Origin of the sequence: Salibacterium qingdaonense (genome assembly GCF_900114715.1) — a bacterium.
Taxonomy (GTDB): Bacteria; Bacillota; Bacilli; order Bacillales; family Marinococcaceae; genus Salibacterium; species Salibacterium qingdaonense.
In genome coordinates, this window is sequence record NZ_FOTY01000018.1 from 1 (window position 1) to 57,671 (window position 57,671).

The 57,671-nt window shown below is 43.9% G+C and carries 58 protein-coding genes, 1 rRNA gene and 2 pseudogenes; 12 read left to right on the forward strand and 49 right to left on the reverse strand.

Annotated features, from left to right (window positions below):
* The 15 genes and pseudogenes from BM058_RS12650 to BM058_RS18305 all read right to left on the reverse strand — a co-directional run.
* Positions 1–157 (reverse strand): 16S ribosomal RNA (locus tag BM058_RS12650); the annotation flags it as partial.
* Between the two features lie 1,075 nt (positions 158–1,232).
* Positions 1,233–2,045, reverse strand: a pseudogene (locus BM058_RS12655) (ISL3 family transposase); the annotation flags it as partial.
* Entirely contained in the window at positions 2,023–2,163 is a 141-nt protein-coding gene (locus BM058_RS18890; RefSeq protein ID WP_407690186.1) for a hypothetical protein, read from the reverse strand. The gene BM058_RS18890 and the pseudogene BM058_RS12655, both read right to left, overlap by 23 nt.
* 211 nt (positions 2,164–2,374) lie before the next feature.
* The gene (locus BM058_RS12660) at positions 2,375–2,776 is read right to left on the reverse strand and encodes a type II toxin-antitoxin system death-on-curing family toxin (protein ID WP_090927419.1); all 402 of its coding nucleotides are present in this window, start codon (positions 2,774–2,776) and stop codon (positions 2,375–2,377) included.
* Positions 2,777–3,025 (reverse strand): AbrB/MazE/SpoVT family DNA-binding domain-containing protein, encoded by a 249-nt coding sequence (locus BM058_RS12665; protein WP_090927420.1) that lies wholly within the window; start codon positions 3,023–3,025, stop codon positions 2,777–2,779.
* Between the two features lie 176 nt (positions 3,026–3,201).
* A complete protein-coding gene (locus BM058_RS12670; RefSeq protein WP_090927421.1) occupies positions 3,202–3,543 on the reverse strand; it encodes a PTS sugar transporter subunit IIB in 342 nt (113 codons plus the stop codon).
* Between the two features lie 211 nt (positions 3,544–3,754).
* The gene (locus BM058_RS18895; protein WP_407690182.1) at positions 3,755–3,844 is read right to left on the reverse strand and encodes a putative holin-like toxin; all 90 of its coding nucleotides are present in this window, start codon (positions 3,842–3,844) and stop codon (positions 3,755–3,757) included.
* 4 nt (positions 3,845–3,848) lie between these two features.
* Positions 3,849–4,547, reverse strand: coding sequence for a D-allulose 6-phosphate 3-epimerase (gene alsE / locus BM058_RS12675; RefSeq protein ID WP_407690183.1), 699 nt, complete (start codon positions 4,545–4,547; stop codon positions 3,849–3,851).
* Positions 4,548–4,559: 12 nt separating this feature from the next.
* Positions 4,560–5,669 carry a PTS fructose transporter subunit IIC gene (locus BM058_RS12680; RefSeq protein ID WP_090927422.1) on the reverse strand — a complete coding sequence of 370 codons (1,110 nt, stop codon included), beginning with the start codon at positions 5,667–5,669 and terminating at the stop codon, positions 4,560–4,562.
* Positions 5,670–5,691: 22 nt separating this feature from the next.
* Entirely contained in the window at positions 5,692–6,144 is a 453-nt protein-coding gene (locus tag BM058_RS12685; protein WP_090927423.1) for a fructose PTS transporter subunit IIA, read from the reverse strand.
* A 26-nt stretch (positions 6,145–6,170) separates the two neighbouring features.
* Positions 6,171–6,488 (reverse strand): PTS fructose transporter subunit IIB, encoded by a 318-nt coding sequence (locus tag BM058_RS12690; RefSeq protein WP_090927424.1) that lies wholly within the window; start codon positions 6,486–6,488, stop codon positions 6,171–6,173.
* Positions 6,488–6,937, reverse strand: a complete 450-nt coding sequence (locus BM058_RS12695; protein WP_090927425.1) for a PTS sugar transporter subunit IIA — start codon at positions 6,935–6,937, stop codon at positions 6,488–6,490. The genes BM058_RS12690 and BM058_RS12695 overlap by 1 nt, the downstream gene beginning before the upstream one ends.
* The gene (locus BM058_RS12700) at positions 6,927–8,420 is read right to left on the reverse strand and encodes a BglG family transcription antiterminator (protein WP_090927470.1); all 1,494 of its coding nucleotides are present in this window, start codon (positions 8,418–8,420) and stop codon (positions 6,927–6,929) included. Before BM058_RS12700 ends, BM058_RS12695 begins: the two co-directional genes overlap by 11 nt.
* 882 nt (positions 8,421–9,302) lie before the next feature.
* Positions 9,303–10,046 carry a Fic family protein gene (locus BM058_RS12705; protein ID WP_407690184.1) on the reverse strand — a complete coding sequence of 248 codons (744 nt, stop codon included), beginning with the start codon at positions 10,044–10,046 and terminating at the stop codon, positions 9,303–9,305.
* A 332-nt stretch (positions 10,047–10,378) separates the two neighbouring features.
* On the reverse strand, positions 10,379–10,546 hold the full coding sequence (locus tag BM058_RS18305) for a hypothetical protein (RefSeq protein WP_177195549.1): 168 nt from the start codon (positions 10,544–10,546) through the stop codon (positions 10,379–10,381).
* A 154-nt stretch (positions 10,547–10,700) separates the two neighbouring features.
* On the opposite strand from BM058_RS18305, the gene BM058_RS12710 reads away from it, so the two are divergent.
* Positions 10,701–11,474 (forward strand): SDR family NAD(P)-dependent oxidoreductase, encoded by a 774-nt coding sequence (locus BM058_RS12710; RefSeq protein WP_218151905.1) that lies wholly within the window; start codon positions 10,701–10,703, stop codon positions 11,472–11,474.
* A 240-nt stretch (positions 11,475–11,714) separates the two neighbouring features.
* Entirely contained in the window at positions 11,715–12,023 is a 309-nt protein-coding gene (locus BM058_RS12715) for a hypothetical protein (RefSeq protein WP_090927427.1), read from the forward strand.
* 229 nt (positions 12,024–12,252) lie between these two features.
* Here the strand turns inward: BM058_RS12715 and BM058_RS12720 are convergent, their stop codons facing one another.
* From BM058_RS12720 to BM058_RS12740, 5 genes are all read right to left on the reverse strand, one after another.
* Positions 12,253–13,113, reverse strand: a complete 861-nt coding sequence (locus tag BM058_RS12720; RefSeq protein ID WP_090927428.1) for a nuclease-related domain-containing protein — start codon at positions 13,111–13,113, stop codon at positions 12,253–12,255.
* Positions 13,114–13,380: 267 nt separating this feature from the next.
* A complete protein-coding gene (locus BM058_RS12725) occupies positions 13,381–14,865 on the reverse strand; it encodes a BCCT family transporter (protein ID WP_245736991.1) in 1,485 nt (494 codons plus the stop codon).
* A gap of 574 nt (positions 14,866–15,439) precedes the next feature.
* Entirely contained in the window at positions 15,440–17,356 is a 1,917-nt protein-coding gene (locus BM058_RS12730) for a beta-glucoside-specific PTS transporter subunit IIABC (RefSeq protein WP_177195550.1), read from the reverse strand.
* 143 nt (positions 17,357–17,499) lie between these two features.
* Positions 17,500–18,495, reverse strand: coding sequence for a Gfo/Idh/MocA family protein (locus BM058_RS12735; RefSeq protein ID WP_090927431.1), 996 nt, complete (start codon positions 18,493–18,495; stop codon positions 17,500–17,502).
* A gap of 36 nt (positions 18,496–18,531) precedes the next feature.
* Positions 18,532–19,548 (reverse strand): Gfo/Idh/MocA family oxidoreductase, encoded by a 1,017-nt coding sequence (locus BM058_RS12740; RefSeq protein WP_090927432.1) that lies wholly within the window; start codon positions 19,546–19,548, stop codon positions 18,532–18,534.
* A 240-nt stretch (positions 19,549–19,788) separates the two neighbouring features.
* On the opposite strand from BM058_RS12740, the gene BM058_RS12745 reads away from it, so the two are divergent.
* Positions 19,789–20,568, forward strand: a complete 780-nt coding sequence (locus BM058_RS12745; protein ID WP_177195551.1) for a MurR/RpiR family transcriptional regulator — start codon at positions 19,789–19,791, stop codon at positions 20,566–20,568.
* A gap of 235 nt (positions 20,569–20,803) precedes the next feature.
* Here BM058_RS12745 and BM058_RS12750 read toward each other — a convergent pair whose 3' ends face one another.
* From BM058_RS12750 to BM058_RS12785, 8 genes are all read right to left on the reverse strand, one after another.
* Positions 20,804–21,730 carry a hydroxyacid dehydrogenase gene (locus BM058_RS12750; RefSeq protein WP_090927434.1) on the reverse strand — a complete coding sequence of 309 codons (927 nt, stop codon included), beginning with the start codon at positions 21,728–21,730 and terminating at the stop codon, positions 20,804–20,806.
* Between the two features lie 14 nt (positions 21,731–21,744).
* Complete coding sequence (locus BM058_RS12755) at positions 21,745–22,794, reverse strand: Ldh family oxidoreductase (RefSeq protein WP_245736992.1); 1,050 nt, start codon at positions 22,792–22,794, stop codon at positions 21,745–21,747.
* Between the two features lie 18 nt (positions 22,795–22,812).
* Positions 22,813–23,265 (reverse strand): tripartite tricarboxylate transporter TctB family protein, encoded by a 453-nt coding sequence (locus BM058_RS12760; RefSeq protein ID WP_177195552.1) that lies wholly within the window; start codon positions 23,263–23,265, stop codon positions 22,813–22,815.
* A gap of 20 nt (positions 23,266–23,285) precedes the next feature.
* On the reverse strand, positions 23,286–24,791 hold the full coding sequence (locus tag BM058_RS12765; RefSeq protein ID WP_090927436.1) for a tripartite tricarboxylate transporter permease: 1,506 nt from the start codon (positions 24,789–24,791) through the stop codon (positions 23,286–23,288).
* Between the two features lie 31 nt (positions 24,792–24,822).
* Positions 24,823–25,788, reverse strand: coding sequence for a tripartite tricarboxylate transporter substrate binding protein (locus BM058_RS12770; RefSeq protein ID WP_090927437.1), 966 nt, complete (start codon positions 25,786–25,788; stop codon positions 24,823–24,825).
* Between the two features lie 115 nt (positions 25,789–25,903).
* Entirely contained in the window at positions 25,904–27,058 is a 1,155-nt protein-coding gene (locus BM058_RS12775; RefSeq protein WP_090927438.1) for a UxaA family hydrolase, read from the reverse strand.
* Between the two features lie 2 nt (positions 27,059–27,060).
* Positions 27,061–27,339, reverse strand: coding sequence for a UxaA family hydrolase (locus tag BM058_RS12780; RefSeq protein WP_090927439.1), 279 nt, complete (start codon positions 27,337–27,339; stop codon positions 27,061–27,063).
* A gap of 162 nt (positions 27,340–27,501) precedes the next feature.
* The gene (locus BM058_RS12785; RefSeq protein ID WP_245736993.1) at positions 27,502–28,224 is read right to left on the reverse strand and encodes a FadR/GntR family transcriptional regulator; all 723 of its coding nucleotides are present in this window, start codon (positions 28,222–28,224) and stop codon (positions 27,502–27,504) included.
* Between the two features lie 294 nt (positions 28,225–28,518).
* Between BM058_RS12785 and BM058_RS12790 the strand changes: the two genes are divergently transcribed.
* Positions 28,519–29,562, forward strand: a complete 1,044-nt coding sequence (locus BM058_RS12790) for a YeiH family protein (RefSeq protein WP_245736995.1) — start codon at positions 28,519–28,521, stop codon at positions 29,560–29,562.
* 107 nt (positions 29,563–29,669) lie between these two features.
* On the forward strand, positions 29,670–30,587 hold the full coding sequence (locus tag BM058_RS12795) for a selenium metabolism-associated LysR family transcriptional regulator (RefSeq protein ID WP_090927441.1): 918 nt from the start codon (positions 29,670–29,672) through the stop codon (positions 30,585–30,587).
* Between the two features lie 156 nt (positions 30,588–30,743).
* Here BM058_RS12795 and BM058_RS12800 read toward each other — a convergent pair whose 3' ends face one another.
* The 10 genes from BM058_RS12800 to BM058_RS12845 are packed head-to-tail and all read right to left on the reverse strand — an operon-like array spanning position 30,744 to position 41,311.
* The gene (locus tag BM058_RS12800) at positions 30,744–31,943 is read right to left on the reverse strand and encodes a Gfo/Idh/MocA family protein (protein WP_090927442.1); all 1,200 of its coding nucleotides are present in this window, start codon (positions 31,941–31,943) and stop codon (positions 30,744–30,746) included.
* 23 nt (positions 31,944–31,966) lie between these two features.
* The gene (locus tag BM058_RS12805; protein WP_090927474.1) at positions 31,967–33,385 is read right to left on the reverse strand and encodes an aldehyde dehydrogenase family protein; all 1,419 of its coding nucleotides are present in this window, start codon (positions 33,383–33,385) and stop codon (positions 31,967–31,969) included.
* Positions 33,386–33,396: 11 nt separating this feature from the next.
* Entirely contained in the window at positions 33,397–34,281 is an 885-nt protein-coding gene (locus BM058_RS12810; protein ID WP_090927443.1) for a class II fructose-bisphosphate aldolase, read from the reverse strand.
* A gap of 16 nt (positions 34,282–34,297) precedes the next feature.
* A complete protein-coding gene (locus BM058_RS12815; protein ID WP_090927444.1) occupies positions 34,298–35,032 on the reverse strand; it encodes a GntR family transcriptional regulator in 735 nt (244 codons plus the stop codon).
* Complete coding sequence (locus BM058_RS12820) at positions 35,004–36,185, reverse strand: diphosphate--fructose-6-phosphate 1-phosphotransferase (RefSeq protein WP_090927445.1); 1,182 nt, start codon at positions 36,183–36,185, stop codon at positions 35,004–35,006. Before BM058_RS12820 ends, BM058_RS12815 begins: the two co-directional genes overlap by 29 nt.
* 19 nt (positions 36,186–36,204) lie before the next feature.
* Complete coding sequence (gene sftI, locus BM058_RS12825) at positions 36,205–37,545, reverse strand: sulfoquinovose isomerase (protein WP_090927446.1); 1,341 nt, start codon at positions 37,543–37,545, stop codon at positions 36,205–36,207.
* 41 nt (positions 37,546–37,586) lie between these two features.
* On the reverse strand, positions 37,587–38,240 hold the full coding sequence (locus BM058_RS12830; RefSeq protein ID WP_090927475.1) for a DUF4867 family protein: 654 nt from the start codon (positions 38,238–38,240) through the stop codon (positions 37,587–37,589).
* Between the two features lie 28 nt (positions 38,241–38,268).
* The gene (locus BM058_RS12835) at positions 38,269–39,075 is read right to left on the reverse strand and encodes a carbohydrate ABC transporter permease (RefSeq protein ID WP_090927447.1); all 807 of its coding nucleotides are present in this window, start codon (positions 39,073–39,075) and stop codon (positions 38,269–38,271) included.
* Positions 39,076–39,092: 17 nt separating this feature from the next.
* Entirely contained in the window at positions 39,093–39,968 is an 876-nt protein-coding gene (locus BM058_RS12840) for a carbohydrate ABC transporter permease (RefSeq protein ID WP_090927448.1), read from the reverse strand.
* Positions 39,969–40,012: 44 nt separating this feature from the next.
* Complete coding sequence (locus BM058_RS12845) at positions 40,013–41,311, reverse strand: ABC transporter substrate-binding protein (RefSeq protein WP_245736997.1); 1,299 nt, start codon at positions 41,309–41,311, stop codon at positions 40,013–40,015.
* A gap of 948 nt (positions 41,312–42,259) precedes the next feature.
* Between BM058_RS12845 and BM058_RS12850 the strand changes: the two genes are divergently transcribed.
* Complete coding sequence (locus BM058_RS12850) at positions 42,260–42,457, forward strand: hypothetical protein (RefSeq protein ID WP_090927449.1); 198 nt, start codon at positions 42,260–42,262, stop codon at positions 42,455–42,457.
* Between the two features lie 6 nt (positions 42,458–42,463).
* Here the strand turns inward: BM058_RS12850 and BM058_RS12855 are convergent, their stop codons facing one another.
* Positions 42,464–42,826, reverse strand: a complete 363-nt coding sequence (locus tag BM058_RS12855) for a hypothetical protein (protein WP_090927450.1) — start codon at positions 42,824–42,826, stop codon at positions 42,464–42,466.
* 152 nt (positions 42,827–42,978) lie between these two features.
* Positions 42,979–43,179: an AbiTii domain-containing protein gene (locus tag BM058_RS18900; protein WP_090927451.1), complete on the reverse strand. Its 201-nt coding sequence runs from the start codon at positions 43,177–43,179 to the stop codon at positions 42,979–42,981.
* Positions 43,180–43,375: 196 nt separating this feature from the next.
* On the opposite strand from BM058_RS18900, the gene BM058_RS12865 reads away from it, so the two are divergent.
* Together BM058_RS12865 and BM058_RS12870 are read left to right on the forward strand one after the other, a co-directional pair.
* Positions 43,376–44,203: an HNH endonuclease gene (locus BM058_RS12865; protein WP_177195553.1), complete on the forward strand. Its 828-nt coding sequence runs from the start codon at positions 43,376–43,378 to the stop codon at positions 44,201–44,203.
* The gene (locus BM058_RS12870) at positions 44,196–45,224 is read left to right on the forward strand and encodes a hypothetical protein (protein ID WP_090927453.1); all 1,029 of its coding nucleotides are present in this window, start codon (positions 44,196–44,198) and stop codon (positions 45,222–45,224) included. The genes BM058_RS12865 and BM058_RS12870 overlap by 8 nt, the downstream gene beginning before the upstream one ends.
* Before the next feature lie 466 nt (positions 45,225–45,690).
* On the opposite strand, the gene BM058_RS18315 is transcribed toward BM058_RS12870, so the two are convergent.
* Together BM058_RS18315 and BM058_RS12875 are read right to left on the reverse strand one after the other, a co-directional pair.
* Positions 45,691–45,858, reverse strand: coding sequence for a hypothetical protein (locus BM058_RS18315; protein WP_177195554.1), 168 nt, complete (start codon positions 45,856–45,858; stop codon positions 45,691–45,693).
* A gap of 55 nt (positions 45,859–45,913) precedes the next feature.
* Positions 45,914–47,527 (reverse strand): recombinase family protein, encoded by a 1,614-nt coding sequence (locus BM058_RS12875; RefSeq protein WP_177195555.1) that lies wholly within the window; start codon positions 47,525–47,527, stop codon positions 45,914–45,916.
* A gap of 824 nt (positions 47,528–48,351) precedes the next feature.
* Here BM058_RS12875 and BM058_RS12880 point away from each other — a divergent pair.
* From BM058_RS12880 to BM058_RS12890, 3 genes are all read left to right on the forward strand, one after another.
* On the forward strand, positions 48,352–48,729 hold the full coding sequence (locus tag BM058_RS12880; RefSeq protein WP_090927455.1) for a hypothetical protein: 378 nt from the start codon (positions 48,352–48,354) through the stop codon (positions 48,727–48,729).
* A gap of 123 nt (positions 48,730–48,852) precedes the next feature.
* Positions 48,853–49,746, forward strand: a complete 894-nt coding sequence (locus BM058_RS12885) for a helix-turn-helix domain-containing protein (RefSeq protein WP_090927456.1) — start codon at positions 48,853–48,855, stop codon at positions 49,744–49,746.
* A gap of 30 nt (positions 49,747–49,776) precedes the next feature.
* Positions 49,777–50,664, forward strand: a complete 888-nt coding sequence (locus tag BM058_RS12890) for a tyrosine-type recombinase/integrase (protein WP_090927457.1) — start codon at positions 49,777–49,779, stop codon at positions 50,662–50,664.
* A 441-nt stretch (positions 50,665–51,105) separates the two neighbouring features.
* On the opposite strand, the gene BM058_RS12895 is transcribed toward BM058_RS12890, so the two are convergent.
* Entirely contained in the window at positions 51,106–51,501 is a 396-nt protein-coding gene (locus BM058_RS12895; protein ID WP_090927458.1) for a hypothetical protein, read from the reverse strand.
* A 262-nt stretch (positions 51,502–51,763) separates the two neighbouring features.
* A pseudogene (locus BM058_RS18810) lies at positions 51,764–52,312 on the reverse strand (pectate lyase-like adhesive domain-containing protein); the annotation flags it as partial.
* Between the two features lie 752 nt (positions 52,313–53,064).
* Here BM058_RS18810 and BM058_RS12905 point away from each other — a divergent pair.
* The gene (locus tag BM058_RS12905) at positions 53,065–53,253 is read left to right on the forward strand and encodes a hypothetical protein (RefSeq protein WP_090927460.1); all 189 of its coding nucleotides are present in this window, start codon (positions 53,065–53,067) and stop codon (positions 53,251–53,253) included.
* On the opposite strand, the gene BM058_RS12910 is transcribed toward BM058_RS12905, so the two are convergent.
* The 5 genes from BM058_RS12910 to BM058_RS12930 form a co-directional block, all read right to left on the reverse strand.
* On the reverse strand, positions 53,243–54,913 hold the full coding sequence (locus tag BM058_RS12910) for a hypothetical protein (RefSeq protein ID WP_090927461.1): 1,671 nt from the start codon (positions 54,911–54,913) through the stop codon (positions 53,243–53,245). The two genes, BM058_RS12905 and BM058_RS12910, sit on opposite strands and share 11 nt — an antisense overlap.
* 380 nt (positions 54,914–55,293) lie before the next feature.
* On the reverse strand, positions 55,294–55,521 hold the full coding sequence (locus BM058_RS12915; protein WP_143083022.1) for a hypothetical protein: 228 nt from the start codon (positions 55,519–55,521) through the stop codon (positions 55,294–55,296).
* A 102-nt stretch (positions 55,522–55,623) separates the two neighbouring features.
* The gene (locus BM058_RS12920) at positions 55,624–56,226 is read right to left on the reverse strand and encodes a hypothetical protein (RefSeq protein ID WP_090927463.1); all 603 of its coding nucleotides are present in this window, start codon (positions 56,224–56,226) and stop codon (positions 55,624–55,626) included.
* 106 nt (positions 56,227–56,332) lie between these two features.
* Entirely contained in the window at positions 56,333–56,701 is a 369-nt protein-coding gene (locus tag BM058_RS12925) for a hypothetical protein (RefSeq protein WP_090927464.1), read from the reverse strand.
* A gap of 15 nt (positions 56,702–56,716) precedes the next feature.
* Positions 56,717–57,157: a hypothetical protein gene (locus BM058_RS12930; protein ID WP_143083023.1), complete on the reverse strand. Its 441-nt coding sequence runs from the start codon at positions 57,155–57,157 to the stop codon at positions 56,717–56,719.
* Between the last annotated feature and the right edge of the window lie 514 nt (positions 57,158–57,671).

Consider the following 57,671-nt stretch of genomic DNA (forward strand, 5'->3'; position numbering starts at 1 on the left):
GACTTTCAGGCAGGTTGCCCACGTGTTACTCACCCGTCCGCCGCTCGTTCCACGGATTTCCACCCCGGAGGGTTTCCGTCCGCTTCCCGCGCTCGACTTGCATGTATTAGGCACGCCGCCAGCGTTCGTCCTGAGCCAGGATCAAACTCTCCATTAAAAAAGTTTGATGCTGTGCTGTGTTTCTTATCTGTATGGTCCGCAGACCATTTGAATTGACAGACGCTTGACTTTCATTCAATTTTCAAAGGGCAGTTTGTATGCCGCCTCTCAAAGCGACAAAATCTATATTACCAGCTTCCCAAATCATAGTCAACACTTTTTAAAAATTCTTTTTGGCAAAGCTTTTTAGAATCGAATCGCTGAGCTGATTTCCCTTTTCCAATGGGCGGGAAGACAGGAATGTAACTTGTCACCCATTTCGTCAACTATACTGATATCTTCAGGTCGCGTGTCACTTAGAATCTCCATTTTTTATCACACATCTGCTTATATTAGTACGAGAAAATGATGCATTCAAGAGAAATCGCCCTTAACCTTAAAATCTGTAGTCAAACGTCCCGGCTGTTTGATACATAGAAAAGAAGATGGGCTCCGAATCCGCCGCATCCGGGACAGCGGTTGCGGATTGTTCTCAACATTGCTCGGTATAATAGGTAAAGACAAGGGAAACGGAATCTATGTTACTTCATTCATTGTGTACTACTTTTGGCCGGCACGCCTATTCATATATTCCAAGACCATCTCGTTGCAGGCTCCTGAAAAATGAGTAAACTACTTTTCTTACTGGTTATTCCTGTAAGCATTTGTGCAGTATCAACGTTCTATACTACGTTGATACTAAGAACGCTTTTTCTTGATAGTTATAAAAATTTCTAGACGGACCAGTTCAAGCTTTGGCCGGTAAAGGCGGTTGTTTGGCATGTATTTGTGTTGATTCGGCATGTATTCCAGCCTATTTGGCCTGTACCGGCGGCCTCCGCTTGTATTACGGTGCACTTGGCTGATAAAGCATGCGGTTTGGCATGTATTCGACAAAAGTCCGCTGGTAACACCCGGCCCACCGACCAAACCCCGCACATGCACACCGCGATAAACATAAAAATCCGGACGGTACCGACAGCCGCGCAGGGCTCTTCGGATACTCATCCGGATGTTTACGTTCCAAATGTTTCACTTTTATAAAAGAGGTTCTAAGTCAATTGTTGGGGTAGAGGCCGTCGGTCTCTGCCCCTTTATCCTACTTGAATATCCTGATCTTTCATCTGATGATGTAATAAAATTTCACTCCGCAGCTGATCCTATCGTTGAAACCCAAAGGCATTTCGTTTCATCACCTTTGTCTGATTATTTAACCCTTCGATAGGCTCGTTGGTATAACCAAAGGTGAAGCTGTTTAAAATCTCTGTCTGCCAGTTCTTCAGGGTTTGGGCTGCCTTTTTCAGTTCTGCGAGACCACTGGCTTCCACCTCTTGATAAAAAGCATATAATCCTTCTTTGATGCCTTGTCCCGGGTTTTCTTGTTCCTGCTTGGCCTGGTCAAACCAGAAGCGGAACATTTCTTTGAGTTGATAAGCATCTGTCAGCTCATGAGATAAGTTCAGATACCACTCTAAATACCAGTACTGCTTCTCACTCAGGGTTGCGGGGGATTTGTGAAAAACATGTTTCATGCGTTTGCACTTTCTGCGGTCATAGTCATGAAAGTCTTTCTGAACGTTCCGGCGAACTAGATCCAGAGCCCAGTAAATATAACGGCAGAAATGAAAGCGATCCGCGATGATAATCGGAGATCCTAATGCCTGCTGGACAGCGGATTTAAAGGAAGGGCTCATATCCATCACCACAATCTCCACCTCCGCCCCTTTTTCCCTTAAATACGGCTTGATAGTGGCGGCGGTGCGATCCGACAGAATATCAAGAGGTTCCCCGGTCCGACCATCTGCGATAAGAACTTGATACTTCCCTTCATCTGTATCTCCTTTACACTCATCGATGGCAATGACCTCGGGTAGTTCCTTCACTTCATGAATCATGGGCCCCGCAAGCCGGGCATCTGTGCGCTTTTCGTTCCTTTTCCACATGGATATAATACGTAGAGCCTATCGTCTCTGTTTTCATCACGTTGAATCCTTCTAAACCGGGTACATTCATGGTAAAATGCATAAACACGCAACTCCTGCCCTTTCTTGTTTCTCGACAATTCAAGGATAAAGGAGTTTACGTGTTTTTTAGCACGAAATGGTTTTAAAACCCCAACATTTATTGTAAAGCCCTTTTCTTCCAGTTATAAATCGACGTACTAATGTAGTAAGCCCCCGCAGAAACTTCTCTCTGAGGGGCTTACTACATTCAGGATTTTCTGATGTACAATGGATTAACCAAGATATTCTTCGGTATTATCGCTCAACCAAACGGAAATATCGGCTGACATCACTTTTCCTTGAGCAACATCCACTGTGAAGTTCTCATTCACTGAATCATTTTTCTTGATGTTGTAACCGTTCTTCTTTAAAAATATATCAACAGCTGCAAAGGCGGTCCGTTTATTGCCGTTATGAAAGCAATGATTTCTTGCTAAGGACTCGAATAATGCCGAAGCTTTTTCAAATAACGTTGGATAAGCGTCTTCTCCAAAAGCCGATTGCTGCGGGCGGTGGACAGCTGATTCCAGGAGTCCTTGTTCTTTAATACCTGCCTGCTCTTCGTCATTGAATTTTTTCATCATCATAAAATGAATCAAAGCGACATCTTTTGTTCTCAAGTAATGTACCGCCATTTATCTATCCTTCAGCTTTTCAAATACGTCATGGTGATCTTCGAACGTTTCAGCAAGCATATCTATCATCTCCGGGTCCACATCCTCTTCCCATTTCCGCTTTTTATTCAATACGATTTTGTTATCCTGCACCTCGAATTCGATGTCATCGCCCCGGTTAATCTTTAAAGAGTCGGTGATGGATTTGGGCAGACCGACACTCAGACTGTTTCCCGTCTGCGTCACTTTACGACTTTCCTTCGCGCTCATAGAATCACACTCATTTCTTATCTAACTTTCCTCATTATGTGTTTATCCTTATAGTACTTACATGTATTTATTATTACGTAATTACATTTTAACAGCCCGTCAGAAAAAAAGCAAGTGTCGTAGAAGTGAAATCAGCTTCCCTGCCAAAGCAGTGGAGATGATCTGGTGGTAAGCGTCTAATAAATAGCTTCTTCTTCCAAAAAGTCTTTTACGATATGATTTCTGGTATTTTCAGTTTCGCTGCGGACCAACGATAAATCTTTATTTCCCAGGATGGTATTCACTACTATATGTGGTATCGATATATCTTCAGGCAGCGGCACTGTATTAATCACAAGGTCTATATCTTTTGTATTATATTGACTTAAATTAAACAACTCCGTCGTTTCCTCAATAAATAATTGGTTCCCGAAGTTCGCTTTTAGTTTATAGTAAAGAAGTTTTGAGCTTCGCTTGATCGTTAAATCAAATGCAACAGCGAAAGCCATCGTCATTCCATTATGGTAAAGGTGACCCAAAAATATATTATACCGTTTACATGTTTACGTTCGTACCCCTGTGTTATAATGCAGATAAACCTGCATACTTCTTTGGAAGCAGCATAAAATGAAAAGGAACCGCAGGTGCGGTTACACCTGCGGCCTTGCACAGCAGCCGCTTTAAGAGCGGAGGGCTCTGCCCGGTTTCCGTTATGGAAATAGACTGCACACCTTACCTGGGGGGGGCGGTCTATTTCTTTTGCGACATGATTAACACAATTAACGTCCCAAACATCACCATCAAGGATAATGTCTGATACATGTCTTCTTCAAGCGCCATGGGGTTAAGAGTAAGATATGGATTTCCCGGTCATTTCCTCGAAATCTTTATTCATGATTTCCCACGATGTTGCGATGTCCTCATCGAGTCCGAACAAACCGCTCCGGCCTACAATGTAAATATCGGGACCTGCGGCGTCGATTTTCTGGAAGGATTTGCGATTGGAAGATCCGTCCATTTCAATGACGTAGGGATACCCTTTTTCTTCGCGCAGCTTTCTCAAGTCGACAATTTTGTCTAATGTGCTGTCGATAAAACGCTGACCGGCAAACCCTGGATCAATGGTCATGATGGTTATCTTATCGACGAGATGAATATAAGGATAAATCGTCTCAATGGGCGTTTCAGGGTTTAACACGACCCCTGCTTTTAAGCCGGCGTCATGAATCTGGTCAATTAACCGGAAAGCAAGGCCGTCCAGGACTTCCGCGTGCATGCAGATCCATTCGCACTTTATATCAATCAGCTGCTGCACCCATAAGCTTGGATTCGTCACCATAAGATGAGCGGAAATAGGTAAGTCACTTAATTTTCTGACCTCTTCGATGAACCACGGGGATAATGTAATATTAGGAACGTAGTGTCCATCCATAATATCCACATGATAGGAATCGGCATGTTTGTCCAGAAACGTAATCTGCTCGTTGAATTTATCCAGGTCCATCGTCATGAGAGACGGTGAGAATTCTACATTTTTCATCATTCATCATTCTCCTTACGTTACTTTAATATCATCTAACTCTATGTCGTCTTCGTCTTCTTCTCCTTTATCTTCTGATTCCAGGATCTGCTCTTTTGTCTTATGCTTCTTAATTAAAGCTAAAACAAACGCCGTGACAATAACATTCACCAGCAGTCCTGCCACCCCGGCCCATGGATTGGACATCGTCGGAAGCATTAATACGCCGCCAAATGGAACCGTTGCGTCAGCTCCCAGAGACATCGATACGGCTCCTCCTGCCGCTCCACCGATAGCTGTGGCAATGATAGCGCGGATAATATCATTCATAACAATGGGAATAACGCCTTCCACAATATTGACAAAACCCATCGGTACAGCTGACTTCAATGTTTCTGTTTCAACTTGGGTATAGATGTTTTTCTTAAATAATTTTGCGACAAAGTAAGCCAGTCCGAAGCCGATCGGTGTGGCTGTATTCACCAGCTGCAGTGCTGTAATGGGTCCGTTTATACCTTCAGCCTGCAGGGTCAGCACAAAAGCAAATACTGTTTTGTTAATAGGACCGCCGTAGTCCACACCACTCAAGATACCGATAACCCCGCCAAAAACAAGTAAAGAAGACGATCCTAAGTTTTCAAGAAAGTTGGTTAATAATGATGTTAACGCAGCAACCGGCGCACCGATAATGTAAATCATGATCAAGCCGCCGATAATGGACGTGAAGAATGGAACAATTAACGTCGGCATTAATCCTTTCGCCCATTTCGGAACTTTAAGGTATTTTAGGACGGCGAGCGCAAGGTAACCGGAGAGAAAACCTCCCAGGATGCCGCCTATAAAACCAGCTCCGATGACATTAGCCGTTAAGCCGATCACAAAACCCGGTGCTATACCCGGCTTTTCCGCAATGGAATAAGAAATTCCTACAGCTATAACCACAGGCAGTAAGCCGAGCGCCGTTCCACCCATAGTAGCCAGCGCGTCCCATAGCGAGAACTGCCCCTGCACTAATTCTTCCTGACTTTCACCGCCCAGTCCCATGCCAATCGCTATGAGAAATCCGGCACCACAGACAATCGGGATTAAATAAGAAATCGCTGTCAATAAATGCCCTTTAAGATTTAATTCCTTTAATTTATTCATCGTTTGGCCTCCCCTGAAACTTTTAAATAGCAAAAGCCTCTTTTACATCTGCCGTTTTGTCTGATTGCAGCAACTTTTCCACCACTTCGTCATTTCCTAGTTTTCTGGCAAACATAGATAATAGTTTTAAGTGGTTGTCCGCCCCGTCATTGTCATTACCGACGGCGAAAAGAATAATCCCTTTGACGCCGTGATCATCCAGTGTTTCCCACGGGATTTCGCTTTGAGTAATACCGATCGCCACGCCAATTTCTTTCACAAAGTCACTTTTGCCGTGAGGAATCGCAATATAATTCCCAATACCTGTCTGACCGATTTCCTCCCTGTCGTAAATATCTTTCATAAAACGATCAATATCTGTGATATAGTCATTTTCCAGAAGTAAGCCCGCCAATTCGTGTAACGCTTCGTCTTTCGTCCGGGCCTTCATGTTTGTTTTCATCGTACGTTCATTCAAAATCTCATTTATTTCCATACATTATACCCCGCTCATATTCAGTGTTATTGCTTCTGTGCCAGTACTTCTTCTGCTTTTTTCACTAGTTTATTAGGCGATTTCACCGCAACGTCGGTTGCCACTTCGATCATACGTTTTCCGTCAAAACGCTCACGGTTATTGAGTTTCACATCTGTTGCCAGAATGACAATATCAGCTTCCTCAATTTGCTCGGCCGTTAATTCATTCTCTGTTCCAATCGTCCCCTGCGTTTCCATGGAAATCTCATGACCTGCTTTCTTTGCGGCGCTTTCCAGTTTTTCCTGGGCAATATACGTATGAGCAATTCCTACGGTACACGCTGCAACTCCAACTATTTTCATTACGATTCCTCCTGAAATGTCCTTATTTTCTGGTGAAAATCTGCTTCGTTTGCTGTCGTTACTAATTCTTCGACAAATGTGTGATCAGCTAAAGATCTGGTGAACCGGGCAATCTTCTGCTTTACGGCTTCTTCTTCGTTTTTTCTGAGTAAAATAGCGATAATCAAGCGAATGTCTTCGGACGTTTCCCCCCAAAGTACGGGCTTTGCCGGTCTTAGAAACACAATTCTGCTTTCTTCCACGTGTTCGCTTTCAACATGGGGCAGCAGTACGTGTTCTGCTATTAAAGGAATGCCCGCTTGTTCCCGCTCGAACAGTTGGCGGGTGATATCCGTTTTCTGCCTGGATGTGCCATTTGAGCACCCCGCTTCGGAAAGAAAGGCATACATCTGTTCTTTTGTGTCTAACCCGCAGTCAAAATAAATCTGGAATAAAGAATTATCGTTCATGGTAAATCTCCTCTATTTTCTGCTGCAGCCTTTTTTGGTCATCCATCGTGAACATCGCACTAACCAGCAGTGACTTCACAGGGACTTCGTCTTCGAGGTGGATTGTGCTTATAATCAATTCGACATCGGAGTACGTCTTTTTTAACGATTTTGTATCCCGCGTTGCCACGACGTCCACAATCTCAAGCTCAGGGAACTTTTTTGAAGCCTTGGCTTTCAACAATTCCGACGTTCCAATTCCCGTTGTACACATAATAAGAGTTTGTATAGGAGGCTGGTGCTGGCTTGTTTCCATCATCTTCGCAAAGTAGAGCGTGATAAATCCGTTCTCATCGTCATTGATTGCCGGTAAATGAAACGTCTCACTGACGCATTCAGAGACTTTTTTGACACGGGAAAATATCTCTTCATATGTCACTTTAATTTCACCGAGCAATCTGTTCTTGATGCGGATTTTATGCTCCAATCGGTTCAGCATCGGTTTAATATGATTAGCCAGATCATTAAAGATCGACTGATTATCTATCGTAATCCCAAGCCTCGCGCTCATTTCCTTCATGTACACGTCCGTCACCTGTATCACTCCGGTTGAGAAGTTGGATGGAACGTCAAACGTGCCCTGCATTCTCGATGACACTAAATACTGATAAAGAAAATACACTTCGATGTCCGGCAGCGTTTGATGTAAGTACCGTTCCATATGACAAACAGTCACTTCAGCGACTTCTTTTAAATCCGCATCCTTTTTCATCATTTCTGTTTTCTCCTGATCGATCTGCCCTGCAAAGGGGAAGTCCGGACTTTTTCTCGACCGGCTTAACAAAATATACAAGTGAGAAAAAATATTGATGTTGTAAGGGTAAGGTATGGTGATATTTAAGTTCTTTTCAATGTTGCGCAGCTGATCTAATATGAACAAAACATCATACTTATTGAAATTAAGCTCCGGATTGGTTTTTAAATCATCGATATCAATAATATTAAATATTTCAATAATTTCTTTCATGGCTTTTCTGATGTTTGTTTCTTCTCCTAATACAGCGATCGTTCTGTTTTTCCTCTCCAGCGTTAAGTCGTATTTTTTAAGCTCTTCACTCATCGTCTGTTCGTCCGTGAAAATAACCGAATCGCCTACGTAATAGTCACTGAACAATTGGTGAATGTTTATAGCTTTGGGCGAAGACAACAGTAGCTCTTCCATCACCCGTTTACGCCTCTCTTCCGGGGAGAAATTGTCTTCTTTATCATTTCTGATATTCTTCTGATAGTTCATGAACTTTTCGTAATCTAAGGTGTATCCCCGCCCTTTTTCCGAGACAATCATCGAATGTTCTGTACTCTCCTCATTAATTTTTTTAATCAAACGATAGACGGTCTTTTGAGAAGTTTGAAGAATGTCTGCTAACTCATCTGCCGTTACATAATCCTGATTGTTAGAAAGAAACAGCAGCAGCTTTTCTTTGCGATGATCTTGTACACTCACAGCACCCCTCCCTTCTGTTTCTATCGTAACGCAGTTCAAAGAAAGCGCTTCCTTTAAAAATGTCCGTTGCAGCGGACAACCTTCTGATAAACGTGTGTCCAGTATGAACACAGACTTTCCCGTTCTCGTGTTGTTTTCCAGTCACGGTTGATCACCACACTGCCTTTCTCTAATAAGCTGTAAAAGGTAAAAAAGAGACCCCGCCGCCCGCAGAAACGGGCAGCGGAGTCTCTTATCCCAGAGTATGATTATTGTATCACAGCGCCGCCTGCCAGAGCAGAACGACCGGCCAGTGTTCAATCTAATCAAGAAGTTACACAATAGGCAGATAAAGGTTTACGCCGGCGGGCTTTGTGTTATAATTCAATTAACAATGTATATTGATTTAGAAACCGCATAGACTGAAAAAGGAACCGCAGGTGCTGGTACACCTGCGGTCCTGTACAACAACCGCTTTAAGAGCGGATGGGCTTTGGGTACGTCCTTTAGAAATAGACCGCACACCTTCACAAAGGGCGGTCTATTTCTTTTTAGACGTGATCAACACGACGAGCATGCCAAACATCACTATTGGTATCGTTTAAATATTAAAAATTTTCCAATTCATTCATCTATACTTCTTAGCGGTCTCGTCGGAGAATTGTAACTACTGCACCCTTTTTCTTTAGCCCTTCACCGTGCCGGGGTCAGGCACCGAAATCCACACATCATGAATTCCGGCTTGTCGAATCCTTTTTCTTTTGGTCACTTCCATGCCGAGGATGAAAACCACGATCAACAGAAATGCGGCAATACCTGCTGCCACTGAAAGGCCAAAGGACCCTGTCTGCCATAAGACCAACAGAAAAAAGCCATACCAGAGATATTACTTTTATCTAACGGCTATGTTACAGCACCTATAAAAACTTCCAGGCTTTCTTCTACACATTCTGTTATTAGCTCTATAAAAGGCTGGAATGTACGATTCATGCTGGCCAGCTCTAATACTTCATAATATTTATATCTTTTTTCATCTTCAGCTTTTACAACTGCTGGCGGGTATCCGTTCTGCATAAGAATAAGATTCATCAATAAACGCGCCGTTCGTCCATTTCCATCAGAGAAAGGATGGATATATACAAATTTAAAATGGAATAACGCTGCCAATTCTACAGGATGCAGTTGGTCTTTATTTTCTTCATACCATTTGATCAATTGTTCCACTTCATCTTGAACTTGTAAAAAGTGAGGAGGGTGGTGTTGACTACCAGAAATGCGAACGTTTATTTGACGATAACGTCCTGCATTATGGTCATCAATATTTTTAAGGACAAGATAATGAACATTTTTGATCAACGAATGATTCATTGTTGAACCTTGGTCGATCTGTTCTTCAATAAAATCTATAGCTTCAGCATGATTAATGACCTCAAAGTGTTCACGTAATTTTTTTCCGCCTACCGTTAATCCTTCTTCCAGCACTAATTTGGTTTCCATTAAGGATAAAGTGTTTCCTTCTATTGCATTGGAATGATAGGTCCACTCTACCCTGAAATGTTCTTTTAGGTTTCTTGTCGCTTCAGGTGGCAGCGGACGTAACTGATCTAACTCCTGTTTTAACTGGTTAACCTTACTGAAGTCCATCATACACATCCACCTCTTCCTATTCACCCTTCTGTTGCCGAAGCGAGTATATTCATACTACCACAGGAAGAGTAGATTGAAAAAAATACCCTTCAGCAAACTGTGGTCAAGTTTTCTCAAAAGGCCTGAAAGAAGACAGTTTCCGCCCCTCTGTAACGGATGGATTAGAATTATTACGTTTGGCTTGGTCAAATTAAATACATTGAAATTATAATATTGTGACTTTATTTGTGAAAAGAATATGCTGTTTCCCTCTCTGGTGCTTCCAAAAATCACCTGCACAAAGACAAGGCCGGGCCGATACTTCTTTTCCATCGGCTCCGGCCCGTTTCATATTATTCTTCTTCCTTGTCCAATAACCCTGCGATCTGCTCCACCACATAATCCGTGGCTTCTTCCAGCGAATACCGGCTCGTGTCGATGTCCGGATTCTCCGGTCCTATCACGCCGTCGGCCGATGTCATATTCGTGACACGGTCGATGAGTAGGTTCCATTCCTGCATCCTTTTTCTTTAGCGCTTCACCGTGTCGGGGGTCAGGCACCAAAATGAATGATGTTTCGAATATAACTGTCTGGGAATGACGTCTAAGGATAGTTAATGGTTAGGGACATACGAAACAAAAAGCTGCCCGCCGGGTAGTATGGGAGGGATAAAGATGAAGATTTTAGTGACAGGAGCAACGGACGGTATCGGCATGGAAACGGCGAGGATGCTGACCGAAGAGGGCCACGAGGTGCTGCTGCACGGGCGGAGCGAAGAAAAGCTTGCGAATGCGGCCAGGGAGATTGGTAACGAAAACGCCGGGAAGTATGTGGTCGATTTGTCCCAAATGGCGGACGTGAGAAGCTTCGCCGAAGCAGTCAAGGAGAAGCACGAGCATCTGGACGTTCTCATTAATAACGCGGGCGTCTACAATGCGCCGAGTGAGAAGACCGAAGACGGGCTGGACATCCGGTTTGCGGTGAATACGATCGCGCCGTATATCTTAACCAGCGCGCTGCTGCCGATCATGGATGAGTCGAGCCGCATTGTGAACGTATCCTCAGCGGCCCAAAAGCCGGTGGATGCAAAGGCTCTTTCGGGAGAGGCAGAACTGCAGGACGGAGAAGCGTATGCACAAAGCAAGCTGGCGCTCACGATGTGGACGATGGAGCTGTCGCATCGTATCGACCCGGTGATTGTGGCAGTGAACCCGAAGTCCCTTTTAGGAAGCAAAATGGTGAAAAAGGCGTTCGGGGTCGAAGGCGGCGACATTACAATCGGCGCGGACATCCTGTACCGCGCTGCGCTCTCGGATACCTTTGCCGACGCGTCCGGAACATATTTTGATAATGACCGCGGTGACTTCGGCGACCCGCATTCGGATGCTTTGGACCGTGACAAACGTGCCAGGCTCCTCGAACAGATAGACACCATGATCGGAACATAAAAAAGCCTATCCGTATGTATGCAGGACTCCAGGGGCAGGGGTTCTGCTTTTCCTTTTCGGGCGGATGTCTTCGGGGCTGCCTGCCCGCTTTCCGCGGGCGCCGCCTCAGCTGTATCGTGCAGCTGACGCAACTCCGGCTGGAGCCTGAGCACCGGGGGTCAGGCACCGAACTCATAAACATGATATAATAAATGAAACAACGCCTGCCTACGCTGAGAGGGGGAGGGGTTCCCGCCAAAAATGAATAAAAAATCATCATCCCATGATATCCTTAACCCAAAGAAGAAGGGGAAAGAAGGGAAACAAACGATGAAAGAAATGGATATAAGCGACTTAAATCAATATATTCAATCCAACAAAAAAGAGGCGAATTATCAAGTCAATAAAGAACTATCAAGTATAAAAAAACGACGTCTTAAATACAGAAAACGTTCTGACGATGAAATAGAAGCCCTTAACCGGATTTGTATAGAAAAATGGAAAAGAGCGGAACGGGAGGGGAAGATAAAAAGAACGGGAAAAAAGGAGCTTTATTATGCGTTCGATTGAGGCGTTACAAGAGGAACTAAAAGAATTGGTCCCTAAACCAAAACTTGAAAAGATGACAGTATTCGCTTCTTTAATCAAGGAAGATCGGCTACGTTCAGCAACTCCTGGCAGATGCCGATCTGACTCCCAACACGCGCGCCCCCGGTGATCTTCAGCGGACGCCGCTCCGGCTGGAGCCCGAGCAAACGGCTCCGTCCAACGAAAAAGGAGGCAGGCACCGAAATGAGGATTAACGTTCGACCTTTGCAGCATTTTTTTGATGATCGTAACAATACGTCTTCCCGGCAAACTTTGCTGGATTCGCTAAACAGTAAGCCTTCACTTTTTCTGACAGCGGCTTCCGGCAGACATAGCAGAATGCCTTCTCTGTGTTATCCTGCTCTGCCGTCTTCTTGTTCCCGTTTTTCATCAGAGCCGCATGCTCTTTTCGTAAAGCTGGGTCTTCAATATTGGCCTCTTTCAGCTGATTGTATATGTCCTGGATGTCCTCCTGATTGTACAAGGGCGCGTCATTCAGCAGTTTCTCTACATTCATCTTTCTATGTATACACTCTGACAGCTCCGTATCGTAAACTATGAACTGGTCTGCTTTCATATCTCTCAGCTCGGGATCCACCTTGAACGTACAACGTCTGGTGAACGAAACGATAGAAAATAATTTCTTGTCTTTGGTTATATCCAGAGAGGATTTCACCGCTTCTAGATGTCCATAATTCTGAAAGAAAGGATTCATCATGTGAAACTTATTATTCACATTCCAGTGCTTATCTTGTTTCCCGCCTTTGATCTCTCCGGCATAATTCTTTGTCTCCATGATAATGAGCCCGTAAGGAGTGATCACGATATGATCGATCTGGGACCAGCCTGTCCGTGATTTTGGATTTTCTATCATGATATCACTCAGGTATTTATAATCTTTCGGGAGCTGGTCCAGCTGGATATTGATTTTGAACTCTCCCAGCTCCCCCTTTCTCTGAGACTTATGATGACCAGCCTTCGATGTCCGGTTATCTGCTTTTGCGGGAGCCTGTTTGCTGGATTTCTTTTCTGCTTCTTTCTTCCCAAACCACTTCTTCAAAAACCCTGCCATAAAAAATCACCCATCCTGCTTCCAGCTTTAAATGGGTATATTATATCATGAATGAGAAATCATACATTATGCTCAGGTTTATGAGTAAGTTAAATTCTTGAACCTGTCTTCTTTAATCCTTCACCGTGTTGGGGGTCAGGCACCTAATTAAACATCACCATTTTATATCGTTTGTACATCACGAGCTTTCCGACTCATTTACCTCTACTTCTAAAAAAAAGAGCAGCCCCCGTGATGAACTATTCACGGGGCTGCTCCTCTCAAGTGTTATTGCTTTTCTCTTTTTAACTCCTTTAAAATGGCGGCACAGATAAATATTAATATGACAGCAAACGGAGAAGCCACTACAATGGAGATTGTTTTAACGGAGTCCAATCCACCAGCCAGTAAAAAGACGGTTGCTGAACCTGCCGTAATAATTCCCCACATTATCTTCAGCTTGTTGGGAGGGTTGAGATTTCCCTTGCTGCTCAGCATACTCAGCACCATAGTGGCAGAGTCTGCCGACGTAACAAAGTAAGAGAAAATTAAAATCATGGTTATAAAGCTCAAAATCGGGCCCAATGGCAGGTTACTTAAAAACGCAAATATCGCACCATTCACATCAGCGTTAATGGCCGCCTGCAGCGCTGTATTGCCAAGATCATGAATCATATGGATGCCGCTGCCACCGAGCACAGCAAACCATATAAAGGAGATTCCAGTAGGCACAAATAACACACCTATAATAAATTCCCTGATCGTTCTGCCTTTGGAAATCCTGGCGATAAACGATCCAACAAATGGTGCCCATGTCATCCACCAAGCCCAGTAGAAGACAGTCCATGTACCAATCCAGCTGTTTGCCTCCCTGTTATAAGGCTCCATCCGAAGACTCATCGGAATAATGTCACCGACATAACTGCCGGTGGAGCTGATGAGTACTTCAAGTATCTGCTTGGTCGGCCCCATAAACAAGACGGCAAAAATGAGCAGAAAGAACAACGACATATTCAGGTTGGATAGATATTTGATACCTCTGTTTAAGCCTGACCATGAAGACATAATAAATAATACCGTACCAACCGCAATCACTGAAAGCTGAATCGGTAAAGTATCTGGAACGCCCCACTGCGCGTTCATACCACTGGTGATCTGCAGTGTACTTAAACCGAAGGTACTAGCAACGCCCACTGCTGTAATAAATACCGATAGAATATCAATCGTGTTCCCAATAGGCCCATTGATTTTATCCCCTAACAAGGGATGGAAGATGGAGCTTACAGCACCCGGCATATTTTTCCGGAACTGAAAATAGGCCAGTCCCAATGCTACTAACGCATAAAGGGCCCATGGATGCAGTCCCCAGTGAAAAAAGGTGTATTTCATAGCGAGGCTGGCAGCCTGCGGGGAGGAACCTTCGCCTAAAGGCGGGTTGGTGTAGTGATTAACCGGTTCAGTCACGCCCCAAAACACAAGGCCGACGCCCATACCTGCACTGAAAAGCATGGAAATCCAGGAGAGTGTACTGTAGGATGGTTTATCATCATCTTTTCCTAATCGGATGTTTCCGTATTTCGAAAACATTAAATAGAAACAAAGAAAAACAAAAAATGCCCCGATTAAGAGATAAAACCAATTAAAATACGTAACGGCAAAGTCGAGAAAAGTTTGTGCTTTCTGACCCAGCCAATCGTTAAACACCACACCGACGATAACAAATAAAATACTAACTAATAACGAAATACTTAATACGATATTTTTTTTAAACAAAACATACCTCCTATAAAAATGCGAACCAAAAAATAATAACATAAACCGGCGTTCGGATTAAGGATTTTTAGCAAAACTTTCATTGCAATAATAAATGCAGCAACTAGTGGGGTTGATCGTATCCGGTACGGTCCAGATCAGGTACAGAATCAACTTATGAATAGATGCCGGTGGTCTTTGTGTTATAATTTAAGTATCGATGTATACTGGCTTAGAAATCGCAGCTTTAAGAGCGGAAGGCCTGCCCGTTTTCAGCTACGGAAATAGACCGCACACCTTAGCCGAGGGGCGGTCTATTTCTTTTGGGACATGATCAACACGACGAGCGTGCCACGCATCACTATTGGTATCGTTTAAATATTAAAAATTTTCCGATTTATTCAACTATACTTCTAAAATGAGCGCTGCTATATACAAACGAGCCGGGACAGCAGCTGCCCGGCTCGTTTATGGCTGTTATTATTCTTCTTTGTCCAACAACCCGGCGGTTTGCTCCACCACATAATCCGTGGCTTCTTCGATCGAGAGTACCGCATGTTCTTAAGAAAGTTCTTTTTAAAGCTTCAGCGACGGTCTACATACGAACTGTCAGCAGCGGATCGTTTCGATGAACCAATTCCGTGCCGATGACAGTGATGTCTTTGACATGGTCCTGATTGGTGATAATGATCGGTGTGATGGTGTTGTAGCCGGACTCTCGGATCTTCTCTTCGTCACATTCTATGATCAGCTGCCCTGCCTGAACGCGGTCACCCTGCTGGACGTGGGAGGTGAAAGGCGCACCCTCCAGTTCGACGGTGTCGATGCCGATATGAATGAGGATTTCAATCCCTTCATCGGAGGTAATACCGACAGCATGGCCGGACGAAATCGAGGTGGTGACGACGCCGTTTACCGGAGATACTACTTGTCCTTCCGCGGGAATGACAGCCGCTCCCCCGCCCATAGCGCCGGACGAAAACGTTTCTTCCGGTACGTCTTCAAGTGGAACAACCTGTCCTGCCAGGGGGCTGGCTATCGTTACATCCCCTGTTTTCTGGTTAGTTTCTCCGGCTGCCGCGGAAGGAGATGTTTCTTCTTCTATCGGGCTTTTCTTCTCATTCACTCCGCCGAAGAAATACGTGATGACAAAGCCTATGAGAAACGCTGCGATGGTCGCTGTCACATATCCCCAGAACTCACCATTCAGTCCTTCCTCGGGATTGACGTACGTCGGGTACGAAAACACACCGAGCCCGCCGAAGACAAACAGTTTGGAGCCAAAATACCCTGTGATACCGCCGCCCACGGCTCCACCGATACAACTGATGATAAATGGCTTTTTCTTCGGCAGCATAATACCATAAATCGCCGGCTCCACAATACCGAATACAGCGGAAATAAAGGCGGGGATACTCAATGCTTTGATTTTTTCATCATTGGCCTTTACCAATACCGCCAACATCACACCTGCTGTGGCGAGCAAAGAGGCCATCGCTGTCGCTAAAATAGGATCATATCCCAAGGTCGATAAGTTATTGAACGCCAGTGGAACAATACCCCAATGCAGGCCGAAGATGATAAGAACCTGCCACATCGCCCCAATGAAGATACCTGCAATAACAGGACTCAGATCAAACAGCCAGGTTGTTCCTCCTCCGAGCAGCGAACTCAACCACGTAGCGATGGGACCAATAATTAGAAAGGTGGCCGGTACGATAGTAATCAATGTGAAGGTTGGAACCAAAAACGTCCGCACGACACTTGGAATAATTCGTGAGAAAAATCGTTCCACTTTGGTTGCGAAGAACGCAGCGACAAGGATGGGAATCACCGTTGTCGAATACGTCATGAGAATCACCGGTATTCCCAAAAACGTTGTGTTTACCGGAGATTCAATGACACTCCCGGTAAAAATCGAAAACAGCGGATCCCCCTCTGTCAAACTGACCATCGTCGGATGCAGCAGAGCCGCTCCGATGGCCATTCCTATAAATGGACTCCCTCCGAATTTTTTCATGGCTGTATAGCCTAAAAAGATCGGTAGAAAGTAAAAAAGAGCATCTCCCACAGCATTCAGAATCGCATACGTTCCTGATTCTTCCGCTATCCATCCCAATGCATTAAAAAGGGAGGTGAATCCTTTAATCATCCCGGATGCCACCAGCAGGCTCAGGATGGGGGTGAAAATTCCCGCTATCATATCAATGGCTTTATCAAGTACTTTGCCCTCTTTATCATTCTGCTGATGCTCCTCTCCCTGCGAGAAGCCGCCAACCGCTGTTAATTCTTTGTATACCTCCGGAACATGGTTTCCTATGACAACTTGATACTGCCCGCCGCTTTGCAGGACCTTTACCACGCCATCCATCTTTTCAAGTTGATCAGTTTGGGCTTTGGATTCATCTTTTAATTTAAAACGAAGCCTGGTAATGCAATGAATCACACTGTTCACATTTTCTTTTCCGTCGACCAGCTCCAATATCTTTGTTGCCAGCTCCCTGTAAGTCATTCCATTCACTCCTTCCCCCTTAACCGCGGGGTGGTTTTCTTCCATGAAGACTATTTAATATACCGCTTTCATTATCCAATAAAGGCAGATGCCACCCCACCTACAAAGAGGCAGCTGTGGTGACCATCTGCCGCCGGGTAACGTTAGTCAGACTCTTGCTGCTTATCCGCTGCAAATATAATACCGGCTGTTTGCCGCGCCTTTTCGTAAACGTCCATGACGGACTGGGAGTAATGAAGAAGTTCATAGCATTGTTGAACGTCCTGATTCTTAAATATTTCTCGAAAAGCAAGCAGTTCGTAATATAATGGATTCGTCATTATCTGGTTGTTCAATTCCACCGTTTTCTCTCCCAGGTGCAGATGAATGCGTTGGCAGCCGTTCGCTCCGTTCTCTACGTGAAGATAGCCATGTTCGCCCTGTACAAGTACGAAGTTTTTGCTTTTCGTGTCTTTGGCTCCGGCGCACTCCGCTGTGAAATGATCGTACTGCATCAATAAGACACCGGACGTATCAATGCCGTTCTCATGTTTATTGGCAGCGTAATGGACTGTTTCCGGCGCGCCGAACAGATTCATGACAAAGTGCAGATTATAAATGTTGATATCCGCCAGAGCCCCTCCTGAAAATTCAGGATTGAATACGTTGGGTGTTTCTCCATGTAACAACGCGTCATACTTGCTGGAATACTGGCTGTAATTGCACTGCACCAGTTTGATAGAACCAAGCTCTTGGATGCAGTCTTTGATGGTCTGATAATTCGGCAGGTGAATCGTCGTAATGCCTTCAAACAACAGGAGGTGATTCTTCTCGGCGAGCGCCGTGAGACGATTCGTCTCGGATGCCGTAGAGGTGAACGGCTTCTCGCAGATGACGTGTTTCCCGTGCTCCAATGCTTGATAGGAATGAGCATAGTGCAGGCTGTTCGGAGACGCGACATAGATCATGTCCACCTCCGGATCGCGGAACAGCTGATCCAAATCGGTATAAATAGCCGGCACTCCGTATTTTTCGGCCAGGGGCTGAGCGCTTTCTTCCCTGCGTGAATATACAGCGGTGCATTCTACATCATCCAGCTGTTCGACTGCGGACAAAAACATATCTACAATAAATCCTGTTCCAATGGTACCGATTTTCATTGAGAGCCGCCTCCTATCTCTTAAAACGTAAATGGATCACTTTGCTGCCTTCGCAGCCTGAAGCCCATCTTCCAATATCTTCAGCACCGTCGTTACTTCTTCGTCTTTGACCGGCTTTTCCGTCTTGTAATAGATGGCCTGATAAAGTTTGTCGTACAGAATACCGTAATTCGTTACCTCCGAAGGCACTACTTCTTCCTGGTTCAGGCCTTCTTCATCCACGTAGGAGAGTCGTCCCCAATTGCTCCGGTCTTCCGGTTCCAGTGATATTTCGGTCGGGCCATCCGGATTTTTCTTCTGGTGCCCGCTGCTGTATTTAATAAAGCTTCCTTTATCACCGTGAACGATAAATTTAGGGTGCTCGATTTTCACGGCCAGACTGCATTTAATGGTTACTTTCGTTCTTCCGAAGAAGAAGTCTATATCTATATAATCATCCGACTCTCCCGGAAAATAAATGCTCCTTACATCATAATGAATATCATCCGGTACACCGTATATCGAAACCATCTGATCGATGGTGTGAACAGCAAGCATGTACAACACCATGAAGTTTCCCTGCTTCACTTGGTGCGGCATAAAGTAATCGTAATGAGACTGGATTTCAATAATGTTTCCGAGCTTGCCGCTTTCGAGTACCTTCTTCAGTGTTAGAAAGTCACCGTCAAACCTTCTGTTTTGATTGGCCATTGCAATGAGATCTTTCGATTCGGCTAAAGCAAATATCTCATGCGCTTCATCGATGGTCGGGGTGAACGGCTTTTCCATCAACACATGTTTGTTGTGATGAAGCGCTTCTTTGGCATATCCCACATGGCTGTCCACATGGGTGCAGATGACCACCAGATCAACATCGTCATCGTCATAAATATCCTGCATGTCCGTCGTGAATTGTACCGACGGATACCATTGCTCATGTTCTGTACCTTCCCTCTCCCGGTCTTCTTCTCTACGGAAAATGTATTTGACACGGATATGGTCCTGCTTCGCCAGGTATGGCAGGTGATAATTCAAGACAGCGTTCCCAAAACCGATAATGGCTGTATTCATCATGATGCATATCCCTCTTTTCTCTAATGAATAAGCTCATCCTAGCACAGAAGTGGTGTACTGCTAATGCTTTTTTACGATTTAGGTAATCGCTTTCACATTTCGCTTATGAAAAAGTCCTTTTTTTGAAATTGAATTTCAAAAGTGGTTTGTATACGTCAGGAGCTGATTTTCTTTCCCAGTGATATAGCGTAAAATAGGTTGTATGAACACCGCTTTATCAGAAAATGAGGGATGCCGCGTATGTTACTCAATAAAATGAAATACCGGAAAGACTTAACCAGCCAGGAACATAAAATTGTAGACTATATCCTCGATCATCCGCCGGCCGTCTTTCAAATGACGGCAAACGAACTGGCCAAAAAGACGTATACCAGCTCTTCGACAGTAGTGAGACTCTGCAATAAATTAGGGACAAAAGGTTTTCCGGATTTTCAGCTTCAGTTGGCACTGGAATACAAGGAAGCTGGTCCGGCAAAGGAGTGGCGGCAGGCTTCGATACAGGGAGGAACATCCTCTGCAGAAAGTTTCGATCTTGTGCCGCTTATTTATGAAGAGGCGCTGGTGGAGACGAGAAAAAGACTCTCTGTGGAACAACTGCAGGACATCGTCAAGCTGCTGAAAAAGGCGGGGAGTATCGAAATCTACGGAGTAGACTTAAACTACTATATCGCACAACAGGCCTGCACGAAATGGAACGAGGTGGGGTGGCATGCCTCGGCGTATAACAGCGTGAACCTTCACCTGTTAACCAACACGCAGAAGAGCGCAAACGTCGTTTCCTTTGTGATATCCCATACCGGGACAAACCGGGCGATTATAGACATAGCTAAGACGCTCAAGTCTTTCAACCGGACAGTCATTGCGATATCAGGCAGTACCGACAACGAATTGACGAAAATATCTGACAAAACCATACAAAGTTATTACAACCAGGATGTCCTGCACCTGACAAAAATGTTCAATATTATCACCACACAGTATATTTTCGATACATTATATGTAGCGAGTATTGAAGAATAATACTGATTCAAAAAACCGTGCTTTGCTGGCAGCATGCTGGAGGAAGGTGTGGCTTTGTTAACGCCAAAGGATTTTCCTCTTCTAGAGTTCAAAGCTTTGAATACCGTGGGACACGTGCTTGATCATCTTCGTTGTATTGTTGATGTCCTCGATATATCGATGCGTGTGCGCATTCCGGGCATACTAAGAAACCAGACTTCTCTTTCGTGAAAGTCTGGTTTCTTAATAGGACATATTATGATGAAAACCTTTGAATAATTTCTTCGGCTATCATTTTAGACGTTCGTTCCTGCGCTTCTTCGGTCAACCCTGCAATATGCGGGGTAATCAAACAATTATCAAGTTCCAGCAGCGGATGATTCTTTTCGATCGGTTCGTGTTCGATGACATCGAGAAAGGCGCCGCCGATTTCTTCGTTTTTGATCATCTCATAGAGGTCGTTTTCTTCCACTACGCCCCCTCTGGAGGAGTTGATAAGCCAGCTTCCGGGCTTCATGTTTTTCATTCGGTCTTTATTGAGCAGATGCTTTGTTCCTGAAGTAAGCGGAATATGAAGGCTGACAAAATCGGACTGGCGCAGAACCTCGTCCAACTCCGTCATCCTAATGCCGGTCTCCATAACCGCATAATCATACGGTTTCACAAAGGGGTCGTATCCGGTAACATTCATTCCCAGCGCTTTCGCCCGGTTCGCAGCCCGGATGCCGGTTTCGCCTGTCCCTACCAGTCCCAACATCTTCCCGTACACTTCCCCTTTTGTAAATCCACGCCGATCCCAGCCGCCGGATTTCACATCGTGAGCTGCAACGGCAAGCGGACGTGTCACATGAAACATCGCAGAGATGACGTACTCTGCTACCGAAGCCGCGTTTGCATTTTTTGCCGTGATGACTTCAATCTCCATTTTTTTAGCCGCATCCAGATCTATGTTATCGAGTCCTACACCTAAGCGGCCCACCACTTTCAAGCGGGAACCTGATCTAAGCAGCGTTTCATCTACCTTGGTCTGGTTTCTGACGATAAGAGCGTCCGCGTCTGCCGCTTCCTTTTCCAAAGATTCCCGCTGCTTCCATAAATCCGGGTCATACAACACGTCATACCCCTGAGCCTTTAACAATTCCATACCGATCGGCCAATTCATTTCCGTAATAACAATTTTCATCGTTACCCTCCTTTTTACAGCGGAGATGGAAAGGAAAGATCATATTTCTCCCCTAAACGCTGTAGTTCTTTCTCTATGTTTTCCGGGAGCGGGATGCCTTCAGACTGACTTTGTTGATACGTTCGTCCTCGCCGTTCTCCCGGGTATAAAATTTCTTCAAACCCTTCGGCCAGCGGGGAGGCTTTTATTTCTCCAAGCATCTGCCCTACCCGCTCTTCATAATCATCGAGGTTCATCCAATGTTTAATATCGAGAAGAATGAAAGCATGACCCACGTCAGCCGGAGGATTACCGGATTGAAAGATACTGTTGACGTGCGTGCCAAACGCCGCTCCGGTTAAAACGCCGGCCATCATTTCAACGGCCATCGCCATCGCGTACCCTTTTGCTCCTCCCAGCGGAAGAAGAGAACCTGCGATAGCTTCTGTTGGATTATTTGTTTCGTTGCCGTTTTTGTCCAGCGCCCAGCCGTCCGGTATCTCTTTTCCTTCTTTTTCCGCTACTAAAATATTACCGCGCGCGACTTTGCTCGAAGACATATCAATGATTATCGGATCCCCGTTTTTATGAGGAAAGCCGAAGGCCAGAGGATTCGTGCCAAAGTACGACTTACTTCCTCCCCATGGCGCAATGCCGGATGGGGAATTGGTAACAGCAATTAACGCCATATCTTTTTGAAAGGCTTTTTGGCAGTAATAGGCTGCGGTACCAAAATGATTGCTCTCCGAAATAAAAATGCTTGCCAATCCGTGTTTTTCCGCTGTCGGAAATGCTTTGTCCAGGGCTTTACTCGAGACTACCTGCCCCAAGCCGTTATCCCCTTTTACTTTCAAAACGGCGTCGTTCTCTTCAAATGTAAGGTCCGGTTCTGGATTGATCTGCCCTTCTTCCAACCGTGGCACGTACATGAGAAGCCGGTTAATACCGTGCGTACCGGACCCTTCCATATCTGCCCGAATCAAGGAATCAGCAGCAATTCCCGCTTCCTCGGCAGGCATCCCTGTTTTTTGTAACAAGACTTGGCTGAACTGCTGCAATGCTTGACTTGAATAACGCTGCTCCAATGCAAAAACGCCTCCTTTTTATTGTATAAAAACTCCCGTTGGAAGCTGGACTAAAAAGACATAACGAAATAACAAGAAAAAAACCACTGTTACAGCAATCGCACTTCCGGCTGCGTTCATCATCCTCTTTCTTCCGAACACAAATCCCTCCTGCAGATACCAGGTCATTCCTCCTAAAAATATCAAACTTGCCAGCAAAAACCCTGCAAACCATATTAAAAATACATAAATTAATAGTCCTATCCCTGTGGTTATCGCTTCTTTGGTGAATATTTTGGATGGTTCTTCCTCATTCTCCGCTGTTTTATATAAGCTTACAAAAAGATATATCACAGAAAATAGAAGAAGCAGGCCCAACACAAGTATTGGAAAAACAGCGCTCATCGTATTAAATGTTCTCGCAATCCACAAGCCTCCGATAGCAATGACTATGAATAATATCGCACTTCCTGCATCTTTTCTTTTTTCCATTTCTACGGCTCCTCCTTTCATTACTCCTGTGTCTTTGTTTTTTTCAGCAATTTCCCTATATAAGGGCTTAACAAAGAAAGAATACAGAACAGTATAAGAATAATGGTTATCGGCCGGCTGACAAACAGCACAAACAAATCTCCAATCCCATCACTTATTAAAATAGACTGCGATAACCCTTCTTCAGCAATAGGGCCAAGAATAAGTCCAAGAACAATCGGAGCCGGAGCGAAGCCTCTTTCGGATAAAACATACCCGATTAAACCGAACACAATTAACGTTACAACATCAGTGAAATTGTTCCGAATCGCGTAAGATCCGATAATCGTTAAGAAAACGATCGCAGGAGCAAGATAATACGTAGGAATATTAATGACTTTTCCAATATATTTCGATCCAAAAATAGCAAGGACCAGCATCACAATATTTGAGAGGATAAATGCTGTGATAAACGTGTAAATCAGTACTCCGTTTTCTTCAAAAAGGTTGGGGCCCGGCTGAATCCCCTGCATGAGAAGGGCACCTATGATAACAGCCGCCGGTGGCGCCCCCGGGATTCCAAGCGCTAACAACGGCACCAGCGAACCGCCTACTTCAGCATTGTTAGCACCTTCCGAGGCTGCCACTCCGCGCACGTCCCCTTTTCCAAACGTAGACTGATCCTTGGATAACCTGACGGTGGCATCATAAGATAACAGACTGGCAACATTTCCACCGGCACCGGGAATAATTCCCACAATGATCCCCATAACAGCCGACCTTAAGATTAAAAAAGGACGCATAATAACCTGCCTGAAAACATAACCGATCACACCCTTTTCTTGTTGAAAAGACTGGACCTGTTCGGTGGGATCTTTTTGATTCTTGATCATTTTAATGACCTGGGGAATACAGAAAAAGGCTATAAGCATCACGATAAGTTCAAATCCCGCCTGGAGTTGAGAGAACCCAAAGGTGAATCTAGAAGAACCCCCAATCGGGGCGAGTCCTACCATACTCAACAGCAGACCGATGGTCCCTCCGATTAAGCCTTTCAGCAGCGAGCCCGAGGATAAGGTTGCTACCATCGTTAACCCGAGAATAGCTATCCAGAAAAACTCCGGAGGACCAAATTTTAGTGCCAAGGCTGCAAGCAGCGGAGTTAAAAAGAGAAGCGCAAGCCCCCCAATAACCCCACCGATTCCAGAACTTACGGCAGCCGTGATAAGAGCCCGGTCCGGTTTTCCCTGTTGTGTCATGGGATAACCGTCAAATGTTGTTGCTATAGAGGAAGGCGTGCCCGGTGTATTAATTAATATAGCGGCAATACATCCTCCGAAAATCGCGCCGATATATATTCCGCCAAGTGTAATCAAGGCCGTGTCAGCAGGCATGGAAAAGGTGAACGGAAGCATAACCGCAATCGCCATCGTTGCCGTGAGTCCTGGTAAAGCCCCTACTACCATTCCAGCTGCTACTCCAAATATCATATAGATGATAGTAAAAGGCTGACTTAACGAAGCTAATACTTCTTGGATGATCTCCATGTTTCTGCCTCCTATTCACACACAGGAAAATTTATTCTATCTCTCCAAGCTCTCTCATCGTTTCTTCATATTCTTCGGACAGTTGATCGATATGCTCCTGCGTTTCTTCCCGTCCCATGGCCAGCGGCTCAAAACCTTCATTTATCATTTCTTCCTGAACGCTTTCATCGTTTGCAATTTCAAGAAAAGTCTCTTCCAATGTCTGTATGATCTCTTCATCCGTATCCGGCGGCACCGCTACACCTCTGTCAATACTGGCTGTGAAATCCTGACCTGTTTCCTGGAAAGTAGGTACTTCAGGAAGCGCTTCAAACGTTTCTTCCGCCCCAATAGCGAGAATATTCATATCCTCCTTATACGTTACTAAATCATTGGAATTAGCAAATACTGCATCCGTATTACCCCCGAGAAAGTTCTGAATGGATTCCGCCGCTCCTGTGGAAGGAACATATTCCATATCCAGATCCTCTATATTCGATAGCTGCATAAAAGCTAAGTGGTGGCCGGAATACGTGCCGGAACCTGATATTGTCATTTGCTCTCCGCTGTTGGCCTCTTCAATAAAATCATCCATCGTCTCAATATCACTATCCGCCGGTACAGCTAACCCTATCGGTGTACCCTGAAAAATGGCTACAGGATTAATTTGATCCGTTTCATAACCAGCATCATCCTGCGTCATTGGCTGTAAAATGATATGGGGAATATTCATCCCGGAAATGAAGTGTCCATCCGGCTGTTCTCCCACAAGTTCGGTCCAGCCAACAGCGCCCCCTGCTCCTTCTTTATACGTTATATTGACATCTGTATCTAGTTTTTCCTCCAACATAGGTTCCTGTCTTCTTGCTTCCACATCAGACTGTCCCCCCGGCCCAAAAGGAATACTGTATGTCACAGTCTCACTTGGATAATTGGAAGCACCTCCGCCTGTTCCACAACCCGTGACCACAAGAATGGCTGTCGCTGCTATTGCTGTAAACTGAAAATGACGTTTCATTGAAGACTTCCCCCTTTAAAGGAATTTAACAGTAAACGCTTTCATATATTTGAAAAAAAAACAGTCTCTGAACAGAAAAGGTGGTTTTTCTTTCGAGACTGTTTTTTTCAGCTGCCTAGGCACTGCGGTACAATTTCGTCATGACAAACTCTACGTGGCCGAGTGCTTCTGCACTGGTCAGGCGTCCGTTTACGGTCCGATGCAGATTATTCATCAGCATATCTCCGGCCTGGGTCAGGTTAATTTCTCTGGAGAGAAGTCCCTTTACATCCACGTCAATATGCTCACTCATCGTTTCCGCTGTGTCAGGATTGGCTGTTATTTTAATAGTTGGTTCAATCGGATTTCCGATAATGTTGCCCTGGCCGGTTGGGAAGAAATGGACGACAGCGCCGCCGGCAGCCATCAATGTAATGCACTCTGCTGCCGCTGAAGAGGTATCCATGAAATAGAGACCGTTTCCGTTGGAGGGCGCTTCTGCCGGCTCAAGAACACCGATCACTTCTTTGTCTCCGGTTTTTGCGATATTACCGAGCGCTTTTTCTTCAATGGTGGAAAGACCGCCTTTGATATTGCCCTGGGTCGGCTGCGAACCCAGTAAATCAACAGCCTGGGATTCAATTTCATTAATGTAGTCGTTATAAACGGCCATAAATTTGTCTTTTAACTCAGGTGTTGCCATCCGGTCCGCGATTAAGTTCTCTCCGCCTGTCAATTCCGACGTTTCTCCAAAGAATACGGTCGCGCCGGCATCTACCAATCTATTGACGGCCTGCGAAACAGTAGGGCAGGAGCCCAGCCCTGTTGTCGTATCCGATTCCCCGCATTTAATACTGACAGTCAGGTCTTTTAGTTCCACCGGTTCTTTTTGTAGTTCGGAGGCCCACTGTACGTATTCTTTTGCTTTCCAGGAAGCCTGCCTTACTGTTTCAAGGTCTCCATGACCTTCAATGGAAAAACCAGTTACCGGCTTGCCGGTTTCCGCGATACTGTCTACGATTGTTTTTGTCCAGTTATCTTCAATCCCTATTACCACAACAGCGGCCACGTTCGGATTAGAGCCTGTGCCTATCATCGTTCTGAAATGAAGATCAAGATCCGCACCGTATTGCAGACGGCCGTAAGCGTGCGGCAGTGGCAGCGTACCCTTAATTTGGTTGGCTACCGCTTCGCAGGCGGCATTGGAAATGTCATCCACCGGTAAAATAACAACGTGATTGCGAACACCGACTTTTCCATTTTCTCTGCGATATCCGTATAATTGATTCATATTTACCACCTCTTCGTTTTAATATTGTGTGTGTGAACATAATCACCTTTGGAGATTTTTTTCGTACTTTCTCCAATGGTGACCTGGTATTTGATAACGTTTTCACCTTCTGCCAGATCGGCCACCGATACCTTATGCCCTAAAGGGATATCACCATGGGATGTTACTTCAATTGTCTTTTCATTATCCATGTAAACCCCCATTACGTTTTCTCCTGATTTAATAGGAGATGTGGCTACACCGACGTGATCCCCTTGGTTGTGAATCAAAAACTTATGCATTGGGTGTTCCTCCTTTATTGGTTTATAGGTTAGGTGACCCAACCAATTTAATAACAGCATATAAGAGTATTCTAAAAATTTCAATACCTCATGGTGTTATTTTTCCTAAAAAGATTATGAAGGTTTTCTATATCCTTTATCAGCTGAAGTAATGAATAACAGTTACTGCTCTGGTTCAGCACTGCTGCTTAAACTTTCCATAATCGACTTTTCTACACTTTCGAGATGAACGGCCATGTTATCCTGAGCTTTTTGAGCATTTCTCTCCTGAAGCGCCTGCACAATCGTTTCGTGTTCATCCACCGACTTTACCGGCCGGCTTGGGATCTGCATCGATTGAATGCGTGATTCCTGCAGCAAATCGATGAGGTTATGCATAACGTGGATTAGGACTGTATTTCCCGACATATGAGCCAGGGTGAGATGAAATTTCTGATCCAGTTCAGCGAGTTTCTGAAAATCATTTTCGCCTCTGGTTTCTTTTTTAGCTTTATTCACAATCTCCGTCAATTCATTCATTTGATCCTCTGTTGCATGTTTTACCGCCCACTCCACTGCGCTGTTTTCTAAAATTCGCCGAATGGAAAACAAGTCTTTTAACTGATCGGTAGAGACAAAGAAAAAAGAAGCCATTTTACTGATTTGGTATTCTTCGGAAGCTACAAATATACCGGTGCCATGTTTAATCGTTATGTAACCATATGCTTCAAGGATTTTATAAGCTTCCCGGACCGTATTTCTGCTCACCTTTAAATTTATTGCCATTTCCCGTTCACCGGGAAGTTTTTCATTCACTTTATATTTCCCGTCCAGGATAAACTGCTTTATATAATCAGCGGCTCTTTCTGATATTCCTTTTCGTTCAAACTCAAATGTATCAAACACGGCGACCATTCCTTTCAATTGGATTATTGACCCAACCACTTTATTAATTATTACTATATCAAAAATATAGATATATTTCTAACAAGTTTCTCTATTTTTCATGAAAAATACTAATATATTAAAGTCTTTGTTATTATCTGTCTCCCTGTACTGTGAAGGATATCAAGACTTTCTTTCGATCTATTTATTAATTGAATTGATAAATAATATAAAAAACCCTCATAACCACTTCCTTTTTTGCTGTGCTAAGGTGTTTTTAACAGTCCTTATTTGGAAACAGAAAAAAGGTGGGGTATGATGATATCCGGACAACGGCTCCCATATAAAGCGGAACGTGTAAGCGCTGAACAAAAAGAGAAAATGCTTGGTCTGTATCAAGGCATTCTGCTGACTTTTATCTTGGCAATGCTCGCGGACAGTCTGGCCAACCTTCCTTTCTTTTCTATCCTGGGCGTTATGATTATTGCGATAATGCTCGGGATGACGTGGAAAGCGAGCATGAATGTACCGGTACATGCAGCCGCCGGCATCACCTTCAGCAGCAAGTATATATTACGCGCAGGGATTGTTCTGCTCGGGGTCCGCCTCAATCTTGTAAACATCATGGAGATGGGAGTATCCATTTTAATCATTGATGCGTTTGTTATCGCCGGGACCCTCGGGTTTATCATTTATATCGGAAAACTGCTTCATATCGACAAAGGCCTAACCCTTTTAATAGGCGTCGGAACAGCTATTTGCGGCGCTGCTGCGATTGTTGCCGCTACTCCTGTGTTAAAAGGAACGAGTAAAGAAAACGCTCCGCTGGCTGTCGCCTGTATTGCTATTTTAGGCACGGTCGGAGCGATCGGTTATATCGTTGTCTATCCCTTTCTCGGCATTGATAATGAAACGTATGGCATTCTTGTCGGTTCCACACTGCATGAACTGGCCCACGTTGTTGCAGCAGCGGTCCCCGGCGGAGATGCCGGGAGCGAATCAGCGGTTGTCGTGAAACTCGGACGTGTTTTAATGCTTGTCCCTGCTGTGCTGGTTTTATCCGCTATTTACAATCGATCCACGGGGGAAAAAACGAGCATCAAGGATATTCCCTTCCCTTGGTTCATTCTCGGATTTTTAGGCATGAGTGTGTTAAATACTATTGGTGTTTTTTCTATCGGTATTCAGGACTTTCTCACTTCGTCAAGTGTTTACCTTATGGCGATGGGAATGGCTGGATTAGGGCTGAGCATGAATATTCAAGACTTTCAAAAAGCAGGCCTGCGCCCGGTTTTACTTGGTGTCCTGGGGTCCATTTTCATCGTCCTCCTCGGCATAGCACTGTTGATTTTGGTATGATATAAGAAAAGCGCAAGCGCCCTGAGCGGCTGGGCGCTGCAGCCGGAGCATGAAAACGCCAACATTTTATACTTTCAAACATATTGAAAAAGAAGGGGGGTTGGGAGATGAATTTAGAGCATTTGAAAGCATTTTACATCTTAGCAAATAATCAGAACTTCTCCGAAACCGCAAAAATTCTACACCTTGCCCAGCCTACAGTCAGCCTTCAAATCAAAAACCTGGAAAATGCACTGGATGCCACTTTATTTGAAAGAACGACAAAAAGTGTGAAGCTCACCCCCTCCGGCGATGTGTTATACAAGTATGCCGATCAGATTTTTTCATTGGTCAGCCAGACGGAACGGGAACTCGATCTCCTTTCCGACACGATCCACGGAGACTTAAAAATCGGAGCGAGCCTAACGATCGGCGAACACATTCTTCCGTACGTGCTGGGACGGTTCCGAAAAGAGTTTCCAAACGTGCAGCTGTATTTGAAAGTATATAACTCGGAGCAGATCATGGAACATCTGGCGAACGATGAGATTGATTTAGGGTTTATTGAGTCGACGAAAACCTACCCCGATTACCAGCAGCTTGCTTTTTTGGAAGATGAGCTTGTCGTCACAGCTTCCGGTTCCGCCTCTTCTCCTATCCCTTCGCACGTGCAGAGTATAGCACCGGAGGAACTGTTTGAATTCCCGATTATTATGCGCGAACCGGGCTCCGGCACGAGGGAGGTTGTAGAAAATCACCTGGAAAATAACGGGCTCGAACCAAAAAAGCTTGACGTCATCATGGAACTCGAGCATACGGAATCCATCAAGTCCGTCGTGGAATCCGACCTCGGCATTATGATCATTTCAAGAAACGCCATCAAAAAAGAACTCGAACTCGGCACCCTGCGGGAAATTCCCATTAACGGGATCCGCTTGCGCCGCTTCTTTCACGCCGTCTATAAAAAAGACAAATTAACACTTCCCGGTGAATCCTTTTTAACCTTCATCCAAAATCACTACCTCGAGGAAAACTTTCAGATATAAAAAAAGAGCCGTATCCCTCTTCAAATTTTGGGGGATACGGCTCTTTTCAGTATGTCTCTCTTGCTGACCCTTACTTTTAAAGAGTTTTTTTGTAAATGGAAAGTTCAGACGTGTTCTGACAATCACCTTTCCGGACAGTGAGAGAAAAAGTGAGGCTCACACTTCTTTAAGCATCTCTTTCACGTCGACAACCTCTCCTGTTTTGATCGATCGTTCCGCCGCTTCTCCGATAACAATGGACCAAAAACCTTCGTCGGCGGTGGCTGTGGATTGCTGCCGGCCCTGGATGTTATCGATGAAATATTTGTGTTCATAATAGGTGGCCCCGTTGTGACCGCTCTCTTGTATGACAGCTGGATAGCAGGGGGTTCCGATTTTAGCGGTTCCACTCTCCCCGCTTAATACTTCTAAATGGGTGGACGGCCGTTCGACAGGAAGAAAATCTTCGTTTTCATAAGCTTTCAACCGTCCTTGACCGCCGCAGATTGTTATTTCTTCATAAAACATCGGGGCAAACATGCATAAATTAAAGGAAGCTTTCTTACCATTTTCATAAACAACAGTGACAAACGCATCATCCACAATATCGGAACGGCGTCCTTCATACTCGAAGTCACGGAAATTCACGTCCATATCCCCTACCGCGTAAACTTTTGCGGGCTTGGATTCCGCAAATAAATTCATCAAGTCAAAATAGTGGCAGCATTTCTCCACCAGCGTCCCTCCGGAATACTCGGAAAACTTGTTCCATTGATCTACTTTATCCAGAAAAGGAACACGGTGTTCCATGATGCTGATGGTTTTCACGTCGCCAATCGTTTTCCGCTCCAGAATTTCATGGAGGGCTTCGCTGTAAATTGCTTTATATCTGTATTGAAGGCCAATCTGGAAAACGCCGTTATAGGATTCCGCCATTTTTTTAATTCGCGCGGCATCTTCAAGCGTTGTTGCCATAGGCTTTTCCACCATAATATGTTTTCCTGATTTCACCGCTTCCTCGAGCACTTCGAGGTGGGTGAAATTCGGGGTACAGATAATCAAACCATCTACTTCCGGATCCCGGCAGGCTTCCTGTAACGTGCTGTACGTTAATAATTCACGGCCGGGGAATTCCTCCTGAAACATGTTTTTCGTATTTTCCACACTTCCGGCGTTAATGTCATAAATGCCATGGATGACAGCTCTTCCTTCGAGCATCGTCACCCGGATGTGTTCCTGCCCGATCATGCCTGCGCCGATTATATTAAATTTATAGTCCGGGCGGGACTCCGCAAATAAATATTTATCTTTATCCATTAAATGATCGGATTTAAAAAAACCGGTATAATAATTGTTGCTGGTGTGTTTCTCCTGCATCTCTTCTGCCTCCTCCAGCCTTTTTATAGATTAAAAACGACAAGGCGTTCTTCTGTCATTTCTTCTATTGCATACTGCGGTCCTTCTTTTCCACTTCCACTCTTTTTCACGCCGCCATACGGCATATGGTCTACCCGGTACCCCGGTGTATCATTCACGATAAGTCCGCCGACTTCTATCTCCTCAGAAGCCTTCATGGCAAATGCCAGCGAATTCGTGAACACACCTGCCTGCAGGCCGTAATCGGAATCGTTTACCCGGAGGATGGCTTCCTCCTCGGTGGAATACGGATTAACGACAACAATTGGTCCAAACGCTTCTTCTTTGCTTACTTTCATCTCATCTCCCGTTTTGGTGAGAATCGTCGGTGCATAAAACGCTCCGTTTCTTTTGCCGCCTGTAATCACTTCCGCTCCTTCGCGGACAGCTTCTTCCACCCATTCTTCAATACGCTCCGCTTCGTCCTCTGCTATCATCGGGCCGATTTGTGTTTCTTTTTTGGAAGGATCGCCAACTTTCAGTTTTTCTGTTTCCTGTTTTAGGTTCTCTACGAATGTCTCGTATACGGTTTCCTGAACATAAATTCTCTGGACGGATATACAAACCTGGCCCGCATTATTAAAGCTTTTTTGAGCACAAACTTGAGCTGCGGTTTTTAGATCAGCGTCATCATGGACAACCGCTGCTGAATTATTACCGAGTTCAAGCGCCACTTTCCTGAGCCCTGCTTTTTCCTGAAGCTCCCGGCCAACTTCGGGGCTTCCCGTGAAAGTGTACATATTCACATCCTGATTTTCGCAGAGCCACGTCCCTATCTTGGAGCCGGAGCCTGTCACTACATTAAGACGTCCGGCAGGGAGTCCCGCTTCCTCGAGGATTTCTGCAAGTCTGATCGCAGAGTAAGCAGTAGCACTCGCAGGTTTAAGCACAACGCTGTTCCCCGCGGCAAGCGCCGGGCCGACTTTATGGCAGACGAGATTCAGCGGAACATTGAATGGGGTGATCGCGGCAACAACGCCGACAGGGACTCGTTTGGTGTAAGCCTGCCGGTTTTCCGATCCAGGCGCCGCTTCTACCGGAACACCGTCTCCTTGAATCCGTTTTGCCTCTTCCGCGGAAATTTCCAGCGTCTGTGCCGCTCTTGCGACTTCTCCCTTCGATTCATTAACAGGCTTACCGACTTCAGCTACAAGAATTTCTGCAAGTTCTTGTTGATTCTTCATTAAAAGTTCCGCCGCTTTTTTCAACACTTGATAACGCTCATATGGAGGAAAAGGTTTCTTTTTTGCCTGAACCGCTGCCTGGACCGCCTCATCCACGTCTTGGCGTGAGGCTTTTGCTGTTTTCACGTATTCAGCCTGGGTATACTTGTTATAGATCGTCACGACGTCTTCCGTCTGTTTCCACTCTCCACCGATCAAGAGGCCTGTGGAGCTGGTCATCATTTTTGCCATTATAATACCTCCTTATTAGTAAGCAGATTCTCCGCTTTCTGATGACTGCCGAATATATGAATCTTTTCTTTGACTTTTTCTTTCATTTTTTCTTTTCCGCGTCCAAGGGAGTTCGCCACTACGAATTCATCTTTGTTTTCTGCAAACACTTCCTGTACGCCTCTTGTAAAAGCCTGTCTTAGTTCCGTATCCACGTTGATCTTAGCTACACCCAAAGAAATAGCACGCTGAACCTGTTCATCCGGCACGTCCGAACCACCGTGCAGGACAACAGGCCGTTTCACAGCTTGTACGATTTCTTCCAGCCTGTCCAAACGCACATTAGGTGTTTTTCTGTAGATCCCGTGGGCCGTTCCTAAGGAAGCGGCTAAGTAATCTACATCCGTTGCTTCGACGAAGGCTGCTGCTTCCTCTGTTCTCGTGATCATGGCATCTTTTTCATCTACGGTGATATCATCTTCGGTTCCACCGATTTTACCAATTTCTCCTTCAGATCCTATGTTCAAGGATGCTGCGATATCCGCTGTCTTTCTAGTCAGAGCTGTATTTTCTTCAAACGACAGTGCCGAACCGTCAAACATTACGGATTGAAATCCTAGCTGCACCGCCCGCATCGTCTGGCTGAAATTTCTGCTGTGATCAAGGTGAATGCATATCGGAACAGATGCATTTCGCCCGTACCAGTCAATCAGCATCTTCATTGGTTCCATTTCCAGGGTTTGAATGACTTTCTGTCCAACCTGGATCATAATGGGAGCCTGTTCTTCTTCCGCCGCTTCCACAATGGCCTGAACCGTTTCCGCATTATGAGCGCTGAAAGCCCCCACGCCGTAACCGTGATGAAAGGCGTGTTCAAGCATTACCTTTCCACTCAAAAATGGCATGTGCTATCTCTCCTCTTTATCTGTTAAGTTCAATATCGTAATGATACTGGTCGCTTCTATATCTCGTTCTGGTGTATTCCATGGGATGGTCATTCATCCCGAAACTTAAACGTGTCATTTCAAGCAGTGCTTCGCCCGGGCGGATTCCGAGCAGATCTCCTTCGTGCTGAGTAGCATTAATCGCAATAATTTTTTCCGATGCTTTTTTTAAAAAGACATTATGGTCTTCTAAAATCTCATAATAACGCGCTTCATTCAGATCATATTTCATTAAAATATTTCCGATATCGTTCGGCCAGCACGTACGCTCCAACGCAACAGGAATATTATCAGCAAAACGGATACGTTCTACTAGTAAAATAGAATGTTCATCATCAACTTCCAACATCGTTTTTTCTGTGTATAATTGGCCGCTGAATTCCGCCCGGATCAGTTTGGATTTCGGCGTCTGGCCTTTTTCCACTACTTCTTCGGCAAAGCCTTTGAGCCGGCCGAGGCTTCCGACCAGTTTTTGTGGTTTTACAATCGTTCCGCGTCCCTGCGTTTTTTCCACCAGACCTGTCTGTACAAGGACTGATATAGCCTGTCGTACCGTGCTTCTACTGACATCAAACTCTTTCATTAATTCCTGTTCGGTCGGAATAAGGGAGTGGGCCTCCCACTTCCCTTCCTGAATCCGCTGAATAAGGATATCTTTAATTTGTAAATATAATGCTTCGTTTTTATTTTGATTTATTTTGTTCGATGACATGGAGATTCCTCCTTTTTAAAGGGGGAGGGTATGAACTTACATCAGAACCCACCAGCGGGCGGAGCCATTCATTGTAAGCCTTCTGATTTTGAATAAAGGAAGGAGGCAGTATCCTTTCTCCGCTGGCGGCTACCTCGTGAAGCGCAACGGGAACATAGTCAATGTGGTATAAAGCGGTATCGGCGCGCTGCAGCGAAACCATCACTCCCGTCTTCTTCTCTCTTACCCAGGATGCTCCTGTTTCTCCGGTTATAACTGCTTCATTAAAATCCGTCGAAGACACAGCAGCTGAAAAACTTCGCTGGTTCATACCGAGCAGCTCTGACCGGACCATCACATCCATGTTCTGTTTGATAAGATTTTCTATTTCTTTTGAGACGCCTCCTAAAACGGAGCGTCCCTGCACGCGGTCTCTTTCCACCTGCTGTCCCTTTTCCCATGAAGCGCCTTCACTGACGATAATCAACGCTGTCCCGTGCTCTTCCAAAGCATGCGTGGTCTTTTTCATTATGACATCAGGAGAAAGGGGATCTTCCGGAAGGCTGATAACGTGAGGGCCATCCTGTTTATAATCGTTAAGAAAACCGGCCGCTGCTGTCAGCCATCCTGCATTCCTCCCCATTGTTTCAAGAATCCGGACCTGCTCGAAATTACTCATAGCCTGCAGATCCCGACTCATGTCTCTAGCGGCAAGCGCTGCGTATTTCGCCGCGCTGCCAAAACCAGGGGCATGATCCGTTTTGGCCAGATCATTATCCACGGTTTTGGGCAGGCCGATGACTTGCAGTGTGTAATTCTGCTGCTTCGCTTCTTCCTCAATTCTCTTTAAGGCTTCCATCGTTCCATTGCCGCCGATAAAAACAAGCGTATTAATTTTCTGCCGGCGTAAGTTTTGAACAGATTCTTTGATTTTTTCCTCATCGAATTCGTAACGTCCTGCACCCAGGAAAGCACCGGGTACCTTTTTACTTTCCATAACATTCGAGATTAAAGCATCGTCTGCTTCCAGAAATAGTTGATTAGCCAGCCCTTCATATCCATTAACTACAAAGGTGATAGCGTGGTCTTTATATAATTCTCGGACAAAACCGGCTAACGTAGCATTAATGACTGCTGTGGGACCTCCGGATTGCCCAATGGCAACATGTTTCATATATCTCCCGCAGCTCCCTTCAGTTTTTCTTATAGACAGAAACGGGCAGGTTCAGTTGGTTACCCAGCTCGATTAAGTCTTCGGTGACATCCTCATGAACAAGACCGTAATGAGGTTCGAATCCTTCGTCCATCAAATCATACAAGGTTGGCGTGACATCCGTTTCCAGCTGCACCTCCACCGAAGTGCCATTAAAACGCTGCGGGGTATCGAGAGCTTCTCCTCTCATTATCAACAGTCGGTAACCTTCCGGCGTCCAGCCGACCCTGAATATCGTGACCCTGCCCGGTTTTAATCCAAATTCCATCGTGAACCCAAGTTTCCGGTTGGGGTGTACGCCGGGACGCGCTCCCTGCTCCGGGTGAGCCAGAGAGTAAGCGCCGGCGCCGCAATGCCAGTAGACAACAGAGTTAGCCGCTTCATTTACGTGAACCATATCGCCGAGGTATGGGGCTTTTCCGCCCGCAAGCTCCTGCAGAATAAACATGGTGACTGCCCCGTGGATATCGGATTCGCAGGATGATACCACCCCTTCTTCGGTAAATTGAGACAAGGTGGAACAAGCGGCAGTACCGAGTTCATTAAAAAACTCAGGATAACAGCGGATAGCAAGCGCGGAAATATTCTGTTCCTTTATTTCCTGCCTGACATAAGAAGTGAACTGAGCAAACCGCTGGACGGTTTCATCTGCTGATTTTAATCCAATGACCTGCTGCTTGGCTTGTTCTATTTCCGGTTCCCATTTTTCTTTTGGCATTTCCTTGCTCTCATCAAATGATTGTTGTAAATCCATTTCGAGAACATCAATGCCGAAAACCTTTTTCAACTGTTCTTCATCCGTATCGGAAAAGAAAAATCCCGGCTGATGCTCCCCGATAACGCCAATTTTAAAGTCCTTCAATTCGGAGAGCAGGGTTTGTATTTTTACTTGCTGCTTGATCCTGTGCTGCACCTGGGCCTCTTCGGTATTTCCGAAAACAAACGTGTACCGGCGCCCCTCACACTTCAGGACGTGGCTGGTGCTATTGCCGCCGGTGAGAGAATTCAACCGGAGCCTCGCCCCAACTGCCGGCTCTCGAATCGACCACACAACCACAGGAACATCCAGCCTATCTATTACCGCCTGTATATACTCGCCATCCGCAAACGTGATGCTTTGATAAATAACAACGGATATACGACTTTTATCGATAGTTTCCAGAAATTCTCCCAAGTTCTCCTGGGATGTGAAAATACTTTCCGGTTCTATCACCTGATCCGTCAGCTGCCTTAGAAACCGGGAGCTTTTTTCTCTTTCTTGTTCTCCTGTTTCCAGATCAAAGGTTTTTTTTCCTACGGGAAGATATAATATATTCTCCACTCCGTTCCCTTCCTTTCTTTATATCATGAAATGAAACACTACTAAACTTGCTGTACATATACATCCGTGCCGGTAATACCGGAATGGGCTCCCTGCTCCATGAACTTCTTGTTTTCCGGGTGGGACAGCAGCCATTTGTTTTTCATAAACAGCAGGGGATCGTTTGATTCCTCCTCCAACGGGGCGTTTGTTCCGCTCGGCAGAATAACCATGCATTTAAATCCCTGATCCGCCACTTTACAAGGCGCTAAATGAAGCGTGGTCTGGTACAATTCCACCGCCGTAAGAGCCGGTATATAAAAGGCATGAATATCGTCTGTGTGAAATTGACCCTCCTGTATATCGAGAATGGAGCCAATCAGCAGGATGAAATCTGTTTCTCCGATATTGATTTCACTGCCTTTGTGGTATTCAAGGCCGGCTAAACTCGAGCTGTTTCCGTTACAGTACCCGATCTGAACAGGCATCTGCCCATAATAGCTGTCTTCGATCTTGTTCAAAAAAGGGGCTTTCTCCCATTCCGGCACAGATCGCACGTATTTATTGCCTATTTCAGGCACCGTTGTCTCTTGTATCTTGGCCGCAGCTTCCTCTGCCGGAAAATCCTCAAGAACCTTTCCGAATCTGGAAAACGAGGGATCTGTAACATGACAGATGGAAAGCTGCGTGTTTTTCTCCTGCAATTTTTTCAGCACTGCGCGTCCTTCCTTTCCTTCTCGTTTATCATTTAACTGCACCGGATGTCATACCTGCTACAAAATACCGCTGCAGGAAGATGTACATGATGACCATAGGGGCGGACGCAATGAGAACTCCCGTGAACAACATAGGATAATTTGTGGAATATTGCCCTTGAAAATCCAATAATGCGAGCGGCAGCGTTTTATAGGCATTATCTGTTATGAACAACAAAGGATACAACAGATCGTTCCAATGCATCACAAACAAGAAAATGGCGGTCGCGGATAAGGAAGGCAGGGATAAAGGAAGTGTGACTTTTGCGTACATTTTCCAGTTGTCTGCCCCATCCACAGTAGAAGCTTCAAACAATTCTTTCGGGAGCGTTTTCATAAAACCAGTCAAAATAAATACCGCGACAGGAAGAGTGGAAGCAATATTCACCAGGATCAAACCGAGAAGACTGTTTGTCAGACCAAGGTTGAGGACCAAAGAATACAGCGGTACCATGTTCACTTGCGGCGGAACCATCATCCCGAGAGAAAATAATCCAAATAAGGAGTTTCCTTTCCAATTGTTCAGTCGGGTAATACCATAAGCAATCATAGAAGCGAAAAAGAGAGTAAGAGTTACAGAGAAAAGGGTAACGGTTGCACTGTTCACAAAATACCCCGCCATTGTCTGTTCATAAAAAATGGAGATAAAGTTATCAAAGTTAATGCCGGCCTCCGGGAGTCCCAATGGATTTTGAAAGGTTTCCTCCCGGGTTTTCATGGAGGTCAGCATCACCATAATCAGCGGTATCAGTATTAACACCGCATAGATGAATATCGCAAATCTTCTAAAAAACATTCTCATCTTTCCTTTCTTTAGTAGGACACCCGGTTAGACCGCAGTACTTTAAACTGAAGGTACGTAATCAATGCTATAACACACATGAAGATGACGGAGATAGCTGAAGCGTACCCAAAATCATACCCACGAAATGCTACTTCATAGATATACGTTGAAAGGATTTCCGTCGTATTGTTCGGTCCACCTCCTGTCATCGCAAACACTAAATCAAAGGCCTGAAATGATTGAATCGTCGTGTAAGCGATAACGATAGTGGCAGAAGGAGCAAGGAGCGGCCATGTTATTTTTTTAAAAGTCTGCCACTTCGTAGCTCCTTCAATTTTTGCCGCTTCGTATAAATCAAAGGGAATGGCATGGAGCCCTGCAACAAAAATGATCAACATCTGCCCTGCATGGAACCATACTTGTGTAAAGGCTAAAGCATAAATAGCTATATCCCCATTTCCCAGCCAATTCAGAGCTAAAAAGTCAAGCCCGATCAAACTTAATATTTGATTGAGGATCCCAAGGGAGGGATCATAAACAAAGGTCCAAATAAAAGCAACCGAGACGGAAGAAAGAATGGTCGGGAAGAAAAATAATGCCCGCAGCATATAGTTGACTTTTGTATTTTTTACAAGAAATATCGCAAAGATTAACGCGATAATAGTTTGGAATATTACTACAAAAAGCATAAACTCTAAATTATTACCGACTGACTTCACGAATACACTATCTCCGGTGACAGCTTTTGTATAGTTTTCAAATCCGACAAAGTTGAAATTGGCGCTGATCCCATCCCAATTTGTGAAAGAATAGAAAACGGCACTGAACGTCGGATATAGAAAAAATATAGAATAAAGTATCAACCCAGGGATGAAAAATAAATATATCGTTTTAGAAATTTTCATGAAATCAATCCTTTTTATAGTTTACACGCTGCGAGCCCATTTCTTTAATCGATGTTTTCTTCTACAACCTGCTGGGCTTCATCAGCAGCTTCTTCAGGACTCGTTCCGCCTAATACATTTTCAATGGATCCAAGTACTGCATCTTCTACAGCTGCCTCTTTAATTAAATAACGCGGCTGGAATCTTGTATCTTTTTCATCAATCCAATGAGAAGTGTTCTGTAAGGATTCCGATTCATAATCCACATCGTTTACTGTTAAATGTTGTCCGGTTTCGTTCGCATATTGGGAAGCTATATCTGGTTGACTGAGAAATTCAATAAAGGCTTTCGCTTCTTCTTTCTTTTCAGAATTTTTATTAACCGCGAGCATGAAAGTCGCCGTATGAATACCTTCATATTCTACTTCTTCTTCTGAGACTGTTATTGGAGGAAGAAAACCCAGCTCCAGATCTGAATTTAACTCTTTCAACGAAGCCATGTGATAAGAACCTGTGGCCAGCATTGCTGCTTCTTCATCCGCTACCATCTGCATCGCTGAATCCTGATTAGTGCCTAAAGCGTCCTCTTGAAGATATCCATTTTCATTGAAATGCTGAAAATCTTCCAGTGTATTGATCCACCAATCGTTCGTAAGCGTTTCTTCTCCACTTTCCAATTGAGCGAATATATCTTCATTTTTAGCATTGTTCATCATCATACTGTTCATCATTTGGTTCGGCCCAATATCCGCACCAGGGAAAGCAATTGGTGTGATATCATTTTCCTTCAGCGTTTCTGCCATCGCTTGATATTCCGACCAGCTGGTTGGAACTTCAATTCCCAGTTCTTCAAACATACCTTTGTTGTAGACTGGCATATTGAATACCATCTGGTAAGGAACCGCAAGCTGACTTCCCTCAGATTGACCGACTTCGAGCGAGGTTTCAGCAAAATTATTTACAAACTCTTCATCTGATAAATCAGTGAAAAATCCTGCATTGTTAATGGTTTCAAACTGTGTGCCGGGAAAAGAAGTGAAAACATCCCCTGTTGATCCGTCCCGAAGCATTTGTTGAGCGTTAGACTGATATTGTTCGGAAGGATACGTGTTCATTTGAACGCTGATGCCCGGGTTTTCTTCTTCAAATTGTCCAATAATGTCATCAAATACTTCCTCATCTTCCCCGCGCCAGTGAATAAAGCTGATTTCTGTAGTATCCTGGTTTTCTGCAGAAGAATCTTCTGATCCGGACGAATTTGAGTCACCACTGTCTGATTCTTCCTGACTGCTGTCAGCAGCACAAGCCGCCATCAGAACAACAAACAGAACCAACCCGGCGAACATACCTAATTTTTTCTTCAATGAAATAACCTCCTATAAATTCATAATTATAAATCTTAAAAGGTACGGACCTTTTGCTCCAAAAAATTAAAGCGCTTTCATATCCTTAGAAAAAATAAGGGCTTCTCAAACACGCCATTTTAAACTCCCCCTTCACAAGGATTAATAAGATTCTTACTTGATATTATTGAAACATTCTTTCTTCTTTTTATCAATACTTTTTTAAATTTTACGACAATTGAAATATTAAATAGGTTTTATCTATTTTCACAATGACTTTTTCTACGCACCTTCTTCCGTGGTTTGTTTGACGCATTGCATGAACTCCTGTTGTTGCTGGATTACAGGAAATGAGTCAGAGCCGGTTACTGGGCCCCGCAGAACTGAAGATGCCGGTGAAATCTTGTGCCATAGGCGATGAGCAGGCTATATTCCCAGGTTCATCTTCTTTACCCCTTCACCGCGCCGGGGGTCAGGCACCTCTTTCATAAGATGTTGTTGATGCTCCTTATTGAATAATGGTTTACGTATGTATTTCCTGTGGTATAATTTGATTAAATACGCATACTTTTGGGGAAGCAGTATAGAATGAAAAAGAACCGCAGGTGCTGGTACACCTGCGGCCTTGTACAACAGCCGCTTTAAGAGCGGAGGGCTTTGGGTACGTCCATTTAGAAATAGACCGCACACCTTTACAGAGGGCGGTCTATTTCTTTTGCGACATGATTAACACGATGAACGTGCCAAACATCATCATTTAAGATAATGTCTGATACATATCCATAGGCATCACCTCCCCTCCGGGAGACTAGCCGACCGCCCTTACAAACCCTCTGTTGTACACGTTATAGTTTATTATAAACCCTCCCGGCTGCGGAGGTTTTCTTTATATTTCCCGAACGAGAAGAGCACGAGGAGCTGACTGGAGAAATAGAAGAGAAGGAAAAAGAGCTGGAAGAAAAATCGGAAATGCTGGATGAACGGGAAGAGGAAATAGAGACTCGAGAGAATGAGTTACAATCCGAAGAAGAAAAGTCGGCCTCCACTTCTTCAGATGATCAAAATAACGGGGGTGGAGCAGCCGCAGGCACGACGCTATTGGTAGCTGGCATTGTGGGAGGATCGCTTTGGTATCGAAGAATAAAAAATAATCTTCCAAGTCTTTAATGGAATTCAGATACCTGATCCCTGATCTAATGCGTCTTTCTCTAATTTTACAGTATTTATTTCTTCTTGAAGCTTCTCTACGTTGAGAACAGTTATGACCGCCACTACAGCTTCGAGCGCTTCTATTTTTTCATCTCTTGCCTCTATTTTCTCTTGAGAGGAAGATAATCTCTCTTCCAGCGTGGCTATCTCCTCTTCTAAATCATCAACTTTCCCGGCATTTGTATGATTCGAACCCGCGGGTTCCTGCTCAGAACTGCCTGAAGAAGAATCACTCGAGGAGGAATCTCCACCATTATGGTAGTGATATCCTGAACAAAGCCCTTTGGACGCAGAAAATAACATCATGACAATACCAATTACACTCAAAACATACCGTCTGATTACAACCAACCTCCTCACATTTAATGTTTCCTAGACTAAATTATTCGAAATATTCTGATATAAAACGATATAGTACTACTTTGACATTTTTCTCAAAAATCCTTCCAAATAGAGAAACTTTGCCAAAGCCTGACATACTATCTTCTGCTTCTTCCTTGACAAAAAGTGTTCAATTTTAATGAGCAAAAACTGTTCAAAATAACTTGACGGTTACACCAGTCTTCAAATTCAACAATCTTCAATTTCCTCGCTACCACGAAAGCTTTTCGAAGTAAATCAGAGGTCCTGGAGTCGTCATCCATAGCCTCCCGCTGCAACATTAATACAATAGGTTCCATACCCGCTCTCCCTTTGCTGTGAGTTTAATTGACACCCCTAATTTTACTACGATGTTTGAAATATTTCGACAAATACTTGTGATATACTCCACGTTTTTCCTTCGTTTTGATATAATCGTCATAGATAATTATAGGTGATGCTTTCATCTACTCATGGAAGATGCACTACCGTATTTTTCAGCAAAGCGGGGATTTTATGGAACTCATCCAAACCGAAGAACAATTAAAGCAAAATGTAAAACAATTCAACAGCTATTGGTATGATCCATTATATGTTAAAGACTATCTGGCATTCTTGAAAAAAGGACGTACGTTTGTTGTTTGGAAAACGGGCGGTGAATACCTCTTTGGTCCAAGCCGAATTGTGGGCTATATCGGAAACGATGTGAAACAACAAATAAAGAATAAAAATGAAGGGGTCTACATTGACGGACGTGTAACGAATAAGCAGATCACGAGCGTCTTAAATCAAGACTACGCCTACAGCGAAGAGCTGGACCAACTATTTCAAGCTATTTGCCATGATATGGGTGTCGAACCTGAAAATCATACTAGAAGCTATTGGTTCCTAGAATCTATTGATGCGGATGTAGACAAGGAAGAGTGGACGGATGGATTTTCCGAAGGGACAGAAAAAACATCCATGCAAAAAAGCAGAACAAAACAAGAAAAATTCCGCAAGAATCTCCTTTCGTACTGGAAGGGCTGTGCACTAAGCGGATTTACCAATGGCGCCCTGTTAAGAGCTTCCCATATCAAACCTTGGCATGTGTGTAATGATGAGGAACGGGTGGATCGTTACAATGGCTTATTATTACTGCCCACTTATGATGAATTATTCGATCGGGGTTTTATATCCTTCACCAGCCATGGCGATATTATGATTTCAAAGACACTCACTGCAAAGGAGCGAAAACATCTCGGGTTGTCTTCGTCCCTTTCCATAACGGTAGAAGAAGAACATAAACCGTATTTATGTTTCCATCGCAAGTTTCATGGCTTTGACCACTCGGAGGATGATTGAAGAGAACGGAAACACCGTAGCCAATAGAACACCTAAGGAGGGGAGAGCCATAGCTTTTCTTTATAAAAATGACGATGCATTAACCTCGATTTTTGAATTAGCGGGAACGAAAGAAGATGACATGACAGCCAGTGCTGCATGGACCTTAGCCAGTGATCCTCATTTTCTCCAGGCATTTCTGGATCAATTCCTGGATCCAGTAACGTTAGACCATATTGAATGGGACCAGATCCAGATTTTGATGCAGAACTACATGCCGAACAAAGGGATAACGGATCTCGAAGTATTTCAACCTGACTTATTTCATATCATCCTAGAAGCCAAAAAAGGATGGGTACTTCCTGCTGATTCCCAGCTTCAGCATTATTCGAATCGTTTTTCATCTCAAACCGTTCATCGTTTGGTTGTCCTTTCGGAATGCAATGAACGACGCTTTCATAAGATGTTTCCAGATCCCTTTCTAGGTGGCATTCCATTACAGTACATGAGTTGGGAATCGTTGTACGAACTGGCGAAAGAGGTTCACGCCAAAAGTAAGCACAAACAGAAATTCTGGTTACAGGACTTTATTCACTATGTAGAAAAGGTGGTTCCTATGCAGCAGACCGATTCCAACTGGGTATACGTGGTTTCTCTATCCGACGACAAACCTGATGGCTGGGATATTTCGTGGAAAGACATTGTCGAGAAGAAAAATTATTACTTTCACCCAACTGAAGGAGGGGGATGGCCTAAAAATCCTCCCAACTATATAGCGTTTCGTTATGATGGCCAATTACAGTCCATCCATCACATAGACGACTATGAGGTGATTGATGACTTTCATCCCTTTATTCAAGAAATACCGCCAGGTGCCATCAATCCCCACTTTCTTTACACATTAGGCCCTCCTATTTATCCCCCTAAAATCATCAAAAATGGCCCAAGTATTCGTTGGGCGAACCGTGCCTGGTGCATGCTTGATACGTTGCTGACCAGTGACACCATTACCGAAGCAAGAGAAATATCTGTGGCAAGGTAATGCCTACAAAATAAGAAGGAGTGCTGGCAACCACATTCCCAAGCATTCCTTCTTCTTATAGAATCCAGTGTCTGTTATTATAGGTCCCAAAGGCTTTCCGCTTTACGAATGGCGTTTAGCTGACAACATAGAAAATAGCATTCTTTTCTTCCATCCGCCGACAAGTGCGTATCCCATTTAGCGTTGGCGTAGAATGCAGTTGACAAAGGCGCGGTGGACATTGTTTGTTCCTTCTGCACCTATTCGTTTTTACACATTCAACATTTCGGTATTCCGACAAGGGGGCATTAGCATGCTTTTCGGAATACCGAAATATGCATCCCTGCCATATCAAGCTTTTACCCTGCCGCAAGCACTCCACGCTGCGACACGATAAAAATAGTAGAAAGGTAAAAGGCGCCGCTATTCTACATCTTCCCTTTATACAAAGCCAATACAGAAAAAAGGATAGAGAGCGATAAGCTCTCTATCCTTTTTCTTTCGATGTGATAATGCTTGTCTCATCAAAAATCTGATGATCCAATTCTTCGTATTTCCAATGTAAAATGTCGTCAACGATCATTTTCTGTAATCGACGTTTAGCCTTCTCTGTTTCCTCTGTACTATTTGATGCATAGGTTACATGAACATTCAAGTGGTTACACCTCCTTTAGCTGCAGTATAGCCACAGCGGGGGAGGTGTATTCTCTTTATTTCTTCGAAAGGCGGAACGGAATATCGATATTAAAGTGCGTTATTTTTTCAAATTGATTTGGTTCTCGAATATTATACTTCACAGAAACATGAATATCTTTGCCGCTGACTGTCACTTGCTCCACCAGCTCTTCAATATAAAGCTTTTTTTTCTCTTGAGACATCACTTCGTAATTTTTCAGTTGGGTGATGAGATGATAAAAATGATAGATATCATTTTGCGTAACAGCCATTTGTTGCAGCCTTTGCTTCACCTCCCGCTCCCGTTTTTCATAATCAGCGGCTTCTTGTCTTTGTTCCTTGATTCGCGCTTCATACATTTGAACCATTTCAGGATCGGTTGTTTGTTCCACATTATGCAGAAGATTATGGATGGCGCCGTAACACTGTTCGACTCGTTTTTTATAAGCTTCTTGTTCGCTGTATAATCCATTTGTTTTTTCATTGATTTGCAATTGGCTTGTCTCCAGTAATTCATTCTCATCCATGGACGCAAGTTCTTTCGTCACACATTGCAGCACCTCCTGGTCCAATTTCATGGCATCTACTCTTTTTTGGACTCCATGTTCAGCTCGGGAATAACAACTATATTTGAGATACTCGGACTTTCGTTTACTCCCGTCTTTTCGGGTATACTGATTTGTTCCATTATGAGCCATCATTTTGGTTCCACAAACACCACAATAAACCTTACCACTTAATAAAAACGTTGAGCTCGGTTTGGGCTGGCGTTTCTGCCCCCTTTTGACACCTGATCGACTCACCATGATTTCCTGTACTTTGGACCATTCCTCTAAATCAATAATGGGAACCACCCAACTTACTTTTTGATCATACCCTTCGGCTTCCTCGGCTGGTCCTCTTCTTTGGGATGTTTGAAACCCCCAGCGGTAATACCCGCAATATATCTTGTTTTGAAGAATATTAATGACGGTAGAGGGATAAAATTGTTTCCCCCATTTGGTTTTATACCCTTGTTGGTTTAACAAATGAGCAATCTGCTCGGCCGAACAACCTTCATAGAGATAATAATGAAACATATTTTTGACGGCGTCTATTTGACCAGGAATCTGTTCCAACTTCTTTGTCATTGTATTCCATTGGTACCCCGTATAACTACCGCCGACATAGTTCCCTGATTTGGCACGTTGTCTTAGGTGATCTTTAATTCTATTTCTTAATTTACTGACTTCGGCTTCATCACGCCAGGACGAGATAAGCGTATATAATTTTTCCATTTCATCGTTGCCCATCGGCGGCTCGGTGGGATCGGCAAATAGTAATTCACAATCTGCCTTGTCCATTAAGCCATTGATAAGAACGGCATCTTCTACCGAACGGACAATTCGGCTTTTCTGCCAACACACCACACCATCAACGTCTTCATCCATCATCCTATTAAGAAGTTTTTGCAGCTGGCTGCGATTTTCGATGGAGACATTGTAGGCCGATGCTTCTTCCTTGATAACCTCAACAACGTCAAAGCCTTGTTCTTCGGCAAACCGTTCACACATCTTGATTTGGTACGACAGACCTTCGTTATTTTGTTCTTCTAAGGAGCGGCGCGCAAAAATAATCATTCGTTTATTTTGATTCAAGCTGTTTGTCAAATCGGACTCCTCCATTTTCTAGTGACATGTCTAGGACTGTAGAGGAGAATGTGATACAATAGATGTGTGTGACGTATCAAAGGGCTTTCTTCCGAGAAAGCTCTTTTTTCATTCTCCTTCCCCGTTATCTGGTTACTTTCTAACCACCACCACCTCCTGTTCTTCGAATCGGACCTCTCGAAAAAAAAAGGCCTCTTTCTGTCACAATTTTTATCGTAAGGGTATAAGAACCCATTGTTAACAGGTAAATAAAGGTAATTGGTATTGTTCTCTTGATTTTTATTTCTTCTTATTTTATAATTTTATGTTTTTCTTATATCTATCTTTTTTCTGATTTTCTAAGTTTTTTAGCATAAAAAATTATATTTTTCGCCGTTTATTTCTTTTTGGACATGGTTAAACTAGCCCGTAGACACCCGATTTTTGAACAACTGATGAAGTGAAATTTTTCATAAGCAGGACAACATTTCCTTTTAAATCATTTCAAAAAAGAGAAAAAAGGCGGGTAATAGATTCCATCTTTTAACAATTAATGTTTCTGCGCTTTTTTACTATCTTGGAATTCCTTCTCTTCATCCTGCCCGCTACGGGGTTCCTGTGTTTATTTTTCTTTAAAGCTGTTAGGAGGTTTTCGTTTCATTCATCCTATCCATCATAGGTGGATTCTATCCCCCAACGGCCCATTTCCTATAAAAGCGATAAACCATGTAAAAAAAGGAGACGTCTCATCTCAGCAGACATCTCCTCTTTTTTTCTTATAGACCGCGGGAACGTTACATAATCTCTTGGGTAAAGGAAAAGCTAGCACGCAGGAGGGATAACAGATGAAGCATGTTACGCTGGCAAAGTTGCTGGAGACACAGACCCATCATCATATACTGACGTTAAAACAAACCCTGCTTTTTTGGAAAAGGCAGGGCGTCATTTTCTTTCAAAAAGAAGTGGCGGACCTTTCTATGTCGCAGGAATTTGCCCTCTATTACTATCTCGCAAAAGGAAATAACCCCGATTTTAATGCCTTTCCTGTACCAACGTCTCTCGTTGCCCACGCATCAACGAAACGAGGGGCTCAACAGTTAACCAACTATTTTCAATCCTACTACGACACGAATCAAACGCTGTTTGAGGATGAAATGACCCTGCATAAATACGTCGGCCTCGATTATTCCTGGTTTTACAGCGTCCCTAACGATGGGGGATAGCTCAAGAAACGGGCTTGCGAAGGCTTTATCGGGTGATTCCCTTTTGTCTTATCGTAGATATGAGGAATATTTTTAGAGAAAGGATATAAATTCCTGGTCGTTGGTACAGAATGAAAGAAGGAGGTGAACCTTACTTCAACGTCTCCATCGAAAGGAGGGAAAACCGTGACGAAAAAATTTACCGCTCTCGGCAATCGGTTAAAAAGCCTGCGGAAAAAACATCAACTGAGCCAGACGATTTTGGGCGAAGCCCTGGGGGTGACGCACGCTTACATCGGGTTTATAGAAAACGGTGATCGAGGAGGCTCGAAAGCCTTTCTTCAGAAAGCGGCGGACTATTTCGATGTGCCCTTTTCCGAGCTCTGGGAATTGCGCGAGAGCAGCCTGGCATACCCCGCATCAACGGCCGCCGCGTCGCAGGAAAAGTGGCCGTCGTATATCGAAGACTTCGCTTCGATGTTAAACGCGGTGGAAGAACAGGCCTGCCGTCACCTCATCGAAGCGTTCACAGCCCAGCTTCAGGATAAACTATACGGCCTGCTGACGCCGTACGATCTGAAAGAGTTGAAAACCCTGCTTTTAAAGGTGAAACAGGCCTGGTTGCAGAGTCTGGATCCCGTATCCTCGGAAGAGGAGGAACGACAATTTCAGCTCGAAGAACGAAAAGGCTATATCCAGTTCCACGACAAGCAGGTCTTCTTCCAGCTCCAACAGGATGACCACGCCTTAACGATAACGCTGTTGACGGCCGATCGTTCGAACATTCAGGCGATCGAACAGTGGCTGGATCACGCTCATGCGATCTACACCACCGACATGGCCATCCCGCACCTGAGTGAAGCCCAGCAGGTAACCCAGTTTATGTGGTTCAGCCCCCTGGTATCGGTCGCTCACAGGTACCGTTACATCATCGATAACAACTTGGCGTTCAACCGTCTCCAGTGCAGTGAGCCGCAGTTAAACTGGTACATGCAGCAGTCCATCGTTGCTTCACTGCCTGATGAACAACACTACTAGACCTTTGGTCTTTAAAGAGGAGGGTGGGCTTTGTTACAGCCCCAGAAAACCGATGTGCCTCACTACACCCAGAAGTTTCTGCGGCATTTGAAACGACAGAAATACGCCGAAGAAACCCTGACAGGGTACGGCAAAGACCTGAAACGCTTCACCCAGTTCCTGCAGCAGGAGTACAACGATATCGTTCGAATGAGCGATATCCAGAAAGAAGATATTCTGGACTACCTGACAGCACTGGAGGAAGAGGGACTGAAACCCAACTCGGTGAACCGTCATCTTTCCACCATCAAAGCCTTGTACAAGTACCTGGTGCTCGAGCTCGATTTCCCGATGGATATCGGTGCCAGGATTAAGCAGCCTAATATCTATACACCGCTGCGGGAACCTCTGTCCTTTGATGAAATCGAGCACTTTCTGCAGACAGCGGAAAAGGTGTCCCGCTTCTACTTTGTGTTTTTCAGCTTCCTGTATCATACAGGAAGCCGTTTAACACCCGTACGCACCCTGCGACGAGAAAACGTCGATCTCCAGCAGCAGAAAGTGTATTTCCCACGTATTAAAAACGGAAGAGACCTGCATCTGCCTTTGACGGAGAAGCTCTACAAGCCGCTGGCTGCGTTTATGCTGGATTATCGCGACATCCAGACGGACTACGTCTTTCCCTCGTCCGTCAAGCCGAATCAGCCTGTCAGTGCCACCCACGTCCGCAAAAAGCTGCGGGACCTTGTGAAGCTCGCGGGTATTGATAAACATGTGACGCCGCACCTTTTCCGTCACAGCACAGGCACCCATTTGACGCTGTTGGATGTGGACCAAAAATTTATTGCCAGCATCCTCGGCCACTCGGATCTTCGATCCACCGCCAGGTATCAGCACCTCCACGTGGAAAACCTGCGTCCGAAACTCAAGAAATTGTGAGCAGGCTTTACCGTGGTGGCATGGAACCAAAACGGTTGAGTCAGAGGTGCTCTGTTTAAAAACAGAGTGCCTTTTTTCGGTTGCACCCTCCAAAAATGCGGATGTTTCTATCCCCATTTTCTCCTGATACGCAGGATTTATACGAAAAAGCCAAAAAAACATATAAAATAAAAAAACATACAAATAGCAAAAAACGAGAAAACCTCATCCCGAAGGGTGATGACTTCATCTTTTTGGCTTTCGAGTAACGTCATAACCCAAAAGGGTTCCATCTTAATCAAGCAGAAAGTGTTAACGCTAATTTAGCAATTACAGCTTCCACTATTCAGAGATGAGAACGACCCGTTTAACAATCCAAATTGGCTGATCTCCGTATCCTCATTCGCATATGATAACGTTTTTGTTTTGGAATTTTATATAAAAGTCCAAGCATCGAAAAAATTATTCTTTAGTAATATTCGCCACATTCTCGCCATCACGGACAGCTTGAACATTTACTTTCATGTCATTATATTCATTTTTCAATTCATCAGCATATTTATTCGCCAAATCCTGAGCATCATTATCGCTCACTTCTTTAGCAAGCATAAGTGTTCCAATAGCAGTATCGTCCTGAGTGTAGACTTGTCCGTCAATAACCCCGTCTTCTTCAGTTACCTGCTTCGTTAACTCTTCGTTTTGTTCTGTGGAATTTGATTCTTCTTCCTGTTGGTTCCCTTCATTTTCTTCGTTTGTTGTATCTGATTCTTCTTGTTCATTTGTCGTTTCTTCATTTGATGAACAACCCACAGCTAACATCAAAATCAGAATCACACTTATGAAAAGTCTCACGTTCATAATGGTTAGTCCTCCAAATAGTCATTCTTTTATTATTATACCATGGAAGTAAACGGCAATGCTATTTTATCGGTTAAAACACAAAGTATAAAGGAGCTTGCGTGTTTTTAACGCACGAAATTGTTTCAAAACCTGAACATTTAATGTATAGCTACGGAAATAAACCTTTTGAAAATCACTGACTGATTTCCTTCATTCACTTTTTTAAGTAAAAATCCTGTGAAGATCATTCTTCACAGGGTTTAGGTCGCTTATGACAATACTATTCTCCAGAATTATAGTTTTCTATAGCATCTCCATTATATTGTACAGCATCATTTGCAAAGTCGGAAATATTACTTAACGTATCATTGTCAATATCAATTGTATCTACATTCACACTCGGCGCAGCAATATTATCACTGTGCGGATCATAATCCCCAGTACCAATCCATATACCAGCACCATATTCTGAACCTGCACTAACATTGTTCGAGATTGTAAGGTTACTCATCGTAACATTGTTTGCATACACAGCAATACCTTGATAAAATGTACTGTCATCTGCTGAATTCCGTTCAAGATCTAGATTACGGATTTCCACGTTTTCATCATTTGTGTTTGCAATGGTGACAGCAGGAACACCTTTAGATCCACTATCTGGAGTAACCGTAAGAATTTTTCCATCACCATCTATGGTCAGACCACGTTCGATAGAAATCCTGTCTGATAAATCATCGCTGGAGGACCCATTAGTATAGTCAATATCACTTTCTAAAATAATATGACTAGTTGAACTATCTGCTAATGCCGTATCTAGTTCCCTTGCAGAATTGACGGTTGTTGCGCCATTCTCGTCTTATACTATCCAAATAGAATAGTTTTCGATTCGAGCCTTCACCATGCAGGCGGCTTTCACCGCACACGGCGATCCGTCAATGTATCTCTTCCATGTTCATTTCCCAATATAAAATGCAATTACAGAAACATTTACCTTTATCACCAGCTGAATCCTAATGATGATAAAGAAGTGTCCTTGTACAATAACAAGTAGGTTAAGGTAATTAAAAGAGAGAGCCAATCACTCGAAAGTAATTGGCTCGCTATTGTTGGGAAATAAATTGGTAGAGAAATCACTGACTGGGTTCCTTCGCTCGGCTGGTTTTTACCTCTTGTCACATTACTGCGGCAATACAAACGGCCAGCTGTCATCACTACTATGAACCCGCCGCCACTTTACAGGATCATCGGTGCTTTTCCCACCTTCGTCTGTAAAGCTTCAAACGTTCCGTTTTGCCTATCCCTTGGTTGGATGACCGTAGGCTTCCACTATTCAGGTATGAGAACGACCCGTTTAACAGTCTGAATTGGTCGGATCGCCGTATCACCATTGCAGATGACAGGAAAAAAGGTGAACTCCTAGCTCAACTCTCACCCTTCTCTACCTCACCCTGCCTACATGGATTCATTGTCCTAGCCATAGCCACCTTTTAAGGAGCCCCGCCTCTTGAAAGAGTACGACTTCACCTGACTTCGCCCCTTTGATCAGAAAAGGATCGCACTGGACGCAGGAGGATCAGACACATGGCAGATAGACTGTTTACCATGGTTCAGACTTCCACTGAACAAATCAGCAAAACAGTTAAAGACAAAACGGCATATGGAGAAGGGAACCAATATTCACCTAAACCACATGCCGTTCTCATTGTCTTTCCTTCTTTCACTAGATTACTAGCTTATAAAGGAACGTTTCGTTTGTTTATTAAGGAGTAGTTGTAATACTAATAGTTTCATTTGTTTCTTCACCATCAGTTACAGCACTGGAAGGTACAACTACTGAATCTCCTCCATCAGTTGCATTAAATGCACTTCCATCATCATAAATGTTTAATGTGTCAGGAGCTTGCCAACCTGCTACTGAACCAGCAGATGAAGTATCATCATATGAATACTCGACACCATTTACAGTAACTGATGGTTGGTCGGACCCAACTGCTGATACATTCTCTGTAAAGCTAACGGAAATATCATTAGTAGCATTAGCAACTGCTTTGGTAGAAACTGGTGCTGCTTCATCAGTGACTTTACTTGCAGATGCATCTATATTAGTATCCGCGATTTGATTATCATTACCATCAACAAATGCGCCAGCTTCTGCTTCAATAGCTTCAGCTTGGCCATTATCACCAGTAATAAACAACTCTCCGTCATTAACTGGTGTCAATACAGCTGATTGGCCATCAGAAGACATTTCTACAGATGCCTCAATACCATTGTCAGCTCCGTTAACAGCATCACCGTTCTCATCAAAACCATCAACCAATACGTTCTTGGACGTATCATGAGTTACAGCTTCAGAGAAGTTCAACTCAACTGACTCAGAAGATTGCAGTGTTACCTCTGTTACTTCTGGAGCGATGACATCTACAGCTTGAGCCTCTGCTTCAGTTACTTCATTTTGTACTTCATCCAATGTCGTGTCTTGTACTTCACCAGCAGCTAAACGCAACGTATAATTCTGATCTTCCATCGAAACATTATTATTTACGTTTTCGATCAAAATCTGGTTATTGTCTAACTCTAAATCAGGATGTTCATCAGTTACATCTTCTCCATGAAAATGTGCTGACAATCCTGCTTCAGGTGTTGTTGTATAGTTCTGTTTATTAATAATATCTAAGTCAACTGAACTATCCCCAGCAGCCTCAACCGCTTGATTGAAAGTAACCACAGCGTTAACTTGCCCAGATACTTTTTCTGAAGCAAGGTATTCTAAGTCAGCAATAGATGGAGCTTCTTCATTTGATTCTACACTAAATTGATAAGTTACTGCTTCATCATTAGTGTTTCCAAAGGCATCTTCCATAGTACCAGCTGCAATTTCAACTTCATAAGTGTGACCACCTTGGAAAAATGACGAATTATCTACATCAAGTTCTAAGTTACCGCTAGTTACTGCTGTAGTTCCAGCAACACTTGCTGTGTTGGTAGTATCTGTCACATCAGTCACGCTATTAACAAGACCTGCGCTGGCCGATTTATCCGCTAAATCAATATCAGCTTCTACAGTTGCTGCATCTCCAGCTGTAACATTAACATTCTCTACAGTTGGGGCTTCAGACGGTATATCAATTTCAAATCCTTCATCTATACCGAATGCTTCACTATCAGGGTAAACAGTATACGGTGCGTTAGTTGTATCTAAATCGCTACTTAGAGTCAACTTAACGCTGTTTTCTTCAGAGTTATAGACAGCTGAATCAACAGCAATATTATTATAACTATTATCCAATACATCAAAGTTATTGACAGTTACACTAGTAGGATCCACTTCTTGGCTGAATTGAACTTCAACCTCATTAGCGTTAATCGCACAAAAGTAACTGAATTTTCCGAAAAATTTATTTATATAAAAGCCATGAGACTCAAGCAATTGGGCAAAGATGTTGCTCTACCCTTTGTTGCTCAATAGAAAATCAAGTCCAAAAGTTGCAATACAAAGTTCCTCAATAAAAAGACCTTCCAAGAAATACAGTAAACAGATTTCCCGTAGTTTTATAAAAGGGGGGGGGGTTGCTTGGAAAACTCGAACCAGCCGGACATCCATATGGACCAGTCGAACCGATATAAACGTCATGCCGCTCAACAAATCGAGCAAAATGCCCGATTACCCAAGCGCTTTTGGTGACCCAAAAAACGTCCTCCCTCTCTTTTTTTGAAAAATAAGGATGGTGTCTAATCAGAATGACGTTCTACCTTTTTCCATCCACCACTTTAGATCTAAGAGATCGTAATACGATTTGGATTGTTTCCTTAATTAGAGAATTTAAGGTCAGCGACGTCCTCAAAATTAACATCATGAGGGACTTCATCATTCAGCATCAGTTCTCGAATGAGTTCCAGTTTGGCTGAGACTCCCAAGCTTAGGAACTCTTCACCATCAGCGTCCATTCGAGAAAAGGGAACATTTCGAACAGCAAACTCTTTATCCACAACACTCCATACGATATCTTTTGTTGGTTTCTCGGCTTCACTATTCATCGCAGGAACCTCCCTATACAAGATACTCATATGAATGCCTCCCCTTTGCGTTATAAATATTTTTACCTATATAAGAAATTTTAAACCTTATCTCTGAAATATTCAATCTCCATTTAAACGTTTCTTTATTTCCTCTAACATGGCAGCCGTTTCTGGATTGGTTTCCGTAATGGAAGTCTCCATTGCTTCCCCTTCTACATTTCGAGGAGCAACGGTTATCATCTTAATAACATGATTCCCTTTCTTTCCCCATACAAAACTGATAGGTAATTTCATCCCCTCGGGATTCTCTTTTTCCAATGTTGTATACGAAAGAGAAGGATAACCTTTAAATTGGGCTTTTGTGACAGTATCCGTATTTTTCACTCTGTTTATGAGACCTATGATGGTATCTCGATCATTAGAACGAATTCGTTTTAGGCTTCGTTCACTGCTGTACAGGGAAACCTGTATAATCTCATCGTCAAGAAGTTTGGCAGCTGGTATCCCTGAAATAATCTGGTCTTTATAATGTATAACCGTTTGTTTCTGCTTTTCTGTTATGTAAGACAAGTCTTTGCCATGCTTTTCTTCCCGCCGAAGTTGAGATTGCAAGAAATCAGCAGCAATACCTCTTATTTCTTTTATCTGATCCTGTTCAAAAAGAATGATATCATTGATAACCAGGGTTTCCTCGTCCCTGAATGTTACAGTGAACCTTGACAAGTAAAACACACTCCCTACTGTACCCTTCAACTCAGCCTATAATACAAGGTGTCCCGTGTCAATTCTCTCGGCCAACCACTTAGACATGGTCTTCCAGACTGGCAATCTACATACTATAAGAAACTTGACTTTCCTTCCACTTATTCCAATCTATCGAAGCCTTTAAAAGAACACTAATCATGACAATCAAAACCGGTATTAGACTTAACGTTTCGTTGATTCCAACGTTGTTCGCAAGAAAAAAACAAGTAACCCCCGTTGATAACATCCATTTATACTGATTTTTAGTAATAAGCTTCACCTGATAGGTCTTTTCTACATTGTTACAGACAGACACCCCATATAATAAACCAAAAAACAAAAGCCCAGTAACCACTGATAAAACACCCATGAAATTTTCTATAATATATTGAATGATCTGAAAGGCAGCGAAACCTAGGAGACCAATAACCACTACAGGCATGATTTTTTGCATGGATAAAATCCCCCTCTATGAATGTAGATTATGGGAAGGATCGCCATCAGGATTGGAACGCAGATATCCTCCACCATCTTCTTTAGACAAGTTGATGTCGGTGTTTCCATCTCCATCTCTATAGTACCCTTCCACCATCGTACCGTCCTCTGTCTCATAACCACTAACTTCATGGGGATCTACGGCATGGAGATTCGAAGGTTCTTCGGCATCCAAACCACCGGCCATAAGATCAGCGGAGGCTTCATCTAAAATCGTATCAAAGAGAATAGCATCAATAGCAAGAGTGAAGGGCACGCATATAATGGCATATCTCAGGATGAAAATAGGGATGTACCTTACACTCCGGAACCAAATCACTAAATTAATCCATATGATGCTCCACGTAATAACAAACCAACCATCATATAAGGTGATATTCACACCTAACGTGAACAAGGTTATGGCTATTCCCACTACCATTTTTCCTTTATGTTGAGACCAAATGGTAACAAAGTCCTCACTTACCTTTATGAATCGATACCCACCTATGATAAAAGATATTACAGCTAAAATGGATACAGTTCCAAAAATAGACATTCAGCTATCTTCCTTCCTGAATTCATGAAAGAGGCGTATGGTCTTGAGGTTAAACAATGCTTCTGTGCCCTAAACGGGGCGGCATATAATACCACAAGAATAAAAGATTAAGGGGTTTCGGCATTAGTTCTTTAGTCCTTACAAATAAATTTTACCATATTCGAAACGTAGATGGAATTCCATTATAAAAAATATTTATAGCTCCGTATTGGAGATATTACTGTTTTCGATGTTCTTCCTCTATTTCGTAGATCAACATGTTTCAGCGATTGTCCCACCGGTGCTTCTTATACAATCTTTTGTATTTCTAAAAGGGCTTTCTTTGAGCAAATTGCTTATTTTTCATGTTTTTGTTGACAAATCAACTTTCCCAATTTACTATTAGTTATAT

What these genes read in the sequence shown, in the direction of transcription:
- BM058_RS12880 (WP_090927455.1), top strand. Translation starts at nt 48,352, where the DNA reads ATGAAGCATGTTACGCTGGCAAAGTTGCTGGAGACACAGACCCATCAT.
- BM058_RS12775 (WP_090927438.1), bottom strand. Translation starts at nt 27,058, where the DNA reads ATGAATCAATTATACGGATATCGCAGAGAAAATGGAAAAGTCGGTGTT.
- BM058_RS12695 (WP_090927425.1), bottom strand. Translation starts at nt 6,937, where the DNA reads ATGAACGATAATTCTTTATTCCAGATTTATTTTGACTGCGGGTTAGAC.
- BM058_RS12660 (WP_090927419.1), bottom strand. Translation starts at nt 2,776, where the DNA reads ATGGCGGTACATTACTTGAGAACAAAAGATGTCGCTTTGATTCATTTT.
- BM058_RS12925 (WP_090927464.1), bottom strand. Translation starts at nt 56,701, where the DNA reads ATGCAAAAAATCATGCCTGTAGTGGTTATTGGTCTCCTAGGTTTCGCT.
- BM058_RS12750 (WP_090927434.1), bottom strand. Translation starts at nt 21,730, where the DNA reads ATGAAAATTGTTATTACGGAAATGAATTGGCCGATCGGTATGGAATTG.
- BM058_RS12915 (WP_143083022.1), bottom strand. Translation starts at nt 55,521, where the DNA reads ATGAATAGTGAAGCCGAGAAACCAACAAAAGATATCGTATGGAGTGTT.
- BM058_RS12735 (WP_090927431.1), bottom strand. Translation starts at nt 18,495, where the DNA reads ATGAAAATCGGTACCATTGGAACAGGATTTATTGTAGATATGTTTTTG.
- BM058_RS12680 (WP_090927422.1), bottom strand. Translation starts at nt 5,669, where the DNA reads ATGAATAAATTAAAGGAATTAAATCTTAAAGGGCATTTATTGACAGCG.
- BM058_RS12685 (WP_090927423.1), bottom strand. Translation starts at nt 6,144, where the DNA reads ATGGAAATAAATGAGATTTTGAATGAACGTACGATGAAAACAAACATG.
- BM058_RS12795 (WP_090927441.1), top strand. Translation starts at nt 29,670, where the DNA reads ATGAATTTAGAGCATTTGAAAGCATTTTACATCTTAGCAAATAATCAG.
- BM058_RS12705 (WP_407690184.1), bottom strand. Translation starts at nt 10,046, where the DNA reads ATGATGGACTTCAGTAAGGTTAACCAGTTAAAACAGGAGTTAGATCAG.
- BM058_RS12730 (WP_177195550.1), bottom strand. Translation starts at nt 17,356, where the DNA reads ATGACTTACAGGGAGCTGGCAACAAAGATATTGGAGCTGGTCGACGGA.
- BM058_RS12805 (WP_090927474.1), bottom strand. Translation starts at nt 33,385, where the DNA reads ATGACCAGCTCCACAGGCCTCTTGATCGGTGGAGAGTGGAAACAGACG.
- BM058_RS12665 (WP_090927420.1), bottom strand. Translation starts at nt 3,025, where the DNA reads ATGAGCGCGAAGGAAAGTCGTAAAGTGACGCAGACGGGAAACAGTCTG.
- BM058_RS12840 (WP_090927448.1), bottom strand. Translation starts at nt 39,968, where the DNA reads ATGAAAATTTCTAAAACGATATATTTATTTTTCATCCCTGGGTTGATA.
- BM058_RS18900 (WP_090927451.1), bottom strand. Translation starts at nt 43,179, where the DNA reads ATGGAACCTATTGTATTAATGTTGCAGCGGGAGGCTATGGATGACGAC.
- BM058_RS12835 (WP_090927447.1), bottom strand. Translation starts at nt 39,075, where the DNA reads ATGTTTTTTAGAAGATTTGCGATATTCATCTATGCGGTGTTAATACTG.
- alsE (WP_407690183.1), bottom strand. Translation starts at nt 4,547, where the DNA reads ATGATGAAAAATGTAGAATTCTCACCGTCTCTCATGACGATGGACCTG.
- BM058_RS12870 (WP_090927453.1), top strand. Translation starts at nt 44,196, where the DNA reads ATGATTGAAGAGAACGGAAACACCGTAGCCAATAGAACACCTAAGGAG.
- BM058_RS12800 (WP_090927442.1), bottom strand. Translation starts at nt 31,943, where the DNA reads ATGCAGGAGAAACACACCAGCAACAATTATTATACCGGTTTTTTTAAA.
- BM058_RS18305 (WP_177195549.1), bottom strand. Translation starts at nt 10,546, where the DNA reads ATGCAGGAATGGAACCTACTCATCGACCGTGTCACGAATATGACATCG.
- BM058_RS12740 (WP_090927432.1), bottom strand. Translation starts at nt 19,548, where the DNA reads ATGATGAATACAGCCATTATCGGTTTTGGGAACGCTGTCTTGAATTAT.
- BM058_RS12720 (WP_090927428.1), bottom strand. Translation starts at nt 13,113, where the DNA reads ATGGCAGGGTTTTTGAAGAAGTGGTTTGGGAAGAAAGAAGCAGAAAAG.
- BM058_RS12780 (WP_090927439.1), bottom strand. Translation starts at nt 27,339, where the DNA reads ATGCATAAGTTTTTGATTCACAACCAAGGGGATCACGTCGGTGTAGCC.
- BM058_RS12690 (WP_090927424.1), bottom strand. Translation starts at nt 6,488, where the DNA reads ATGAAAATAGTTGGAGTTGCAGCGTGTACCGTAGGAATTGCTCATACG.
- BM058_RS12790 (WP_245736995.1), top strand. Translation starts at nt 28,519, where the DNA reads ATGATGATATCCGGACAACGGCTCCCATATAAAGCGGAACGTGTAAGC.
- BM058_RS12895 (WP_090927458.1), bottom strand. Translation starts at nt 51,501, where the DNA reads ATGAACGTGAGACTTTTCATAAGTGTGATTCTGATTTTGATGTTAGCT.
- BM058_RS18890 (WP_407690186.1), bottom strand. Translation starts at nt 2,163, where the DNA reads ATGCATTTTACCATGAATGTACCCGGTTTAGAAGGATTCAACGTGATG.
- BM058_RS12765 (WP_090927436.1), bottom strand. Translation starts at nt 24,791, where the DNA reads ATGGAGATCATCCAAGAAGTATTAGCTTCGTTAAGTCAGCCTTTTACT.
- BM058_RS12850 (WP_090927449.1), top strand. Translation starts at nt 42,260, where the DNA reads ATGCTGGATGAACGGGAAGAGGAAATAGAGACTCGAGAGAATGAGTTA.
- BM058_RS12760 (WP_177195552.1), bottom strand. Translation starts at nt 23,265, where the DNA reads ATGGAAAAAAGAAAAGATGCAGGAAGTGCGATATTATTCATAGTCATT.
- BM058_RS12715 (WP_090927427.1), top strand. Translation starts at nt 11,715, where the DNA reads ATGAATAAAAAATCATCATCCCATGATATCCTTAACCCAAAGAAGAAG.
- BM058_RS12810 (WP_090927443.1), bottom strand. Translation starts at nt 34,281, where the DNA reads ATGCCATTTTTGAGTGGAAAGGTAATGCTTGAACACGCCTTTCATCAC.
- BM058_RS12905 (WP_090927460.1), top strand. Translation starts at nt 53,065, where the DNA reads ATGGCAGATAGACTGTTTACCATGGTTCAGACTTCCACTGAACAAATC.
- BM058_RS12820 (WP_090927445.1), bottom strand. Translation starts at nt 36,185, where the DNA reads ATGAAACATGTTGCCATTGGGCAATCCGGAGGTCCCACAGCAGTCATT.
- BM058_RS12865 (WP_177195553.1), top strand. Translation starts at nt 43,376, where the DNA reads ATGGAACTCATCCAAACCGAAGAACAATTAAAGCAAAATGTAAAACAA.
- BM058_RS12745 (WP_177195551.1), top strand. Translation starts at nt 19,789, where the DNA reads ATGTTACTCAATAAAATGAAATACCGGAAAGACTTAACCAGCCAGGAA.
- BM058_RS18895 (WP_407690182.1), bottom strand. Translation starts at nt 3,844, where the DNA reads ATGGCGCTTGAAGAAGACATGTATCAGACATTATCCTTGATGGTGATG.
- BM058_RS12815 (WP_090927444.1), bottom strand. Translation starts at nt 35,032, where the DNA reads ATGTCATCGAACAAAATAAATCAAAATAAAAACGAAGCATTATATTTA.
- BM058_RS12710 (WP_218151905.1), top strand. Translation starts at nt 10,701, where the DNA reads ATGAAGATTTTAGTGACAGGAGCAACGGACGGTATCGGCATGGAAACG.
- BM058_RS12770 (WP_090927437.1), bottom strand. Translation starts at nt 25,788, where the DNA reads ATGAAACGTCATTTTCAGTTTACAGCAATAGCAGCGACAGCCATTCTT.